This window comes from bacterium (assembly GCA_028820935.1).
Taxonomy (GTDB): Bacteria; Actinomycetota; Acidimicrobiia; order Spongiisociales; family Spongiisociaceae; genus Spongiisocius.
The window spans coordinates 113,399-170,356 of record JAPPHZ010000045.1 but is presented as its reverse complement, the minus strand read 5'-3'; the positions used below and the strand labels follow the sequence as shown (position 1 = coordinate 170,356).

The window sequence follows — 56,958 nt, the reverse complement described above, 5'->3', positions numbered from 1 at the left end:
GCGCGTCGTTCTGCTCGTCCAGCAGTTGCCCGAAAAGGTCGCGGACCCGGCGGTCCTCGATGTTCTCGTACTCGAGGTATTCGCCGAAGAGCGCCTGCGGCGACCGGCTGCGATGATCGAGGCTCCGCCTCCGGGTATCCGAGGCGGGTGACTCGACCCGGACGTCCACCACTCCGGGACCGAGGAGTTCCCGTACCGTCTGGGCCAGCCCGGCCCGGCCCGGGCCCTGGACGACCACCTTCAGCCAGGCGTCATCCTCCACGATCGCCGAGGTCAGCTCCTCGAGCGTGCCCGTCAGCGTCCGCAGCGGGCGGCCGGCCGTAAGGCGCACCGTATTGACATCGGCGGGCGTTCCCGGTTCGAGGGTGACAACGTTCACCTGCTTGACCTGCTCGGCCTCGCCGAAGTCGAGTTGTAGCGGCGAACCGCAGTAGTGGAGCGGGTGCCTGACGCTCTGCGGACGGTGGAGGTGGCCGAGCGCGCCGTACCCGATCGTCACCGGGAAGGACGGTGCCGTGATGGCGTACTCCTCGACCAGATGAGCCGGTCGTTCACCGCCTCCGGCCTGGCCGCCCAGCACGAAGGCGTGGGTCGTGAACAGGTTCACGGTGTCGGCGCCGAACGGCTCGCACAGTCGTTCGATCAGGAGCCGCAGGCGTTCGCTGTAGTGCTGGGCGTTCTCGAAGGCCTGGCTTGTCATTAGGTGCTTGGCCCGCACGATGCCGCGCTTGGACACGAACGGAAGCATCGCCAACCGCACGTCCGATCCGTCACCGGCGCGCAATTCGATGACGCCGCCGTCTTCGGGCCGAGTCGGCTCGGCAACCACGTGCACCTGCCCGAGCCGCAGCAGGGGAGCGACCGCCCGGAGCCGGCGGGGGTTGTCGTGATTGCCGGCGATCACGGCCACGTCGGCCCCGGTGTCGGCCAACTCGAGGAGGGCTCGGTAGACGATGCTCTCCGCCTCGGCGGACGGAGCAGCCGAGTCGAACAGGTCGCCGGCCACGATGACCAGATCGACCTCCTCACGCGCCGCTATGTGCGCGATCTCGGCCAGGACGGCGGTGTGTTCATCCGCCCGCGATGCTCCCCGGATCGTCTTCCCTACGTGCCAGTCCGAAGTGTGGAGGAGTTTCAAGGCCCGGGCTCAGGTCAGCCCGTCGAAGGGGTCGGCAGGTTGATCGCTCCGCCCTCCGCCCAGGTCTGCCTCCGCCACCCGCGTGGCCCATGCCGGGAACGGGAACTCGAGCAGGACGGGCACGGGGAGGCGGGGTTGGGAGACGAACATCGAACCGGGTTTGAGGATGGTGGCCCGCTGCCGCTGCACCGCCGGCAGGAACCCGTACTGCTCGCGCCCGGCCTCGGCGGCGTCGAGCCGGCCGACCACCCGGACCGCGGAGTTCGAGACGACCCGCCTCTCCACCTCGCTGGCCGTCTGCTGGGCGCCGATCAGGATCATCCCGAGGCTGCGGCCCCGCTCCGCCACGTCGAGCAGGATCTCCTTGATCGGGCTCGACGAGTCGCGGGGCGCGTACTTGTTCAACTCGTCGAGGACCACGAACTGCAGGGGCTCGGCGGTGCCGGCGGCCTCCTTCGCCTCGAACGCCTGCCGCAGCACGACGCCCACCACGAAACGCTTCGCCCGGTCATGGAGCATATGCAGGTCGACGACGGTCACCTGCTGGGAGTCGAGGTCGATAGCGTGTGTCTTGGCGTCGTCGATGTCGGCTCGGATGAGATGCGCGACATGCCGCTCCGAGGATGAGAGGCGGCGCACGAAGGCGTTGATCGTGCCGGTGTAGATCGACCGCCCGGTCCACTGCGGATCGGCGTCCTCGTCCGGGTCCTCCGGAAGCAGCTTGTCGCAGATGATCGTGACCAGTTGGGGGAAGGTGCGCGCCGTCCTCCCGTCGATCCGCACGCCGCCGTCGGACGTGTCGGACTGCCTGGCGCAACGCTGCAGCTGGGCCGTGACCGACTGCACCACGATGGTGTACTGCTGGCGCTCGTCTTCGGCATCGGCGAACAGGAACGGCAGGAGTCCCTGCTCGCAGAACTGGGCGACCGTCCAGTACAGCGGCCGGACGCCTGTGGTACGGGCCCCGGTGGCCGGCGTACCGTTGGGATCGCCCTTGCGCGGTGGAGCGAGCACCCTCATGGACCGGAACGGTCCGGCTTCGAGCCCGAGCAAGGCGTAGCGGGCCCGCTCCGCCTCGTCGAGACGGGTGTTCCTGTGGTCGAGGAAGAGCAGGTCCTCGCCCTTGACGTTGAAGATGAGCCCCTTGGTGTTCGTGGCGGCCGCACCCAGTACACCCGAGTTGAACAGCGAGTAGAGCAGGAACGTCGCGTAGCTGGTCTTGGTGGCGACTCCGGAGATCCCCGAGATGTTGACGTGGGCGCCCTTGGTGCCGTCGATGAACTCGAGGTCGAGTACCACCGGCTGGCCGTCGCGCGTGAGGCCGGCCGGCAACCGATGCTCGACATCGACCATGTCGAGCGCCTCGTCGCGCTCCTCGTCGACTGCCTTCCGTACCTCGGCGCCCGGCAGCGGTGGTACGAACGTTTCCGGTACGACCCGGGTGACCTGGATCTGGGCTGCCTCCGACACATCTGCCGGCAGGACACCATCGGCGATCAGGAAGACGTCCGAGTCGAACCGAGCTCCTTCATGACGCGCCCGTACCTGCCCGACGATCCCGTAGATCGAGATGACCTCGCCGGTCGGCAGGATCCGGTCGAGCGCCACGATGTCGTCAAGCTGTAGATGCTCACCGTTCGCGACCGCTACCCAGAACTCGAGCGGAGTCGAATCATCGGTGCCGAGCACCCTTCCCACTGTCTGATTCGTCACCAGCCGATTATGACATGCGGTTGTGACGGCCATGAGGTGGTCAATGGTCGGGGATTGTCCCGCCCGCTGCCGCCAACCCATGAACGCGGTTTGCTTGAATACCGGACATCACATGAGGAGGATGCCCTGACCATAAATTCGCCGCGACGACCACTAGGCGGCTCCGAGCTGGAGGTATACCCGCTGGCCCTGGGAACGAACACCTTCGGCTGGACGGCTGACGAGGCCACCTCGTGCGCGGTCCTCGACGCCTACCACGCAGCCGGCGGCAACTTCATCGACACCGCGGACTCGTACTCGGCCTGGGTGCCGGGAAACGAGGGAGGGGAGTCCGAGACCATCATCGGCCGGTGGATGAAGAAACGAGGCAACCGCGACGACATGGTGATCGCCACCAAGGTCAGCCACCATCCCGACTACAAGGGTCTGGCCCCCGCCACCATCAGGGCCGCCATCGAAGCCTCCTTCAGGCGTCTGGGCACGGACGTCATCGACCTCTACTACACCCACTACGACGACCCCGACACACCCCTCGAGGAGAGCATCGGAACCCTGTCGGAACTGGTGGATGAGGGCAAGGTGCGCTACTTAGGCCTCTCCAACTACTCGGCGGAACGCCTGGAGGAATGGGCGCGGGTCACGGAGGCCGGCGGCTTCCACCGCCCCGTCGCTCTGCAGCAGATGTACAGCCTGGTGGAGAGGGGTGTCGAGGAGACCACCCTCCCCATCGCTCGGCGAGAGGGATGGGCCTTCCTGCCCTACTACGCACTGGCCGTCGGCTTCCTGACCGGTAAGTACTCGTCGGGACAGCAAGTCGACAGCCCTCGGGCCGGCACCGCCTCCGCATACTTGAACGACCAGGGAAGACGCATCCTCGCCGTGATGGAGGAAGTATCCGGGTCCCACGGGGTCGGGCTTGCTTCCGTCGCGCTGGCATGGGTGGCTGCCCAGCCGGGTGTCGGGGCCGCGCTGGCGGGTGTTCGCAACACCGAGCAGCTGGAACCGCTGATCGAGTTCACGACAATGACGCTCACCGAGGACGAGTTGGCCGCGCTGGACGAGGTCTCCCGATAGCTGCAAACCAGACGGCCATCTGAGGTTTGTCCGAGTTGCCGACCACCCACGTAGGCAGGCGGTCCGGGGGTGACAGCGGCGTGACGGTGCGCGTCCAGGTGACATCCTCTGACGACCCGAGAGCGGGCCGGATCGTGGAGGGTGCTCGCCTCCTGGGAGTGACCGGCTTGGTGGCCTGTCGGGTCAGCAGGGTCCACTACCTGCAGGGAGACCTGTCCGCGACCGACATCGACCGGCTGTGCCGCGAGGTCCTGGTGGACCCGGTGGTGGACGAGCTGGTGGTGGGCTCCCCGGCGCCCACGCCCCACCCGGCGGTGGAGGTGGCGCCGCGGCCGGGCGTCACGGATACCGAGGCGCGGGAGCTGGAGCGGGCCGCGGCCGCCCTGGGCCTGCCCGCGGTGCGGGCTTCCACCGCCCGCCGGTACGAACTGATCGGCGACCTCGACAGGGCCGCCGTTTCGGCCGTAAGCAGGCGGTTGCTGGCCAACGACACCATCGAGCAGTATTCGCTCGGTTCCATACCGCCCTCCTTCGACACCCCGGCCACGGCGGGCGCCCGCGTCGACTCTGTCGGGCTGTCCGGTCTGGCGGACGCGGATCTCATGAGTCTCAGCCGGGAACGCCTCTTGTCGCTGGATCTGGCCGAGATGCAGGCCATCCAGGAACACTTCGGGAGCGAGGGAAGGGATCCGACCGACGCCGAGTTGGAGACGCTCGCCCAGACCTGGTCGGAGCACTGCATGCACAAGACCTTCCGGGCTCGTGTCCGCCTGGAGCACACCGGAGCGGACGGCTCCGTCAGGGTCGCTCGCTACGACGGAATGCTGGCCGCGCTGCGGACGGTCACGGAAGAGCTCGCTGCTCCCTGGCTCCGGTCGGCATTCGACGACAACGCCGGCATCGTCGCGTTCGACACCGACTTCGACCTCGCCTTCAAGGTTGAGACCCACAACCATCCATCGGCACTTGAACCTTTCGGGGGCGCCAACACGGGCATTGGCGGGGTGGTTCGAGACGTGATGGGGGTGTCGGCGCGGCCCATCGCCTGCACCAACGTCCTCTGCTTCGGTCCGCCCGATCTGGTAGACCGGGACCTGCCGTCCGGCGTCCTCCATCCCCGCAGGGTCCGCGACGGAGTGGTGGCCGGAATCGGCGACTACGGCAACAAGCTGGGCCTTCCCACCGTCAACGGCGCGGTGCTCTACGACGAGGGATACATCGCCAATCCGCTCGTCTACTGCGGGGCGTTGGGCCTGCTGCCGTCCGGATCGCATCCCACCGATCCGGGAGTCGGTGACCGGATCATCGCCATCGGGGGCCGGACCGGCCGGGACGGCATCCACGGCGCCACCTTTTCCTCCGCCGGGATGGACGAGGCGACCGCCGAGCAGGCCGGGACGGTGGTGCAGATCGGCGATCCGATCACCGAGAAGGGCTGCATCGAGGTGGTCGAGGAGGCTCGCGACCTCCGCCTCTACAACGCCATCACCGACTGCGGCGCGGGCGGGTTCTCCTCGGCGGTGGGCGAGATGGGCGAGCACCTCGGCGCCGAGGTGGACATGGCGGGAGCACCGCTGAAGTACGAGGGCCTGGAACCCTGGGAGATCTGGCTGTCCGAGGCCCAGGAGCGCATGGTGCTGGCGGTGCCGGGGGATGAGGTCGAGACCCTTCGCCGCATTTGTGGCCGTCACGACGTGGAGATGACCGATCTCGGGTCGTTCACCGGCACCGGACGCCTGGTGGTGCGTTACGCCGACACCCCGGTGGTCGATCTCCCCATGGATTTCCTTCACGGAGGTGTCCCGAGGCGGGAGATGGTCGGGCGCTGGGCCGACCCGACACCGGAGCCCGTGCGAGTGCCCGATGCCGACCCGGCCAGGCTCGTCCTCGACCTCCTGTCCCATCCGACCGTAGCCTCGAAGGAGGCCATCGTCCGCACCTACGACCACGAGGTCCGGGGAGGAACCGTCGGCCGGCCGTTCGTCGGCGTCCGGGCCGACGGTCCGGGGGACGGTGCGGTCCTCAAACCCCTGGGCACCTGGGGCCATGACATGGCCGTGGCGCTGGCCGTGGGCATCAACCCGCGTATCGGGCGCCTCGACCCCTGGGCGATGGCCATGCACGCCATCGACGAGGCGGTACGCAATCTCGTGGCGGTAGGGGCCGATCCGGGACGGGTCGCCCTGCTCGACAACTTCTGCTGGGGGGATCCCACCAAGCCGGACCGGCTCGGATCGCTGGTGAGGGCGGTGGAGGGATGCCTGGAAGGGGCGCGCCGCTACCGCATGCCCTTCATCTCGGGCAAGGACAGCCTGTTCAACGAGTTCGCCGGGGAGGCGATCCCCGGCACGCTGCTCATCTCGGCCCTGGGGCTGGTTCCCGACCTGCACCGGACGATCGGCAGCGCCCTCACCAGCGCCGGCCACGATCTCTGGCTGGTGGGGGAGCCCTCGGAGCGGCTCGGAGGCTCGCTCGTGGACGAGCTGCTGGGCATCGGCGACCGGCGGGTCCCGCCGGCGGTGGAGGATCCCCTGCAGCGCTACCTGGCGGTGCACCGGCTGATCGCCGAGGGAAGCGTCACCGCCGCCCACGACGTGAGCGACGGCGGCGTCGCGGCGGCTGTCGCCGAGATGGCCGTCGGCGGTCGGCTCGGGGTGGAGGTGACCGTCCCGGCGCCGGGACCGAGCGTCGTGGTCGCGCTCACCAACGAAGCGCCGGGACGGTTGCTACTGGAGTCGCCCCGGTCCCGGCGCGACCACATGGCGGCCAGGCTGGGTTCGCTCGGGCGCCGTATCGGTGCGGTGACCGCCGCGCCTTCCATCCGCATAGGTGTGACCGGGCCGGCGGCCGGCCACAAGCCGGTTACGATCGACCTCGATGCGGCGGTGCGAGCCTTCACCGGACGAGGACCAGCCCCGGACGGACGGTCTCCAAGGGAGGAGATCCTATGAGAACAGCCCGAAGGAGTTTGCCGTAGCCGCGCCGCCGGTCCTCATCCTCCATTCCCCGGGGACTAATCGCGATGCGGAGGCCGCTCTGGCTGTGAAGCTGGCGGGAGGAGACCCGAGCATCGTCTCCATGAACGATCTCCGTGCGGGAGTGGTGTCGATATCCGGCTTCGCCGCCCTGGTGCTTCCCGGCGGGTTCTCCTACGGCGACGCCCTGGGCGCCGGTGCCCGCCTGGCTCTCGAGCTCCGGACGTGGCTGTACGAGGAACTGGCCGGCGCTGTCCGGTCGGGGCGGCCCGTACTGGGAATCTGCAACGGGTTCCAAGCGCTACTCAAGTCCGGCCTCCTGGTGGAACCGGGAACGCCGAGGCAGGTGACGCTCACCGACAACGCCAACGGGCGTTTCGAGTGTCGCTGGGTGAACCTGCGTGTCGAGCCCGGTTGCCGGTCCGGCTGGCTGAGCGCCATCGAGGGCGCCCTGATCCGTTGCCCGGTGGCCCATGGTGAGGGCCGGGTGGCCGTGACCGACCCCGAGGTCGTCAGGATCCTGGAGGATGAGGGGCTGGTCGCCTTCCGCTACCTGTCGGAGGACAGCCACGCGGGAACGGATCAGGTGGCGGGCGGGCGCTACCCGGCCAACCCCAACGGGTCGGTGGGCGACATCGCCGGCCTCTGCGACCCGACCGGGACGGCGGTCGGGCTGATGCCGCATCCGGAGGACCACGTGGTCGATTGGCAGCGACCGGGCGGCCCGCCCGGCGGCCTGGGCCTGGCCATCTTCGAGGCGTTCGTCGATGCGGCGCGGTAAGGTGCCCGGCCCCGACCTCGGCCCGGCGATGGCCCGCCCGTTCACCGGGATCGATCCCGCCTCCGTGGACGACATCGGTCCGGTCGTGCGGGGCAAGGTGCGCGACGTGGTGGATCTGGGTGATCACCTGGCGCTGATCGCCACCGACCGGCTGTCCGCGTTCGACCGGGTGCTGGGGACGGTCCCGTACCGCGGCCAGGTGCTCACCCAGCTGTCGGCCTGGTGGTTCGGCCGCATCGCCGACCTGGTTCCCACCCACATGGTCGCGACGCCGGATCCCAACGTGATGATCGCCCGCAGGTGCCGGACCCTCCCGGTGGAGGTGGTGGTCCGGAGCCGCCTCACCGGCAGCACCGGCACCTCGCTGTGGACCATGTACGCGGCCGGCGCCCGCCACGCCTACGGCATCCGCCTCCCGGACGGGCTGCGGAAGAACGACCCGCTGCCCCGGCCGATCATCACCCCCACCACCAAGGGGGCGGCGGGCGCCCACGACAGGCCGATCACCGAGCGCGACATCGTGGAGGATGGCCTGGTGGAGACGGGGATCTGGGAGGAGGTACGGAGCGTGGCGCTGGCCGTGTTCGAGCGGGGCCGGCAGGCGGCCGAGGCGGCCGGGCTGGCGCTGGTCGACACCAAGTACGAGTTCGGGCTCGACCCGGACGGCGGCGTGGTCATCATCGACGAGGTGCACACGCCCGACTCGTCGCGCTTCTGGCGGAGCGCCACCGTCGAGGAGCGCCGCGCCGCCGGCGCCGAGCCCGAGAACCTGGACAAGGAACTGGTGCGCCTCGACTACGCCGCGCAGGGTTTCACCGGAGACGGCGACCCGCCGCCCCTCGACGGCGATCTCGCCGCCAGAGCCGCCCGGGCGTATCTGGAGGTCTTCGAGGCGCTGACCGGCCGGCCGCTGGCGCCGGCGCCCTACCCGGTAGCACCGCGAGCCGTCGCGGCGCTGCGCGCCTACCATTGTCCATGACCGCACCCCCTGACGGCCGCGCCGCGAGCGAGAGGGGTAGGACAGCAGCGTGACCAATCGACCACTCGTCGGGGTCATCATGGGAAGCGAGTCCGACTGGCCCACCATGCGCCGCGCCGCGGAGGTGCTCGAGAACTTCGGCGTCCCGCACGAGTGCCGGGTCGTCTCGGCGCACCGAACGCCTGACCTGATGGTGAGCTATGCCGAATCGGCCGCCGGGCGGGGGCTCCAGGCCATCATCGCCGGCGCGGGCGGCGCCGCCCACCTCCCGGGAATGGTGGCCGGGCACACCATCGTCCCGGTCATCGGCGTACCGATCATGAGCAGGGCCCTGAAGGGCATGGACTCGCTCCTGTCGATCGTCCAGATGCCCGCCGGGGTGCCCGTGGCCACCATGGCGATCGGGGAGGCGGGGGCCACCAACGCCGGCCTCTACGCGGTGGCCGTCCTGGCCCGCAGCGATCCGCAACTGGCGGAGCGGCTCACCGCCTACCGCGCCGGGCGAGCCGCGGAGGTGGCCGCGAGCGAGCTCGAGCTGTGATGGAGTCCGCATTGGCGCCGGGCGCCACCGTCGGCATCGTGGGGGGCGGGCAGCTCGGGAGGATGCTGTCCTTCGAGGCGCACCGTCTCGGCTACCGCACGGCCGTGCTGACCGGAGGGGCCAAGGACACGCCGGGAGGGCGGGTGGCCGATGTCGAGGTGGCGGCCGGCTATGACGATGACCTGGCCCTGCAGCGCTTCGTCGATCGATGCGATGTCATCACCTGGGAGTTCGAGAACGTGGAGGTGGGTCTGCTGGAGGAGTTGGCCACCCGGTCGGGCGTACCAGTGCGGCCCGCCGGGCGGGTCATCGCGGCCGCCCAGGACCGCGGTCGCGAGCGGCGCGCCCTGATGGCGGCGGGTGCGCCGGTGGCGGGTTTTCGAGAGGTCGCCACGGCGGCCGAGCTGGTCCGGGCCGTGGAGGCGCTCGGTCCGCCGGTGATCGCCAAGCGGGCCCGGTTCGGGTACGACGGCCGCGGCCAGGTGCGGCTCGGCACCGTCGATGAGGACGAGGCGCGCCGGGTGGTCGGAGCGCTCGACGGCGAGCGCCTGGTGGTCGAGGAGGTGGTTCCCTTCGATGCCGAGATCTCGGTCATCGTCGCCCGCGGTCTCGACGGCGAGGTGGCCCATCACGGCGTCATGGAGAACGTCCACGTCAACCGCATCCTCGACACGACCGTCACCCCTCCCTTGTCGGTACCTCCCGCCGTGGCCACCGCGGCGCTGGACCTCGCCATGACGATCGCGCGTCACCTCGATCTGGTCGGAGTACTGTGCGTGGAGATGTTCGTGACGGGTGAGGATCTGGTCGTCAACGAGATCGCGCCCCGGCCCCACAACAGCGGCCACTGCACCATCGAGGCCGCCCCGACCAGCCAGTTCGCCCGCCAGCTGCGGGCCATATGCGGTCTGCCCCTCGGTGACGGGGCCTGCCGTCCGGCGGCCATGGTGCAACTTCTCGGTGACCTGTGGGGCGACGGAGCCACCCCGCCCGACTGGCCTGCTGCGCTGGCCGACCCCGGCGTCCACCTCCACCTCTACGGCAAGGACGAGGTGCGGCCCGGCCGCAAGATGGGCCATATCACGTGTACGGACACCTCGGCCGACCGCGCCCTCGAGCGGGCTCTGGCGGCCCGGCGAAGACTCGGGAGCGGGTCATGACTCCCGCCGCCGACCGGGACAGCCCTCGCGAGCAGTGCGGGGTGATCGGCGTCTACGCGAGGGATCGGGAGGTGGCCAGGATCGCCTTTTTCGGACTCTTCGCCCTCCAACATCGGGGCCAGGAAGCCGCCGGGATCGCCACCTATGACGGCCGTTACGCCCATGTGCACAAGGGCGAGGGACTGGTCGGCTCGGTATTCAACGAAGACGTCCTCTCCGGTCTGAAGGGTGGTGCCGCCATCGGCCACACCCGCTACAGCACCACCGGTGGATCGACCCTGCGCAATGCCCAGCCCCAGGTCATCGAGACCATCGACGGCCCGCTGGCGGTGGCGCACAACGGCAACCTCGTCAACGCGCCCCGGCTGCGCCGGGAGCTGCTGGAAAGCGGCATCGGCCTGCAGACCTCCTCCGACACCGAGTTGATGTTGCACCTCCTCGCGACGTCCCAAGGCAGCCGGCTGGACCGGATCCGCTCGCTCATGCAGAGGGCCGAGGGCGCCTACTCGCTGGCGATCCTCACCCGTGACGCCGTCTACGGAGTGCGGGACCCCTGGGGATTCCGTCCGCTGGTGATCGGGGAGATCGAGGGCGGCTACATCCTGGCTTCGGAGACCTGCGCCTTCTCCACCACGAGGGCCGACTTCGTGGCGGAGCTGCAGCCGGGTGAGATCGCCCGCATCGACGCCCGCGGGCTCCACATCAGCCCGGGCGGGCCGCCGCCACCACCCCGCGCCTTCTGCACCTTCGAGCACATCTACTTCTCCCGGCCCGACACCGTGCACGACGGGAAGCTGGTGCACAGCGTCCGCCAGCGTCTCGGCCGCCAGCTGGCCCGCGAAGCCCCGGTGGACGCCGACCTGGTCCTGTCGGTTCCCGACTCGGGCACGCCCCACGCGGTCGGGTTCGCCCAGGAAGCGAACCTGCCGTACACCGAGGGGCTGATCAAGAACCGTTACGTGGGCAGGACCTTTATCGAGCCGACCCAGGATCTGCGCGACGCCGGGGTCGCCATGAAGTTCAACCCGCTTCGCGACAACCTCGCCGGCCGACGGATCGTGATGGTGGACGACTCGATCGTGCGGGGAACGACCGGCGGGCAGCTGGTTCGCATGCTGCGCGACGCCGGAGCCGCGGAGGTACACGTCCGGGTGGCCTGTCCGCCGATCACCCATCCCTGCTACATGGGGATAGACATGGCCACACCTGAGGAGTTGGTCGCCTCGCGCATGTCGGTGGCCGAGATGCGCGAGGAGATCGGCGCCGACTCGCTCGCCTTCCTGTCGCTCGAAGGCCTCATGCAGGCGTTGGACGCCGAGGACGGCTTCTGCAACGCGTGCTTCACCGGGAAGTACCCCTTCCAGCCGGAGCGCTACGTCCAGCTGCGGTTCGGCGTCAAGGATCGGTTCGCCTCCGTGTGGGGGGAGTGAGCTCGTGACCGCGGTGCTCGTGGTGGGTAGCGGCGGCCGCGAGCACGCCATCTGCCGCTCCCTGGCCCGATCCGCCCGGGTTGATCGGATCCTGGTGGCGCCCGGCAACGCCGGCACCGGCCAGGAGGAGCGTTGCGAGAACGTGGCGGTGGGCGCCGAAGACGTGGCCGCCCTGGTCGCCCTTGCCGAGCGCGAGTCGGTCGATCTGGTGGCGGTCGGCCCCGAGGCGCCGCTGGCCGCAGGCCTGGCCGATGCGCTGGAGGCGGTCGGCATCCCCGCCTTCGGACCCGGCGCGGCCGGCGCCCGGCTCGAGGCCTCCAAGGCCTACTGCAAGACTTTCCTCGACGCGCTGGGGATTCCGACCGGTGCCTCGGCCGCCTTCCGCGAGGCCGCTCCGGCCCTGGCATATCTCGAGCAGCTTCCCTCGGTCCCCGTCATCAAGGCGAGCGGGCTGGCCGTAGGCAAGGGCGTGGTGGTGGCCGAGACCCGTGGCGAGGCGGCAGCGGCCATCCGCGCCATGCTGGTGGACGGGCGGTTCGGGGAAGCAGGCCGTGAGGTGGTGGTCGAGGAACGCCTGCGGGGCGTCGAGGTGTCGGTGCTCGCGTTCTGCGACGGGGCCGACTTCGCCGTGATGCCGGCGGCCCAGGACCACAAGAGGCTGCTCGACGGCGATGCCGGGCCGAACACCGGCGGGATGGGCGCCTTCGTCCCGTCGCCCGTTGCCACCGCCGAACTGCTGGCCGGAGTGGGCGACCGGTTCATCCGCCCCACCCTCGAAGCCCTCGGCGAGGCCGGCACGCCCTACCGGGGCGTCATCTACTTCGGGCTGATGCTCACCGCCGCCGGCCCCAAGGTGCTCGAGATCAACTGCCGCCTGGGCGATCCGGAGACGCAGGCCGTCCTGCCGCTCCTGGAAGGGGACCTCTACGAGATCATGGCGGCCTGCGCCACCGGTTCGCTGGGAGGCCTGTCCGTAGGGTGGTCGCGGTCGGCGTGCACAACCGTGGTGATGGCATCCGCCGGATACCCGACCGCCGCGGCCCGGCCCGCGCCGATCAGCGGCCTCGACCGGGCGGCGGCCGAGGGATGCGTGGTGTTCCACGCCGGGACCGACCGCTCCGGCGGCGTGACCCGCGCCACCGGCGGCCGGGTGCTGGCCGTCACCGCCCTGGGAAGCACCCTGGAGAAGGCGACCGAGCGGGCCTACGCGGGGGTGGAGGCCATCTCCTTCGAGGGCGCCCACTACCGGCGGGACATCGGCCGCAGCTCACCGGCGGCCGCGGCCGGAGCGGCGCCGTCCCGGGCGGCGGCCGGGAGATGATCACCTATCGCGACTCCGGGGTCGACATAGACGCAGGCAACCGGACGGTCGACCTGCTGGCCGCGTCGGTCGCCTCCACCGCCACCGACGAAGTGCTGGCCGGCGGGGGCGGATTCGGCGGTATCTACGCGGCCGACCGGCTCGGACCCGGCAAGGTGCTGGTGGCCTCCACCGACGGGGTCGGGACGAAGGCCGAACTGGCAGGACGTTACGGGCGCTGGCATGACCTGGGGATCGACGTGGTGAACCACTGCGTCAACGACATCCTGGTGGTCGGCGCCGAGCCGTTGTTCTTCCTCGACTACATAGCCACGTCGCGGCTGGTCCCCGAAGTGGCGGCGGACATCGTGGCGGGCATCGCCGAGGCCTGCCGCGAGGCGGGCTGTGCCCTCCTGGGCGGCGAGACCGCGGAGATGCCGGGCGTATACCGGCCGGGCGCGGTGGACATCGCCGGAACGATCGTCGGGATGGCGGACCGCGACAACCTTTGGCCCCGTCTCGACGAGATCGGGGAGGGGGACCTGGTGTTCGGCCTGCCGAGCAGCGGACCCCACACCAACGGTTACTCGCTGGTCCGCCGCCTGCTCGACGGCCGGAAGCCGGCGCCGGACCTGCTCGACAGCCTGCTGGCGCCCCACCGCAGCTACCTACCGATCGTGCGCTCCCTGCAGGCCGGGGGCGTGGTCCCGAAGGCGCTGGCTCACATTACCGGCGGCGGGCTGGTCGACAACCTCCCCCGGGTCCTGCCCGCCGGCCTGGGCGCGGCCGTCGAGCTGGGATCGTGGGAGGTGCGAGAGCCCTTCGCCAGCCTGGTGGCCTGGAGCGGGATCGACGACGGCGAGGCCTTCCGGACCTGGAACATGGGTATCGGCATGGCGGTGGTGATCGACCGCGGTCTGGGCGGGCGCGCGGCCGAGCTGGGCTGCCTCGAGATCGGATCGGTCGTGCCCGCGTCGGATGGGGATGAGCGGGTGGTGTTCACCGGGTCGTGGCGGTGACCGCCCGGCTCGTGGTCCTGGCATCCGGATCGGGCACCAACCTCCAGGCGCTGATCGACGCCGTGGAGGCGGGCCGGCTTCGAGCCGAGCTGGCCAGGGTGATCGTCAACCGCAGTGGAGCGCCCGCCCGCCGGCGGGCCCGCCGGGCCGGTATCCCCGAGGAGTGCCGCCCGCTCGGGCCGTATCTCCGGAACGCCCCCGATCGCGCCGCGGCCCGCCGTCGCTACGACGCCGACCTGGCCGGAGCGGTGGAGGCCGGGCAACCCGACCTGGTCGTGCTGGCCGGATGGATGCACATCCTGTCGACGGCGTTCCTCGACCGGTTCCCGGAGCGGGTAATCAATCTCCATCCGGCGCTACCCGGGGCGTTTCCCGGCGCCAACGCCATCGAGGACACCTGGACGGCATACCGGGCCGGAGAGGTCGCCTCGGCGGGGGTGATGGTCCACTACGTGGTGGACGAGGGGGTGGACGACGGTCCGGTCATCGCCGACGAGGAGGTACCGATCCTTCCCGACGACTCGATCGACACCCTCGAAGAACGGATCCATCGGGTGGAGCACCGGCTGCTGGTCGACACGGTGGCGACCCTGCTGGAAGGGCGCCGGCCGGGCAGCACCCTTCCCTAGATGCGGGTCAGCATCCTGACGTCGACCCTGGTGATGTAGTCCTTGGGGTTGAACGACATCTCGTCGCGACGAGGATCGGCGTAGTAGCGCTTGTCGACTTCCTCGAAGGGTTCCTCGCCGTCGTGATGGACGATCCATACGTACTGGTAGGACTCTTCTACGACCCATGGGCCGCTACGCCGGAAGCCGTGGTCCAGCCGGATGGGTAGGAGCTCTTCGTCGACTTTTGCGGCGAACTCTTCCATCATTCCCGGCTTGATGTCATAGATGCGGAGCTGGGCGTTCATGCTCCCCATCGTACAGCACTGCTTCCGGTCCGTTCCGGGTGGTCGTGGTCGCGCGCCGGCGGAGCAGCCCTCAGGCGAGGATGCCGTAGCCTTCCTGCGTGGGCACCCGGTCCATGAGGCTTCTCATAGCCTCATGGACGGTCTCACCCTGGTAGAGGATCCTCCCCACCGCCTCGGCGATCGGCATTTCCACGCCGTGCCGGGCTGCGAGCTGGAGAACGGCCTCGGTGGTCCGCACCGCCTCGGCGACCGTCTTCATGCCCGTGGTGATCCCGCTGATCTCGCGTCCCTGACCCAACCGGTATCCCACCTGGTGGTTGCGGCTGCTCGGGCTCCCGCAGGTCGCCATGAGATCACCCACGCCGGCGAGACCCCCGAAGGTGAGTGCCTCACCACCGAGAACGACGCCGAGGCGGGTCATCTCCGCCAGGCCCCGCGTCGCCAGGCCGGCCATGGTGTTCATGCCGAATCCCATACCGAGCGACACCCCGGCCGCCAGGGCGATGACGTTCTTGGTAGCGCCGGCCACCTCCACCCCGATCAGGTCCGGGTTGGTGTACACCCGGAACCGGGGCGTGCCCAGGATGGACTGGATCTCTCTGCCAACCCACCGGTCGGGCATGGACAGGACCGTGGCGGCGGGCTGGCCCTGCATGATCTCTTCCGACAGGTTCGGGCCGGACAGGGCGCCCACCCGGCTCGGATCGTGACCGTCGAGCACGTCCAGGGTGACTTCCGACATGCGCAGGCCGGTGGAGACCTCGATGCCCTTGGCGAGGCTGATCACAGGTATGGAGGTCGGGATGATGCCGCTCGCCTTCTTCAGGACGTCCCGGTAGCCGTGGGATGGCACCGCGACCAGCACCGCGGCCGCTCCGTTTACAGCCCGGGTGAAGTCGGTGGTGGCTGTGATCCGGTAGGACAGGCGAACCCCGGGAAGGTATTCGGCGTTCTCCCTATCGGTGTTGATGGCCGTGGCCAGCTCGGTTCGCCTGGTCCACAACCCTACGGAGGCATTGGCGGAGGCGAGCTTCGCTATGGCCGTTCCCCAGGATCCGGCTCCGATCACCGCTAAGCGCATGACCGATAATCGTAGATGGTTCTCCACCCGGTTGACGGCGCCAGCACCTCCGAACTGGGGCATTTTGTGGGTACCCTCAACGGTTCATGACGAGCGCCGGCCTTCTCGGCTTTCCAAACGTCGGCAAGACCACGCTGTTCAACGCGTTGACCGGCCTGGAGGCGTTCACCGCGCCGCACCCCTACACCACCACCCAACCCAGGATCGGCACGGTCAGGATGCCGGACCGAGTCCTCGACCGGCTGGCGGCCTTGGAGGGATCCCGCAAGGTCACCCAGGCCGGTCTGGACCTGGTGGACCTTCCTGCGGTGCGCTCCGGTTCGATCCGGGGGCTCGGCGCCGGGCGGGAGCCGGACCTGCTCCTGGCGGTGCTGCGGGCTCACGACTCCGATGCTGTGCCGACCGACGAGCACGGAACCGATCCGGTCGGCCAGGCCGAAGACCTGCTGTTGGAAGTGGCCCTGTCGGACTTCGAGATGTTCGAACGCCGCAACGAGCGCCTCACGAAGGAGGCCGCCGCCGACCCGCGCCTGCGCCCGGTGGCCGAGGCGGTTACCCGGGCGGCCGAGCGGTTGGGGGAGGGGGTGCCGCTCCGGCGGGCGGACTGGTCGGATACCGAGGTCCGGGCGTTCCGCGACATGGCCCCGCTCAGCCTGCTGCCGTGCGTGTGGGTGGTCAATGTCGCCGAGGACGATGTCGGGAACGACAGGCTCGTCGAACAGGTTCGAGCGGTCGTGCCCTCCACCGATCAGGTGCTGGCGGTCTCGGCCCTCATCGAGGAGGAGGTGGCCGGCCTGGAGGCATCGCAGCGAGCCGAGGTCTACGAGGGTCTCGGCTTGGGGGAGGGCGCGCCGGCCAGGGTCGTGCGGGCTGTCCACGACGCTCTCCGGTTGGTCACCTTCTACACGGTCAACCGTCGAGAGTCCCGGGCGTGGACCGTTCCGGAGGGGACCCCGGCGCGGGAGGCGGCCGGCAAGATCCATTCCGACATGGAGAGAGGCTTCATCCGGGCCGAGATGGCCACCATCACGGACGTGATCGGATGCGGCGGATGGGCGAAGGCCAGGGCCGGCAGCGCGGTGCGGGTCGAGGGCAGGGACTACGAGGTCCGGGACGGGGACGTGATGATGGTGCGGTTCTCCGTATGAGGCGGGTCCCGTGGCTTCCGATCATGCTGGGACGGGCGCCGTTGAACCGTCCGATCCGTCCGTCCGTCACCAGCTTGTTGCTGCTGGCTCTCAGGGGCTACGCGATCGGGTCGGCCGATCTCGTCCCGGGAGTGTCGGGGGGGACGGTGGCCCTGGTCTCCGGCATCTACCCGCGCCTGGTGTCCGCCGTCTACGCCGGCGCCAGCTCGGCCGGGAGAGCTCTCAAGGGCGACTTGCGCGGCGCCCGCCGGGCGGCCGGAGGGGTCGACTGGTGGTTCCTCGCTCCGGTCGTGCTGGGCGCGGGTCTGGCGGTGGTCTCGCTGGCCCGGGTGGTGGAGGGCTTGCTACGGGACCATCCCGTCCGGACGGCCGCCGTCTTCTTCGGTCTCATCGCCGGTTCCGTCTGGGTGGCGTGGCGGATCATCCGCGAGCCCGGTGTCCGTCACGGCGTGGTGGCGGGGCTGGTCGGCATCGTATCGTTCATCCTGTTCGGGTTGCGGTCGTCGGTGATCACCGATCCGGGCTGGTATGTGTTCGTGGGCGCCGGCGCCCTCGCCATCTGCGCGTTCATCCTGCCCGGGGTGAGCGGATCGTTCATGTTGCTGGCGATAGGCATGTACCAGCACGTGCTGGCGATTGTCAACGACGCCCGCCTCGGTCATCTGGCGGCCTTCGCCATCGGAGCGGCCGTCGGCCTGGGCATCTTCTCCCGGTTCCTTCACCGGTTGCTGGACCGTCACCACGATCTGGTGGTGGCCGCCATGATCGGCCTGATGCTCGGCTCGTTCCGCATCCTCTGGCCGTGGCCCGTCGGGCTGGGCGACGAGACCGGCGCCGGCGCCACCACCCTGGGACCGCCCGGCCCGGACCTGGCCGTGCCGGTGGGATTGGCCGCCGCCGCTGCCCTCGTGGTGGTGGGTTTCAGCGCCTGGGTCCACCGGCGAGCCGGCTGACCCCAACGGCCGTCGAAGGACCGGATGCCGATCGGGACCTGAAACATTGCAAGTCGGTCGTCCTCACGGCCGCGGAGATCGAGGCCGGGGCTTTTCCATGTCATGGCGTTACGGGGTGACGCCCCACATCCCCGGCCCTGCCAGGCCACACACCCGAGGCCCGCCGGGTTAGAGTCGGGGCAGGAGATACCAAGGGAGGACCATGCGACGCTTCGTCATCGAACGGGACATTCCTGACATCGGTTCGGCCGAGCGCGAGCAGTTGCGCGCCGCAGCCGAGCAGTCCAACTCGGTTCTACGAGCGATGCAGTCCGAGGGCAAGCCCATCCAGTGGGAGCACAGCTACGTAGCCGGCGAGAAGACCTTCTGCATCTACGTCTGCGATAGCCCGGAGTTGATCGACGAGCACGCCGAACGCAGCGGGTTTCCAGCCACGGTCGTCACCGAGGTCGGCAAGATCATCGACCCGACGACAGAGAAGAGTTAGTCGTACCACCGACTAGGGCGCGACGCGGATCGCCCGGCTCAGGGAGACGAGATCCGGTCGTATGTCTCCGGGCGGCGGTCCCGGTAGAAGGCCCAGTGATGGCGCACCTCCTCGATCAGGTCGAGGTCTAGGTCGCGGACGACCACGTCATCGGCGGTGTCGGAGCCGGTGCCGCCGATGATCTCGCCACGAGGCGATGCGAAGTAGGAGCTTCCGTAGTAGTCGGTGTCCTCCAAGTCCTCGCTCCCGACCCGGTTGATGGCGCCGACGAAGTACTCGTTGGCCACGGCTGCCGCCGGCTGTTCCAGTTCCCACAGGTACTTGGAGTGCCCTCGGGTGGTGGCGGAGGGGTTGAAGACGATCTTGGCGCCGGCCAGCCCCAGTTCTCGCCATCCCTCCGGGAAGTGGCGGTCGTAGCAGATGTACACCCCGACCCTGCCCACTGCGGTGTCGAACACCGGGAAGCCGAGGTTGCCGGGACGGAAGTAGAACTTCTCCCAGAACCCCGCCACCTGCGGGATGTGGGTCTTGCGGTACTTGCCCAGGAAGGTGCCGTCGGAGTCGATGACGGCGGCGGTGTTGTAGTAGTGGCCGGTGTCCTCCACCTCGAATATGGGTACGACCAGCACCATCCCGGTCTCCCTGGCGAGATCGATCATCTTGGTCAGGGTGGGTCCGTCCGGGATCGGTTCCGCGGTGTCGAAGTGCTCGTTGCGCTGCTCGGTGCAGAAGTAGGGACCGCTGAAGATCTCCTGGAAGCAGAGGATCCGGGCGCCCTGGGCGGCGGCCTGGCGGGCGTACTCGATGTTCTTGGCGACCATCGACTCCTTGTCGCCGGTCCACTCGCTCTGAACGAGAGCAGCCCTCACTACGTTCGGCATTGCTTGGCCTCCCTTGCCACCCCGGGCACCCCCCGAAGGGGGAGTCTCACCCATTTTACAAACTGTAAAGTAGGACGGCCAAAACAGAGGAGCACGGATGCCAAGACGGATCACGGTCGGAGCAGGCCAGATGGGCGCGATAGCCCGCGACGAGTCGAAGGACGAGGTTGTCGATCGCCTGATGGCGCTCCTCCATGAAGCCGGTGAACAGGGGGTGGACCTGCTGGTCTATCCGGAGCTGGCCATGACCACCTTCTTCCCCAGGTGGTTCGTGGAGGATCCCGCCGAGTTCGACCACTACTACCACCGCGAGATGCCCGACCGGCACACCAAGCCGCTGTTCGACGAGGCCCGGCGCCTCGGCATCGGCTTCGCCCTCGGCTACGCCGAACTCCATACCGACGAGGATGGCGTCGAGCATCGTTACAACACCTACATCCTGGTGGAGCGGGACGGCTCGGTGGTGTCCAAGTTCCGCAAGATCCACATTCCGGGCCATGCCGACTACGAGCCTTCGCGCCCGTTCCAGCACGCCGAGCGCCACTACTTCGAGCCCGGCCCGCACGGTTTCGGCGCGTGGCAGGCCTTCGAAGGCGTGGTGGGGATGGCCATCTGCAACGATCGCCGCTGGCCGGAGACCTACCGCGTGCTGGGTTTGCAGGGGGCGGAGCTGATCCTCATCGGGTACAACACGCCCCTGTACTACTCGCCCGACCCCACCCAGAACGCCCTGTCGGGGTTCCACAACCACCTGGTCATGCAGGCCGGCGCCTACCAGAACGGAGCGTACGTGGTCGGCGTGGCCAAGGGGGGCTTCGAGGAGGGCGTGGAGAGCCTGTCCCAGAGCGTGATCATCGCCCCGTCGGGCCAGATCATCGCCCAGGCCATCACCCTGGAGGACGAGTTGATCACGGCCACCATCGATCTCGACTTCTGCGAGACCTACAAGGGCACCCTGTTCAACTTCGACTACTACCGGATGCCGGAGCACTACGGCCTGGTGACCGAGCGGCGAGGCGCGGTGGCGCCCCCCGCCAGCGACTGATGGAGCACCTCCGCGGGGGCTCGATCGACCAAGCCCGCGCACCCCGGATTGCACAACTGCCGAGCGGCTCGCCTCATCCAACCCGTCGCCCGAGAACGCGAAAACCGCTCCGGCCGCGCCGCCAGCCCTACCGGGCTGCCCACCCCCGCCACCACCGATCCAGGCCCGGGCGCGCCGACGGGTGTGCTGAATGGAACCCTTTTCGAGAGTCGGAGAGAGTCCGCTGCCCCCACGGAGACCCGTTCTTGCTAATCCGCATGGAGCGTTCACCCGTCCGGCGCGATCCGGATGATCACCAGGTCCGGACCCGGTGATGTTTGTTGATGGGTGTTGCAATATGCCGATAACCGGCAGCGGAGTCAACCCCTTTTTTTTCGCGTTTTCCACCCGGCAGTCTCCGTACGCCCCCACCGGCACAGGAGCCGTGTGAAGTGTTCCTGACCGGTCTGCGATGCACCGTCTGCTCCGAGGCGTACCGGCCGGCGCCGGGTAGGTACGTATGCGACCGTTGCGGGGAGGTGGGCACGCTCGACGCCCGGTACGACTATGCAGCCATCGGCAAGGTGCTCAGTCCCGACAGCCTGGCCGCCGACCCGGAGCGATCCATGTGGCGTTACCGTCCGCTGCTTCCGGTCGGGTCCGGCGTGGCCGTCTCGGCCCTGGGAGTGGGGGGGACGCCCCTCATCGAGGTGGAGCGTCTGGCCGGGCGCTGGGGGGTGGAGCGGCTGTGGGTCAAGGACGAGGGCCGCCAACCCACCGGCTCCCTCAAGGACCGGGCCTCGGCGGTGGCGCTGGCGAGGGCGGCCGAGGAGGGCGCCGAGACGGTCACCACCGCCTCGACCGGGAACGCGGCAGCCGCCCTGGCGGGCCTGGCGGCCGGGACCGGCCAGACCGCGGTCATCTTCGTCCCGGAGACGGCGCCCGAGGCCAAGGTCGCCCAACTGCTGGCCTACGGGGCCTTCGTGATGCTGGTGGAAGGCACCTACGACGACGCCGTCCGGCTGTGCCAGGAGGCGGTCGACCGCTTCGGCTGGTACAACCGCAACACCGGGATCAATCCCTACGTGGGGGAGGGCAAGAAGACGGTGGTCCTCGAGATCGTCGAGCAGCTGGGCTGGGAGGCGCCCGATGCGATCTTCGTGAGCGTTGGGGACGGGTCGATCATCGGAGGGGTGCACAAGGGCCTCCGGGATGCGCTGGAGTTGGGGTGGATCGACCGCATGCCCCGCATCTACGGGGTCCAGGCAGCCGGCAGTTCCTACATGGTCGACGCATGGCTGAACGGAGACGACCTGACCACGAAGCCGCCGGTGGGCGCCAGCACCGCCGCCGATTCGATCAGCGCCGACCTGCCCCGCGATCGGGTCAAGGCGATGGCTGCTGTGGTCGACACGGGCGGCGGCTGGGTGGCGGTCGATGACGATGCCATCCTGGAGATGATCCCGACGGTGTCGGCCGATTCGGGCATCTTCCCGGAGCCGGCCGCCGCCGCCGCCTTCGCCGGGCTTGCCGAAATGGTGGCGGGACGGCAGGAAAGCGTCCCGCCGGTGGGAATCTCCGACCGCGTGGTGGTCATCTCGACCGGGTCGGGGTTGAAGGACATCCGGGGAGTCATGCGCGGGATCGACCGCACCGGCGCCGTCCCGCTACCGGTACGGCCGGGACCGGACGGGCTCGACCCCGACGAGATAGCCGTCAGAATGGAACAGTGGTTGGAAAGGCTCAAGGGGGTGACGGGGGACCCACTCCACGCGTAGGGCGTCCGGTGATCCAACAATCAACTGTCGAACGTTGGGCGAGCGCCCGGCATGAACTAGGTAGTCCTCTTACTCTGCCTGCTCCGCATGGGTCTGGGCACGTGAGGGTTGATTTCGGCCGGTGTCATTGTTACAACGGCCTCATGATCCACAGCTGCCGCGCCGGTAGGTCGCACGCGAGAACCAAGGGGCGAGCTTCCGAGCGGCACGCGATGACTGTTACCCTCCGGTGAAGAGGCATAACTTGGTGCGACGCCTCCGGATCATCGCCAAGTCGGCCGACCTGGAGTTCGAATTCGTCCGGGAGGGTCGTAGCCACCAGATATGGGCGATCGGGAGCGAACGTGTGCAAATCCCCCGCCACCGGGAGATAAACGAACATACAGCAGGGCAATCCTCAAAGAAGCCAGGGAGGCCGTCCGATGACATCCCTCAGTGCCACCGATACTTACCAGGCTGAAGCCTTCCATACCGCCGATGGTTGGTGGGCGATTCGGGTGGTGGGCCTGAAGTTCGGGTATACGCAGGCCGCGCATCGCGATGAAGTAGAGGAAATGGCCCGCGATCTGATCGCCTGCTCACTGGACGTCGATGAGGCCGAGGTGGGAAAGGTTGCGGTCAGCGAGAGGGTATGGTCATAATCCGTTCCGCTTCCTAGGTCCTGTGATGATTGGAGGATCGAGCGCGATCCGACTCGGACCAGGGATAGAGGACCGTCCGTTTGGGAGCAGGCTGGTTCCATCCGACCATCGCTGCCTGGCATACAGGGATATCGCGCCATGATCGATCTGACAGTTGACGAGGCCACCCTCGAGGCGGTGGCCGTCCACACCCGGGACCGCGGCGTGCGCGTTCCCACCCTCGCGCAGATGCGGGATCCGGGTCTGATCCCCTCCGACGTCCGTGAGGGGCTCGAGGACATCGGGCTGTGGGACCTCCACCCGCTCAACCTGTACCGGATCACCTGGCACAACCAACCCGTCTCCCGAGGGGGAGGCTTCGGCGGCGTGAACTACGTGGAGTGGCCCTCCGAGCTGACCGGAGTGGACGCCCGGATCATCTCCCTGATCGGTAAGTGGTTCCCCACGGGTGCGCACAAGGTGGGAGCGGCCTTCGGCTGCCTGGTTCCCCGCCTGGTCACCGGACAGTTCGATCCCGGGTCCCAGAAGGCGGTCTGGCCCTCCACCGGGAACTACTGCCGGGGAGGCGCCTACGACTCCAACCTCCTGGGATGCGAGTCGATCGCCATCCTCCCGGAGGGCATGAGCCGCGAGCGCTTCGAGTGGCTCCAGACGGTGGCGGGGGAGATCATCAAGACCCCCGGTTCCGAGTCGAACGTCAAGGAGATCTTCGACAAGTGCAACGAGTTGGCCGCCTCCGGCGAGGACCTGGTGATCTTCAACCAGTTCGACGAGTTCGGCAACTACCTGTGGCACGTATCGGTGACCGGTCCCGCCGTGGAGGAGGTGCTGGCCGAGGTGATGGGGGAGGGGGACCGGTACAGGGGCTTCGCGGTGACCACCGGATCGGCGGGGACCATCGCCGCCGGCGACTACCTCAAGCAACGCTTCCCCGGCTCGGTGATCGCCGGCGGGGAGGCCATCCAGTGCCCGACCATGCTGCTCAACGGCTTCGGGGAGCACCGGATCGAGGGCATCGGTGACAAGCACATCCCCTGGGTCCACAACGTCAAGAACACCGACCTCGCCATCGGGCTGGATGACGAGGCGGCCGTTTCGCTGACCCGCCTGTTCAACGAGGCGGCCGGACAGGAGTACCTGGTTTCCCGGGGTGTCGATCCCGACGTCATCGAAGGCCTCCCGCTGCTCGGCATCTCCGGCGCCGCCAACCTGCTGTCCGCCATCAAGCTCGCCAAGTACTACGAGATGACCGGCCGGGACATAGTGGTGACCATCGCCACCGACTCGATGGACATGTACCGGAGCCGGCTCCACGAGTTGAGCGAGGACCGGGGCACCTTCACCACCCACGATGCCGTGGCCGCGTACCACCGCCACATCTTGGGGACGTCCACCGAGCACGTCCACGAGCTCGGCTACTACGACCGCAAGCGCATCCACAACCTCAAGTACTACACGTGGGTGGAGCAGCAGGGAAAGACCTACGAGGAGATCCAGGCCCAGTGGTACGACGACGACTACTGGACCGGCATCCAGGCCCTCGCCGACCCGATCGATCGGCTCATCGCGGAGTTCAACTCGCTCACCGGCCTGGGCTGATGACGGGCGGCAGGTTCGAGCTGATCGGTTGGTGCCTGTTCACCGTATCCGGTGTGATGTTCCTCATCGCCGCTCTCCGGGCTGGCGACGCGCTCCTGCTGTGGGGCTCGATCACCTGGCTGGCCGGGGTGGGATTCTTCCTCGCCGGCATTACGGGCCGCAAATGACCGAGCGGTGTCGGCGAGGCTAAGAGCCGACATGGTTGACTCATCCAATACACACCACTAGCTTACCGACATCAGGATCTGTACAATGAGACAGCGGCATCTCATTGTTTGTATCAGAGACCATTGGAGGACAGGATGCGGAGTTTCACCATGTCCACCACACAACGCAATCAGGTGACGATACCCGGCGAGGTACGCCATCATCTCGGCATCGAGCCGAGGGACAAGGTCTCGTTCACCATTGAGGACAACGGTGCCGTCCGGCTGCGCAAGGCGCCGTTCACGCTGGAGACGGCATACGGATCGGTCAAGGCCCTGGATGACCATGGGGATCTCGAGGACATCATCCGGATGGCCAAGGAGGAGAAGGCAGCCGACCTGGTCGACGAGATGAACGAGTTGTGAGGTACCTGGACACCAACGTCATCATCCGGTATCTGACCAGGGACGACGAGAAGAAGGCGGCCGCCTGCTACCGGCTGTTCGAACGGGTGAGCAAGGGACGCGAGGAACTGACTACCTCTGCGGCCACCATTGCCGAGGCCACCTACGTGCTGTCCTCCCAGCGTGGCCCGTACCGGCTGCCGCCGGACGAGATCGCGGCGAGGCTCCATCCCATCGTGTCCCTACGAGGCCTGGTGATGCCTGACAAGCGGGTTTGTATCCGAGCTCTGGACCTGTACGCCCAGTACCCGTTCCTCGACTTCGCAGATGCTCTGGGGGTGGCCCAAACGGAGGCCAGGGGGATCACCGAGATTCTCAGCTACGACAGGGACTTCGACCGGCTCCCCGAAGTAGCGAGAGTCGAGCCTTAGGGGAAGTGAGATCGGTACGCAAGCCGGCGGAGCTCTCGTGCGTTCTTGTGGGGGTGGGAAGCCGCGTAGCCGGTCAACCCGTGCCGGTGCCGGCGTCGGATCGTGCCGGCGACGGGTGGTAGAGGCGGATCAGACCGAGAACGTCCTTGTGGCGTTCCTCCGCTCTTCGGTCGATGCGGGTGAGCCTCGCATCAAGCACCCGGAAGACACCGGCCACCAGCCCGGTTACGGGGACCAGGATTGCCAGCACGGTTCCCCACTCAACCACCACCGGCTCTCCTTCCCTTAACTGCTTAGCCAGAATAGCTGCATCTGTTGGTAAAGCTATTGAGTATATTATAGCGTTTGAGAGAATATAGTATAGTCCAATGACTGGTTGGGCTTGAGATCGGCTTCGTGTCCTAGCGGCCCGGTACGCCTCTACCTATGCGGGTGAGCCCTGCCCAATCTTGGCCCTCAGGCGCCGAGGGCCTTGATGCACCGTACCCATCCGGTGATCAAGACCCCCTACGAGGAGCCAGGAAGCGCCGGGGCCGGCTCCTCACCCGGAAGGGTCACCTGCGAGGAACTCCCGGGACTGCACTGAGGTACTTTACGCTCTGTGGGGCGCGACCACCGGGATCCAACACCTCGAGAGGTACCGGCTCCGTGTAACACGTGACGGCTCCAACCCCGATTCCCACACCTCGGGTTGTGGTGCTGAAGTAGTCGAAGAAGTCCTGTCGGTCTATTCCAGCTACGCCGGCGAACCGGGCCCACAGCTCCTCCGGAGTCCCGACAACCTGATTCTCAACATCGAACTCACCCTGAACAGCCTTGACAGGGGCTGTCACATACACGTACGCCTTCTGTATGTCGTTCGCAAGACGACGCTTACGGAATTCCACCTTCTTGGAACCATCCAGGATCGCATGCGCGAAACGTGGTTTGATCGACATCAGTACACAGCGCCCAGCTTGTTCCTTATCCACGCTAGAGCTCCTTGGTCGATGACCTTTGGACTGTCTGTGGTGGACCCTTCAATACGTTGTTGTCGATCAAGGTAGGAAACGACCATGGCTCGGATAACCGTATCTGTGGGTTAACGCATCGGACAGGCGGTCCGCGAGGTCGTGCTTGTCGATGCCGCGTAGTTGGTCGGCGAGTTCCGGTCGTGAGTTCGGGAAGACTCCTGCGCTGCTGAGCGCCGCCCGGGCGAGGCAGGTGAGCATCGAGACACGAACCTCCGCGGCCGCATCGTGGTCGCCGATCTCCAGCAGGTCGTCATAGATGCGGCGGGCCTTGTCGGCACGTTCCCGCGCCTCCTCAGCGGGCGGCAACGGTAGGCGGTGTAGCCAATCCGCCGTCAGCCGTGTCCACCATCCGTCGCGTTCGAAGAGGACACGGCCGCATCGAACTGTCCACAACAGGTAGTCGTGGCCCCTCTCCAGCCCTCGTAGGAGTTGCGCCTCTTCGTAGAACCGCACGTCAACATCTATCGAGGGATCCGGCAGCTCGGGGCGCCCGGTCCGGTGGACAATCAGCAAATCGAGATCGTCGCTCTGCTCCACCTCACGTACCGCCGAGCCGGAGGCCACGACCGCCTGAATGCGGGCATCTCGCGTCGAGTGCCGGATCGCGTGGAGCGTCCAGGACTTGGCGGCTTCGCTCGGCCATGATCGAACAGAAGCGAGTAAGGCCTCGGGCAGGTGCCTCGGACGTGACAACGGCTCGGAAGTAAGTCGGTGTGTCGTCATCCGATAAGCCTACTTACGGACTCGACGTAGTCTTCGATCTGCCGAGCCGCGTTCTCCGGATCCAGTTCGTCGGGTCGGACTACGTCTCCGTATGCCTCGTGCTTCCGCACATCGTTGAGCAGGACGAGCAACCCCGCAACGTCGGGAAGGCCGTGTTCCGTGCTCAGACGAATGGCTGCCTTCTCCTTGCTCCGGTGTGTCTTGGGTCGCGGCCAACCGACATGTAGGACTGCCGCGACGATGCAGGCCTCCAGGCAATACAAGCCGTAGCACGTATGTGCTACGATCTCATGCATGAGCACTACGACGGTTCGGCTCAATGCCGACGACAGGGAGATCCTCGACGGTTTGGCGCCGCTGTTCGGTGGCAGATCCAACGCCATCCGCCAAGCGCTCCGGTCGCTGGCGGCCGACCGGAAGCGACACCTCGCCCTCGAGTCCTTCCTCGACGCCTGGAACGCCGAAGCCGGTCCGGTGGACGAGGAAGCGGTAGCAGCAATGGCGCGGCGCTACGGGCTGTGATCCTCGACGCCGGGGTGTTGATCTCGGTCGACCGCGGCGATGAATCCGCCCGTGCCTTTCTCACCGCTGCCGCTCGCTCGGGTACTCGGCTGCATACGAGCCATCCGGTAGTAGCCCAGGTGTGGCGGGACGGCTCCCGGCAGGCCCGCCTGGCCGCGTTTGTCAAGACGGTCACGGTGCATTCGCTCGATGACGGTCCGTCGGTCGGTCGGCTTCTGGCCGTCTCCCGCTCCGCGGATGTCGTCGACGGCCATCTCGTCCTCCTCGCCCTCCGGCTCGGTGATGACATCATGACCGGCGATCCGGACGATCTCACCGAACTGGCCGCCGCGCTCGGTCCCGCCGGCCCGAGGGTCCACCGCTGGCCGTAGAGGTGGGTAGCAGCGCGACGTGGGCGTTGCTGCCCCTGGTTCTTCGTCCCGGCGTGGAATCGTGGAGCGGAGGGGGCCAAGGCGCAGGGTGGAGCCGCCATCTGCCCTACGGAGCGGACGGGCGTCTCGGTTCACTTAATAGTCAGAAAAATATGACTATAATGACCTTATGGCCGATCCGCGACCTCTCTCATCGGAACGCTCGGTGCCCGCAGGGGAATTCAAGGCGCATTGTCTGCGTCTCATGGATGACGTGCAGGAGACGGGAACAGCGATCGTCGTGACAAAGCACCGGCGGCCTGTCGTGAGGGTCAGTCCGTTCCGCGAGGATCGTCCCCGGTTGGTCGGATCATGCCTGGGTCAACTGCGGATCATCGCCGACATCGACGACTACCCGGCGATTCCCCCCGACGATTGGGACATGATCCACGATCTGGACGGATCCGGGACCGGCGATCCGGTCTGACAGCGGGACATCCCGGTGAACCTGCTGCTGGACACCAATGTCCTGCTCCGGCTCGCGATTGCCAGTGACGAGATCAGCGAGTCGTTTATGCAGGTGGTCGAGTCCGGTCTCGAGAGCGGCGGCACTGCGGTCTCTGCGATCACGTTCGTGGAGACCACGCGACTGCACCATCATGGGCGGATCGATCTCGGGTGCCATCCCGGCGTCTGGCGTCGCGAGAGGCTTCGGTCAGGACTGCGCGAGATCCCGATCGGCGGCGAGATAGCAGTCGAGTCGGTGTTGCTGATGAACACCGGATTCCACAACGACCCTGCAGATCAGCTGATCGTGGCCACGGCCATGCTCACAGGGTTGCGTCTCGCCACGACGGACCGGAAGATCATCGACTGGGCCCACCAGACCCGGCTCGTTCCGCTGCTCGACCCGAGAGTCGTTGCCGACGTGTGATGCGACGCGGCCTTACCTGGACTCGGCCCCGGCGGTGTGGCGGCGGTGGCTTCCGCGGTGTCCTGCCTTGAGGACGCATTGGGCCTTGGCGCGGGGCATCCACTCGGAGCAGGCCGGTGTGACTGCCAACTGTGACAGGGGGATGGTGAGGGCGGGGTTGTAGCCGGTGACGGCGAACGCCTGCGCTCGCTCCAGGGCCTCGCGGTCTCGGATCATGACCTCCAGGTCGCGCTCTTCGATGGCGCGGTATCTGATGGCGGCGTCCGCAAACGAGACGCGTCCTCGTCCGGTCTCGAGGATCGCTCCCTGGTCGAGCAGGCGCTTCTTGTAAGTAGATGTGTTGGGCGCCGCCGTTCCGAGGCGGAGTCCGATATCTCTGAGTCGCGACGGACCGTCGTCTTCGAGCATCGCGAACAGGAAGAGCTTGTCGGTGGGGGACAGGCGGCTCCAGATCGGCCCGGTCACATGGTGCGCTACGTCTTCGTCCATCAGCGTGACGGCCCGGGCCACGTGGTCATCGGTTATCTCGGCGGGCGGGGGGCCGGCGAGCTCCCAGATGTGGTAGCCGATCGACTGGATGGCGTAACCCGTACCGCGGGTAGCGGCGCCTGCCCTGCGGAGCAGTTGGAGGTCGATGGCGCCGCCGTGGGCCGCAATCGGCCCTTCGATCGCCCCCATGGCGTCGTGGATGGTGATGTTGCCGACGCGTTCCCGGTTGCACCGGTGGAAGAACGTGAATCCCTCGTTCGCCAGGAGTGTGTAGTCGATATGGGGCAGGCCGATGCCGATGAAGGCGAGTGGCTTGCGATCGATCTTGGTGATCTGCTGGAGCGCACCGGCGATCCGGCTGGCCTCCGGTGCGGTCAGGTTGTGGAATTCGTCTATGACGAGCAGGACGCCGACGCCTCCGCTCTCGACGGTGGCGGTGACGAGCGTGTCGAGTTGTTTCCGGTAGGTGGGCCGGCGGGAGTGCGTGTTTTCCCAGGTGGCTCCGCCACCGACCATCGGTAACGACGCTCCGGTCAGCCTCCGTCTCCGCGGAGGGTCGATGTCGTCAAGGTGCTCGTATACCTGCTCCGTTATGGCGGCGACGGCGCCCTCCTCGGGCTGTGGCGCAAGGGGCGCGTCAATCCTGATTACTCGCCAGCCCGCGGCGGAGGCTTCGTGGGCGATCGCCGAGGCCATGGTGGTCTTTCCGACCCCGCGCAGTCCGAGCATCAGCGTGGTGAACTCCTTCCGGGCGGGTCCGGCGGCGAGCACTCGGGCCATCCGCCCGATGGCCTCGTCGCGTCCCGCCAGCACGGGTGGCATCCGGCCGAAGTCGGGGGTGAACGGATTCTGCGGATCTATCTCGGGTGCCATTCGCTAGCTATCCTATTGCTATGGTACCGCAGTGAGTTATATGATTATAACTTCTCGCGTTCTAGGCGCTCTCGGCGCGTTGTCCGGCTGCCGGAACTACCACGGCAGCCATCCGCGGTCCGCAGAGTGCTGAGGAGTAGTCCATGGTGACGGTAGATGTTCACGAAGCGGAGACCCATCTTCCCCGTCTGCTGGAGCGGGTCGAGGCAGGCGAGGAGGTCATCATCGCCCGCGACGGAAGGCCGGTTGCTCGCCTCATCCCCTACGCCCTGTCGGGCAGACAGCAATTCGGGTCGTGGAAGGACCGGATCGCGGTGGACGACAGTTTCTTCGACCCGCTCCCGGACGAGGAGTTGGCCGCCTGGGAGGCGTAGCGCGTGCGGGTGCCGCTGGATCCGCACCCGCTTACCCGGTGGATCACAGGAGACATCCGATCACCAGTGGCTGTTTGGCGCTCGTGTCGATCGAGTCGATCTTCGACGGATACGGGGTCCGGCGGCTCTGCTAGTCCCGGGTCTGTGTTGCCGACCGTCGGAACCTGACCGATCAGCAGGTCATGGTCAGGCGGCCGTCAGGGTTGCCGGATGGACTCCAGGTAGGCGAAGAAAGATCTGCTACCAGCGTCCGGCGGCGCCCGGCTTGCAGCGTGGCCTGGTGCACTACCTGTCGTGTGGAGCTGGCCGTAACGCAGGAGCCGTTCATGGATAGTCCTTCACTCTCCGGTGGTTCACGGGAGACTTGGACGGCTTGATTATGTAGTTTCAATCATTCTGTGACGTAAGTCGTGCTGATGTCTTCACTCATGATCCACACGTTGAGCTACGGGTCGAGAGGCCACGATCACATAGCGCCCGAACTCTCTCTCTCTCTCTCTCTCTCCCCCGCCCTGTAGGAGCCGGCCAAGCAAATCCGGGCTCCGACACGTCTGGCCGGCCTACCGGCAACCCTTCCTCACGCAAAACACCGTCGACGCTCTGTAGTCGTGGGCATCACCGCAGTCTGTTCGACACGTCGGCTGCGCTACCGGCCTGACCGACCGGTCACCCCGGTTCGGACGGCCGGCTCCCGGCTTGCCCCCACCGACACCTCCGATGCCCCGAATAAAGGGTCAGGGGGTTTCGGAAGGAGCACGAGATGTCCTACGTGAATCCCCTCTCGGAGGTATGCGATGTTCCCCATGCTGCACCCTGAACTGAGAAGGAAAGGCCTGGCCCTGGTCCTCACCCTTGTGCTGGCCCTGACCGGATCAGGCATGGCGGGAGCCCAGCACGACGGCGAGGCGAATCCTCCGGCCAAGCCGGCCGGGTTGGAGGTCTCCACCGAGGCGGGATCGCTGGACGCGTCGGTGCTGTGGAAGCAGGTCGACGGAGCTGACTCCTACTGGATCCGCTGGCGGGCGCACAGCCCCGGAAACAAGCTGAACGAGGGGGTGCGCGTCGAGGCTTCCGAGGCGGAGGTCACCGTGGACGGCGACGGCGGCGAGTGGATGGTGCAGGTCGTCACAGTGGACGCCGTCGGCGAGTGGGTGATGCGGGTGCAGGCCTGCGTCGGCGACGTGTGCGGGCCGCCCCTGGCCCAGGCCTTCACAGTCGAACCGGCCCCCGAGCCCGAGCCGGTGTCGGAGCCGGTGTTTGAGCCCGCGTCGCTGCAGAAGGATGTCCAGGAGCCTGTGCAGGATCCCGAGCCGACGCCGGAGCCGGCCAATCGGGCGCCCGGGATCGATGAGAAGGCGGCGCGTTACGGCTCGTTCACCGAGACGGGCAACGCGCCGCGGGGCACGCTGGTGCACCGGTTCTTCGACGGGATCTTCTCCGATCCCGACGGCGATGCTCTCACCTTTACCGCGGAGGTCACCGCCGGCCGCGCCGAGTTGGTGGACGCGGTACACGTCGCAGCGGACCGGTCGCTGCTGTTCGTGCGTGTCGACGGCGACGACGACTGGGCGGCGCTGTCGCCGGTGCCGGCCAACCCGCTGGCCACCACCGTCACCCTCACCGCCACCGACCCCGGCGGGCTGAGCGCCTCGCTCACCACCACCTGGCACACCGCCTGGGACGCCCCCGACCCCGAGCCGGTGTCCGACCCGGAGTCTGAGCCGGCCAAGGCGTTGGGGGAAGACTCGGGGCCGGTGGGCGCGCAGCTGGGCGTGTCGGTGACGGCCAGCGCCGTTGAGCTTGCGGTGGGCGAGCCGGTGAACTTGAGCGCGGTCATCGCCAACGCTCCCGATGAGGGCAGCCCCTCCTACAGCTGGGAGATGAACTTCGGCGGCTCCTGGTCGGCTTGGGGCACCAATGCCACCTTCTCCTACATCGGATGGGGCGCGGAGTCCCAGTCGTTCCGGGTCACCGTGTCCTACGGCTCCGGGGAGACGGCCACCTCGGACCCCCTGGCGGTGACCTGGGTGGAAGAGCTGCCCAACCGGGCGCCGGCGGTCAACGAGAACGCCGCCGCCTATGACGCCTTCGTCAAGGCCGGCAGCGCCCCCCGGGGCACCCTGGTCACCAAGTCCTTCGCGGGCATCTTCACCGACCCCGACGGGGACGCTCTGAACTACGCCACCGCCCTCTCCGGCGACGGCAGCCAACTGGCGCAGGCCGTCCAGACCAGCGCCGAGCGCGAGCTGGTGGGTCTGCGCATGGAGTCCGTCAGCGACTGGGGGGCCGTCACTCCGGCGTTGCCCGACCCGCTGGTCACCACGGTCACGCTGCTGGCCTCCGACCCCGACGGCCTGTCGTCGGCGTCGGTGACCGGCTCGTGGCAGACCGACTGGGACAGCCATCCCAAGATCGTGACGGCGGAGGCGCATATCAGCGACGGGTCGCTGCTGCTGGTCTTCAACCAGGACGTGCAGGCGTCGCCCGCGCCAACCGCCGGCCAGTTCACGGTCAACGTGGTCAACGCCGACGGGACCACCGGCACCAACGCCGTGGAGGGCGTGTCGGTCCTCGGCAACCTGGTCTTCCTGGACCTGGCCGAGAAGCCCATCGAGGGCCAGACCATCACCGTGGACTACGCCCACGCCGACGCCACCCCGCTGAAACGCGCCGCCGGCGGCGGCGACAACGCCCCCGGCTTCACCGGCCAGGCTGTCGAGGTGGTGGAGGGCCTGGTGACCGCGGCGCAGCAGCAGGAGGCGACCACGCTGGTCTCCAACACCGGGCAGTCTGGCCCGGTATCGCATCCAGTCGTGGGAGTGTTGTCCAGCACCAACTGGCGGGCAGCCGGAAGCTTCACCACCGGCGACCACGCTATGGGATACACGCTCTCAGCTGTCGATGCAAGGATTGGCGCCGTTGGTTCGAGCATAAGAACGACGGGCAGCGAGAACGTTCTTCGGGCGACCGTCCGCGAGATCTTCTCCGCCGTACCCAGCCCCACCGTCCTGTATACGCTGACCAACCCGGCGAGTCTCACTGCCAACGCTATGAACACGTTCACCGCGCCCGCCGCGGCGACGCTGGATGCGAACACGACCTACGCCCTTGTTTTTGAGATCGCCGGGCCGACAGGCAACGACCAGCGTTTCAGGACGAGTCTCTCGCTCACAGGTAGTCACGCCGAGGATGCCGGAGCTGCGAGCGGATGGAGCATCGGCGACCTGACATACGAGGGCCGAGCGCATCAGAATACATGGGCTAATTCCAACCGAAATTCGCCGATAATCGCCATCAAGGGCGAACTCGTAGGCGCCGGCCCGCTGCCGGTGCGGGCGGTCACGTCGGTGGACCGGGCCGAGGTGGTCATCACTTTCAACGAGTCCCTGAACACCGGCTCGACGCCCGCGCCCGGCGATTTCACGGTCACGGTGAACGGCGCCCGCCGCAACGTCAATACCGGCGGCGTGGTCGTCAGCGGCAGCACGGTCACCCTCACCCTGGCATCGGCGGTGGCCAGCACCGATGTGGTGATGGTGAGCTACGCCAAGCCAACCGCCAACCCGCTCCAGGGGTCCGACAACGACGACGCCGACTCCTTCGAGGCCCGGGCGGTGGACATCACCCTGGTCAGCAACCTGGGCCAGGCCGACGGGTCCACCGGCGACACCAACGCCGACCGCGCCCAGGGATTCACCACCGGCGCCAACCCCGGCGGCTACAAGCTGACCGCCGTGGACATCCAGTTCAATACCCTGGCGGCGGACCAGGTCCTCACCGTCAGCATCCGCAGCGGCGCGAGCCTCAACAGTGACGGCACCCTGGTCGGCACCCTCACCAATCCGGGCACGCTGGCCGCCGGCGTCAACACCTTCACCGCCCCCGGCGACGGCATCGCCCTGGAGCCCTCCACCGGCTACGTCGTGGTCGTGGACTTCCCCGGCACCGGCGCCTCCACTGTCCAGTTCACGGCATCCGACGCGGAGGACACCGGCGCGGAGTCGGGCTGGGACATAAACGATAGGAGCTTCTTCAGGAACCATGACGCCACTTCTCCCGGGTTCCCCAGCACGTCCCAACTATCGAGGAAGATGGCCATCGTCGGCTACGGAGTAGTCGACTACGACTCCGACGACGACGGCCTCATCGAGGTCCGCACCGCCGCCCAGCTCAACGCCCTGCGCTGGGACACCGACGGCGACGGGACCCCGGCGGCCGCCAACCAGACCGACTACGCCGCCGCCTTCTCGCGGGCGGTGGCGGGCATGGGCTGCCCCGACACCGGCTGTGCGGGCTATGAGATAGGCACGGGCGCCGACATGGAGGCGGCGGTCACCATCAACCTGGGCGCAGCCCCCTACAACACCGGCGAGGGCTGGGTCCCCATCCCGTCCTTCGCCACCGTGCTGGAGGGCAACGGCCACACCATCGACGGGCTGTTCATCAACCGCGACGAAGGCAACAACGGTTTGTTCGCGTCCATCTCCTCCGGCGGGCGGGTGCAGAACCTGAGCCTCACCGGAGTCAGCGTCACTTCGAACGGTGGTGGACGCACCGGCTCGTTGGCCGGCGATAACAGCGGCCACGTCGCCGCCGTGTCAGCCGCCGGCGCGGGGATCATGGCTACGGGTTCTAACAGTGGTGGTCTGGTCGGCTTTAACAACGGCACCGGAACGCTGGTCGCCAGCCACTCTCACGCATCGGTCACCGGCGAGGGCCGCTTCTTCCTGGGCGGCTTGGTGGGGCAGAACGAGGGACGGATCGTGGCCAGCTACGCCACCGGGACCGTAACGGGCGGTGCCAGCGGCGGCTTTGTCGGCGGCCTGGTGGGCGGCAACACAGGCTCGATCGTGGCCAGCTATTCCACGGGCCAGGCGACGGGCGGCTTTCAAGTCGGAGGCCTTGTCGGTCACGATCGCATTAACGCCGTCTCTGGCACGGCCACCGACAGCTACTGGGACACGGCCACCAGCGGCCTGACCACCAGCGCCGGCGGCACGGGCAAGACCACCAGCGAGCTGCAAACGCCCACGGACTACACCGGCATCTACGCCAACTGGAACCTGGACCTCGACGGGAGGCTGGGCGCCGACGACCCCTGGAGCTTCGGCACGGCCACCGACTACCCCACGCTGGACTTCGTGGCCACGCTGCCGGCGAGCGGCCTGGCCGACTACGACACCGACGACGACGGCCTGATCGAGGTCACCAGCGCGGCGCAGCTCAACGCCCTGCGCTGGGACGCCGACGGCAACGGCGCGCCGGACCAGGCCAGCCTGACCGACTACCTGGCCGCCTACCCCAACGCGCCCACCGGCATGGGCTGCCCCGCCGCCGGCTGCACCGGCTACGAGATCGGCACCGGCGCCGCCGGCGAGGCCGCGGTCACCATCGACCTGGATGTGGCCCCCTACAACGCGGGCGCGGGCTGGGTGCCGCTGCCGGCCTACTCGGCCACCCTCGAGGGCAACGGCAACACCATCGACGGCCTGACCATCGTCCGCTCCGGTGCTGGCAACGGTCTGTTCGCGTCCATCAGCGCCGGCGGCCGGGTGCAGAACCTGCTCCTCACCGGCGTCAGCGTCACTTCGAACGGTGGTGGACGCACCGGCTCGTTGGCCGGCAATAACAGCGGCTGGATCGCCGCCGTTTCCGCGGCGGGCGCCGTCCGGGGAAACTTGACGGGGTCCACCGACTTCTTTGGTGGTCTGGTCGGCCGCAACGATACCTCCGGCACCATCGTCGCCTCTCGCTCAGCCGTGTCGGTCACCATCACAGGCACAGGCACAGGCAACGGCCGGGGCGGCCTGGCCGGGTCCAATAATGGCCGGATCGCGGCCAGCTACGCCACCGGCAGCGTATCTGGCGGCGCCGCCAGTATCACTACCGGCGGCCTCGTCGGCACCAACGGCTCCAGCGGCACGATCGTCGCCAGCTATTCCACGGGCGCGGTATCCAGCAACAGTAACCTCGGAGGGCTGGTCGCGTTCAACTTCGGCACCGTCACCGACAGCTACTGGGACACGCTCACCAGCGGCCTGACCACCGGCGGCGCCGGCGCGGGCAAGACACCCGCCGAGCTGATCGCCCCCACCGGCTATACCGATATCTACGCCAACTGGAACGCGGACCTGAACGGCGACTCGGTGGGCGACGACCCGTGGGACTTCGGCGCCGACGACGACTACCCGGTCATCGATTATGGCGGCCTCAGCGCCGCCGACCAGCCCCAGCCGCCGGTGCGGGTCATCGCTGTGGCGGTGTCCTCCACCGTCGGCGGCCACGACTACTACACCGAGGGCGAGGTCATCCGCATCCGGGTCAGCTTCCGCAAGGCGGTGAACGTGGACACCACGGTCGGCCGGCCCAGGCTGAAGCTCAAGTTCAAGCCCGCCGACACCACCGACCACTGGGCCGTCTACGAGAGCGGCAGCGGCACCAGGACGCTGATCTTCGCCTACACCGTGCTGGCCGCGGACAGCTCCGGGGCCGACTCGGGCGTGGCCGTGATCGCCGACTCCCTGGAAAACGACGGCGGCAGCAGCATCGACGAAGCGGTCGGCGGCTCGCCCATCCTCGACCTGTCCCATCCGGGGCTGGCCCACGACACCAGCCACAAGGTGGACGGCAGCCGCGACATCACCCCGCCCACCGTCTCCAGAGCCGAGACCAAAGCCGACGGGTCCGAGATCATCGTCACCTTCAACGAGGCGCTGAAGGGGCACGCCAACACCCTCGACTTCCGCTACTCCGTCGACGGGGGGGCGCAGCGGGTGCCGGGCGGCCTGACAACGGTCCTGGCCACCGGCACGGTCACCCTGCTGGGCGTGATTCCGGCCATCGAGCACGGCCAGACGGTCCAGGTGAAATACATCCGGCCGACGGGCGCCAACGTGCTGCGCGACACCAGCGACAACGCCATCGAGAGCTTCGACTTCCAGGCCGTGGAGAACAAGGTGCCCTACACCACCCCGCCCGCCTTCGTGGGGGCGGCGTTGAACCAGGCGGGCGACAAGATCACCATCACCTTCAACGAGGCCCTCGACGACACCTCGACACCGGCCCCCGGCGACTTCACGGTCACGGTGAACGGCGTCGTGCGCACCGGCGCCGTCTCCGGCGTCGCGATCGACGGCCCCACGGTGGTCCTCACCCTGACCCCCGCGCTGGCGGCCACCGACGACGTGCAGGTGCGTTACGCCAAGCCCGGAGCCAACCAGCTGCAGGACCGTGCCGTCACCGGAAAGAATGCGGTGGAGACTTTCGGGAACCAGCCGGTGGCCAAGGCCCAGCCCGTGGTCACCGCCATCGAGCTGATCAACACCCCCGCCGACGGCCAGACCTTCCGCCTCGGCGAGGTCATCAAGGTGCGGGTCACCTTCAGCGAGCCGGTGACCGCCACCGGTCAGCCCCAGCTCACGCTGTTCTCCGACGATGGCTGGATGCGCGTGCAGGCGCGGGGCGTGGTGCGGGGCCCCGGCCCCTACACAGCGATGGAATTCCGGCGCGGCGTGCAGGCCGGCGACCAGGCCGTCGACAAGCTGGTCTTCGGCACCCACGCCAAACACGGCGGCGGGATCAGCATGGTGGGCGGCGGCGCCCTCACCAGCACCTCCTCGGGCCTGGCCGTCAGCCCGTCGGTGGACCCGGTGTCGTTCAACTACAAGGCCGACGGCGGCCCGGCGCCCCGCGACGCCTACGAGGGCTACGAGTCCTACGGACCGTGCCGCCGCGACATCGCCCTTGGGCCCTGGCAGTACAACTACCACGGCTCTTTGGGCACCAAGTGGGGCGTGGGCTGCGAAGCCCGCTACGAGGGCGGCCGCTACTCCAAGTACTTCACCTTCACCATCGACGCCGAGACCCAGGTGCGGCTCCACGCCGAGAGCAGCACGGCCTTCCCCAAGCTGATCCTGCGCGTGGGCCGCAGCTACGGCGGAGAAGCCATCGTCACCGACGAGGGCTTCGGGTCGTTGCACTGGGCCCGCATCGACCAGAAGCTGCCGGCGGGCACCTACACCCTGGAGGCCACCACCCCCTCGGGCCGGTCGGTGTCCTACTTCCACCTCTGGGCCGGCATCCCCCGGGACCTGCCGGGCCCTGATGACCCCTGTGTCATGGAGATCGACCGGGGCGACACCGAGCCCGGCATGTGGAAGGGCATCTGCCACTCCACCGAGACCCTCGGTGCCTACGCCCGCTACTACCGCTACACCCCCTCCGCGCCCGGTCTCATCGAGCTGTTCCTGACCTCCAGGGGGGCCGCCGAGGAGCTGTACCTCTACGAGGGCGACACCCTGATCAAGCAGAACTCCTCGCTGAACTGGAAACGCAACGGCGTCTACGCCTGGATCCACTACAGCGGGGCCAAAGCCGGGGTGACCTACACCATCGAGGTCACCACCAACTCACCCGGCGAGACCGGCAACTACCTGCTGGCGTTGCGGGGCAAGAACTACTGGCTGTGGAACGACAGCGACTTCAAGCCCGAGGGCGCCGAGGTGACGCCCGCCGACTGCCGGGAGTACAACGGCACCCCGGGCATCCGAAGCCTCTACGTCGGCGGGACCTGGGGGTGGCCCTGCCACTCGGTGGAGGAGGCGGGGGGCTACGCCCGCTACCACACCTTCACCATCACCGGAGACAGGAGTAGGAGGGTGGTCATCGAGATGGGGTCACCCCACACCTGGGACGCCGTGCTGTACCTGCGCGAGGGCACCAAGGGATCGGGGAACCACATAGCCTTCTCCGACGATGATCGCGGCGTGAGGGGGATGGACGCCGTGCTGGATCTGGAGCTGGAGCCGGGGACCTACACCATCGAGGCGGCCATCAGAGTGCCCGGCAACGGCGACGGGGGACGGTACGGCATGAACATCCACTCCTACCCAATACGCGACTGACCCGTCCCTGCGTGACCGAGGTCGCCTGGGGCTGGAACAGCATCGACGGCGAGCTGACCTCCGGCGACGGCTGCCAGTCCTACTCGCACGGGGGCAAGAACGCCCACTACTACGTCTTCACCCTGGACCGGCAGGCGCTGGTGGGCCTCACCATGAAATCCAATGCGGTCAACTCCTTCCTGCTGCTGCACGAGGGGCGGGGCATCTCCGGTCCCCCCATCGGCCAGAACGACAACTACCGGAACGAGGACGCCGGGCTCAGCGCCACGCTGGGTCCGGGGACCTACACCGTGGAGGCCACCACCAACAACCACGACAGCCACCGGAAGACGGGCGCCTACGAGTTCACCTCCTGGATACACGACTGAGCCCGCCACGGCCGAAACGCGAAAGGGGGCGCATACACGGACAGCACAGGGGCTCCGCTCCGATTCGCCCACCGGGGTCGCGCCGCCCGTATCCCCTTCCCTGGTGGTATGTTTTTGTCACTACCCCTATCGCTTCGCCGGTAGGGTCGAGACCGTCCATCCGGGCGGTCTCTGTCTTTGTATGGGAGTAGAGATTGATTACCAACGTTTACATAGACGGCTTCAATATCTACAACCGCGCCCTGAAGGACACGCCCTTCCGCTGGCTCGACCTGCGAAAGCTGGCCGAGACCCTCTTCCCCAGGGACTCGATCAACCGGGTCTGCTACTTCACGGCCCGTCTTGATGTCCGCCCCGGCAATCCCATTCAGCCTCGTCGCCAACTCATCTACCTGAGAGCCCTGGCGACGCTGCCGGGCTTCGACTGCGGGAAGGGACCAAGGGGTCCGGGACCCACATAGCCTTCTCCGACGCCGATCCATGACCAGGCCGGCTTCAGGCCGATGCCCGCTCGTGGGGGTGGTTAGACGGACTCCAGGAAGCCGAAGAAGATCTGCGACCAGCGGTCGGCGGCGTCGATGTGGGGGCCGTGGCCGGAGCCTTCCAGCATCTCCGTGTCGACCCGTCCTCCGTTGGCGGCGTAGCGTTCCAGCACGTCCCTGATCTGGGAGACCATGGGCTGGGGCGGGAAGACGTCTAGGCCGGGCCAACCGGGGATGAACTCCATCTGGCCGAGGGTGCCCATCTCCCACATGGAACCGTCCGCCACCACCAGGTCGTTGGAACCGTGGGTCCAGAGCACCGGTGGCTTGGGCTCCAGGTCGGGCAGGTCCGCCCAGTTGCAATATTTGCCGGACAGCGCGTTGAGTATTCCCCGGGTGCCGGGGGCGATCATCGGCCAGTTGTCGGAGGGCGTCAGGTCTCCGGGATAACCGTCGTCTCCGGAGACGGTCAGGAGCACCTCGTCCAGCAGGATCTCCTCCCGTTCCTCCGGAAGCCGGAACTCTGGTGACCAGTAGGCGGAGTTCATGACGTTGCGGGGCGAGACCGGCGCCTCGGAGGAACGATCTCCGGAAGCCAGCCGCTGGGAATAGTCGGGGTTGGCGGTCCCGCCGCCCGTGCCGGCCCAGTCCGGTTGGCAGGGCGTGCCGTCCCGCTGGGTGCCTCCGAACCCGAAGGGGGACACCGGGTCGATGAAGGTCAGTGAAGCGGCCGGGTAGCGCATCGCGTAGGAGGCGATGGCAGCTCCGCCGGTCGACCATCCCACCAGGTGGGGAGGGGTGTCGATCCCCAGGGCCTCGACCAGCGCCCGGGTGTCGTCGGCCCAGTCGGCAAGCCCGCGGGTGGCGTCGATGGGGGCCGGGTCTGACCGTCCGAAGGAGCGCATGTCGGGGGCGATGAAAAGATACCGGTCGGGTGCGTCGCCCCACAGGTGCTCGTAGAAGCGCCCGGTCGACAGGTTCCCGTGGATCATGACCACCGGGGTGCCGTCGGATGGTCCGGATCGGTAGTAGTGCGTCCGGAGCCGGCTGGTGATGATCGAATGTGCTTCCACGCCTGGCAGCAGGTTCATCGTTCGAGCTCCTTGGTATGGCTTCGATGTGCTCAGCCGGACCCGGTGATCCGCTTGGGTCCGATGAAGACGGCGGTCCGGCGTTCGGCAGCCATCACCCGGTCGTACTCGTCCCAGTCCTCGTGGGTGCCGCCGGCAGCCGTGAACACGTCCCTCAGCAACCGGGGAACCCGTGACGGGTCGAAGCCGCCGAGATCATCGTCCGGGCCGATGATGCTGGTGGTGCCCTCCACGCCGATCCATGACCAACCCGATTTGAACAGGATCGTGGCCCTCGGGGTGTGGCGCCAGTGGCGGAGCTTGACCGTGTTGCCCCGCACCACCAGGGCCACCGATTCCACTCCGGTGACCGGATGATCCATCACTCCTGCATTCACCAGGGACGAGTGCACCGAGCCGTCCGGTCGGGCGAAGGAGACCACGGCCAGGCCCTGGTCAGCCCTGACGAAGTGCCGGACGTCGTCCATGGAGAGGGTCATGCCGGCTGCTCGGTCTGGTAGAGGTCGGTCCGATCCGGGTCCTCCGTCCACGGCTTGGATGAGGGTGGGAGCACGAACCCCTCCTCGCCGTTGAGCAGGAGGAGCAGATCCCCGGTGTGGTCGGCGGCCGCCGCGTTGGGCTGAACCCAGTACCCGTCCGGGTCCTGGTGGATGAGGAACGCCTGGTCCGTCTCGGCCTCGAAGCGGTCCGGATCGATGAACAGCCGCGGCTTGATCACCGCCGGGTCGCCTATTTCGGGGCAGAACACCATGCAGTTGCCGCACTCGTTGCAGAGCTCGGTGAGCACGAGGTACTGCTGGAGGCCGGTGGCGTCCAGCTCATCCGGGGTGGGAATCCGGAAGAAGGCGTCGTTGGGACACACGGTGACGCAGAAGTTGCAGGCCACGCATCCCCACATCTGGAGCTCGTGGTCCACGGAGCGGGGCAGCTTGGAGTTGCCGGCCAGGGTGTACTTACGGTTGGTGGCGGGGTTGTGAAGGGTGGAGATGTAGGTGAAGACCGCGCCCGCACCATCGGCGAGTTCGGCCTGGTGTGCCTGCCATTCCCGCAACGACCCTGCGCCGACCCGGTCCATGGCCTTCCAGAGGCCCTTCAGCATCGGGGCGAGGCGCCCGTACCCGCCCGGCTTGAGCAGATCCGAACAGACCGTCAGGGGCGCCAGCCCGAGTCCGGCCGCCGCGGGCAGATTGTCCTTGGTGATCCCGGCCGAGAACGACACCTGCACCGGGCCATCCTGCCCGTCCACACGCAGCATCCCGGGCAACGCCCTGTGGAGCTCGCCCAGGAGGGTGGTGGATACCACGTGGAGAGGCGGTCCCGACAGGTACATGGTGTTGTCCGGCATGAAACCCTTGGTGTTCTCGACCACCAGCGTGTTGGTGAGCTTGATCCCGAAGCGGCGCCCGTGATCGGCGGCGAAGGTGTTGAGCTCGTCGATCAGTTCCAACGCCCTGGGGAATTGCAGATCGTTGTCGAAATCCTCCTTGCGGAGCACGGTCGTGTCGTATCCGAGGGTCCCGATGACGATCTCCTTGACCCGTTCGAAGCCCAGGAGGGTGGGGTTGAGCTTGACGATGACGTCCAGCCCGTGGCGGGTGATCAGGTGCTTGGTGATCGACTCGATCTCGTCGGGCGGGCAGCCGTGGAAGGTGGAGAGGGTGACGGTGTCGGCGATCCGGGCGGGGAAGTCCATGTCACGGAACCGGGCGAACTCCCCTCCGATCTGGGGCCGGAGCCGTTCGATCTCCTCGCGGGCGTCCATCATCGAGTCGATGAACCAGGCCACCCGGTCGGTGGAGATGCCGGCCAGGTCGTAACCCACCGACAGGTCGAAGATGAGCGGTCCGGTGTCCGTGCCGAGGAGGGGGGTGACCTCGTCCCAGCGGCGCAGCATCTCGATGATCATCCAGGCCTTGACGTACTCCTCGAGCGACTGGGGGATCTTGAGTTCCTGGCTCCATTCGATGTTGTAACCGATGGTCTCCATGTCGATGCATGGCCGCCCGATCTCGAGTTCGTCCATGATCTGGACGGTCTTGAGTTCCATCAGCCGGGAGCCTCCCAGCCAGGACAGCACGATGTTCTGGGCCATCTGGCTGTGCGGCCCGGCGGCCGGGCCGACCGGGGTCGCTGCGGGCCGTCCCAGGAAGTCGATCGAGATGTCGGGCCCTTTCGACACGTTGAAGAAGCGCGCCGTCGGCAGGTCGTAGATGCGGTGCCGGCTCTCCCATTCGTGGCTTATCCGGGCCAGCAGGTCGGCCATGCTGAACGGCGTGAGGGGCTCGTGTGCTTCGGTCATCCGGCGCCTCCCGATCCTGCCCGACCGAACCGTCGTTTCGTGTCACACCCGTTGTTTATGTTGGCGGAGGCCAAGGCACCGGCGGTCGGATCAGGACGTCCCTCCGGCCGGACCGGGTTCATCAGACCGGAAGGCCACCCCGCCAGGGGATTAGCGGGCCGCGTCCGGTCACTCGGAAAGGTGGTGGTGGGGGAGGGCCCGGCGCGGAGCGCCGATTCGGGCGATTTTCGCGTTCTCGGTGGGGTGGGCCGGCCGGCCCCGTAGGGAGGGTTGGGCCGGCCGGCCTTGTAGGGAGATCCCGGCTCGATGAGGACTCTCGTGGCGGTTCTCGACCGCATGGCGTGCCTCATCTTGGTCATAGGCGGGCGTGCAATCGGGCTGCCTGCTCCCGCGCCTTGGCGCGGATCTCGGCGGCGTCCACTCGGGTAGGAGTGCCGTCCTTGAAGATGATTTCACCTTCTACTTCAACTTCAATTGGTCGGATACTCGGGGTGAAGGCGATGTGCCACGGGTCCATAGGGTCGTAGCTCCAGGTGACCCGGTCGTTCCTGGCCTCGGGGATCAGGTCCCATCCGTTCTCCAGCCAGCCCCACGCCGTGTCCGGGGTGGCGGTCACATCCACCGAGCGGTGCATCACGTAGGCCAGGCGGAAGGTGTCGATCATGTTGGCGCCGATCCCGTCAGTGCCCAGCGCCACCGGGTTGTCGAACCGGGCCGGGTTGGCGTAGCCCACCGAGTTGTTCAGGTTGGAGCGCGGCTGATGGAGGATCGTGCCCCGCAGCCCGTGGTCGTCCGGCAGGTAGACGCAATGGGCCAGCAACCAGCTGTCTTCGGCCAGCCCCGACAGGTGCCGCACGCAATCCTCGTCCTCCGGACCCTCCGCAACATGGACGTGAACGCCCACGCCTAACTCCCGAGCCAGCGCCGCCGCCGCCTCCAGCGTCTCCGGCTCGCAGGTGAACGCGGCGTGGATACCCACCATCCCGCTACCGCCCTCGTTCAGGTAGCGGCGGTTCTCCTCGAGGCCGCGCCGGGCGCCATCCGGGCCGTGCCGGTCGGTCACTCCGTAGCAGGGCCGCACCCGGACCCCCACCTCCCGGCAGGCCTCCTCGATCACGGAGAGGCTCCCCTCGATGGCGTTGGGAGACTCGTGATGGTCCACGATCCCGGTGGTGCCCGACTCGAGCGCCTCGAGAGCCCCCAGCATGGCCGACCACCGGATCATCTCCAGATCCAGAGCCGTGTCGAGCCTCCACCAGATCTGTTCGAGGATCCCCAGGAAGCTCGTGGGCGTCTCCGGGGGGGCAGGCATTCCCCTCGCCAGGGTGGAGTACAGATGGTGATGGGCGCACACCATCCCGGGCGTGGTGGTCACGTCTTCGCGGCCCGGTGGTGGATGTTCATGGGCAGGTGGTTCCGCCACTCCCCGTCGATGTCGTGGAAGGCGGCGGCCACCGCCCCGGCGGTCGGCACCAGGCCGATCTCGCCGACACCCTTGATCCCGTACGGCGCCCTCGGCTGCGGGACCTCTACCAGGATCACGTCTACATCCGGCATGTCCTTGGGCCTGATGATGCCCAGGCTCCGCAGCGTCATGTTGGTGGGGCGGGCCTCCTCGTCGGCGGGGAAATCCTCGCTGAGCGCGTAGCCGAGGCCCATGTGGACCGAGCCTTCTATCTGGCCCTCGCACAGGATCGGGTTGATGGCCCGACCGACGTCGTGGGCCGCCACCACCCGCTCGATCTTGCCGGTGCGGCGGTCGGCGATCACCAGCTGAGCCGCATAACCGAATGCGGAGTGGATGATCGGGTTCTCCACCTTCTCCTTGAGGGAGTTGGTCCAGTCCACCCGGTACTCCCCGTGGTAGTCGACATCCGGGAGCCGTCCGCCGGCGTCCGCGGCCCGGCAGGCGGACCTGACCGCTCCGGCGCCCATGAGGGTGCCACGGGATCCGGTGGTCTGGCCGGCGCCGAGTTCCCGGCTGGTGTCCACTATCACCCGGATCCGCTTCGGATCGATCCCCAGTTCCTCCGCCGCAACCTGCTGGGCCACCGTATGGATCCCCTGGCCCATCTCGGTCCAGCAGTGGCGAACCTCGACGGCGCCGTTCCTGGTGAACCGCACCACCGCTCCGGCGATCTCCTTGAAGCCGTTGCCCAGGCCGCTGTTCTTGAGCCCGAGGCCCACTCCCACGGCCTTACCCGCGGCGCGAGCGGCGTCGTAATGGGGCTTGACCGCGTCCAGTGACTGGCGAGCGCCCCGGCAGCCGTCGTCCATGATCTGGCCGGGACCCCAGAGCGCGCCGGGTTCCACGACGTTGCGGCTCCGCATCTCCCAACCGGAGATCCCCACCGAATGCGCCAGACGATCCATCACGCCCTCCATGGCGAACTGGGCCTGGTTGGCTCCGAAGCCCCGGAAGGCGCCGCAGATGGGGTTGTTGGTGCGGGCGGCCACTGCCTTTACGTCGATGTTGGGCACGATGTAGGGGCCGCTGGCGTGCCCGGCGGCCCGCTCGAGCACCTTCATGCCCACCGAGGCGTAGGCGCCCGAATCGCCCAGCATCCGGGCCTTGAGGGCGGTCAGCCTGCCGTTCTCGTCACATCCGGCCCACAGCTCGATCCGGATCGGATGCCGCTTGGCGTGGATCCGGAGCGACTCCTCCCTCGACAGGGTGCACTTGACCGGGCGGCCCAGCAGGTGGGCGGCCAGAGCCGTCTGCGCCTGGTTGGCCATGTCCTCCTTGCCGCCGAACGCACCGCCGTTCGACACCAACTCGGCCGTTACCAGGGATGGATCGATGCCGAGCACCGAGGCCACCTGGTCCCGGTCGTCCCAGACACCCTGGCCACCGGAATAGAGCATGAGCCGGCCGTTGCCGGCCGGTACCACGAGCGTCGACTCGGGTTCCAGGAAGGCGTGCTCGACCCGCTGGGTGATGAAGGTCTCGTGTACCCGGTGGGCGGAGCCCTGGTAGGCGGACTCGAAGTCGCCCCGGGCGTACTTGGATATGGACAGGACGTTGCCCTCCAGGCCCCAGACCGCGTCCTCCGAGGAGGCCACCGCCTCGGCTGGGTCGGTGAAGGGCTTGAGCGTCCGGTACTCCACGTCAACCGCCTCGGCGGCCTCACGGGCTGTCATCCGGTCCACCGCCACCACCACGGCCAGGACGTCGCCGTAGTAGGAGGTGCGACCGCCCTCGGGGATCAGGACCGGCCAGTCCTTGTGGATCAGGCCCACCTTCAGCTCGCCCGGAACGTCGGCCGCGGTGAAGACGGCTTCCACGCCGGGTATGGCCAGCGCCCGGCTCGTGTCGATCCGCACCACGTCGGCCCGGGCGTGGTCGGTCAACCGGAGCGCGGCGTGGAGCATCCCGTCCAGGCGCATGTCGTCGATGTAGTCGCGGTCGCCGAGGGCCAGCTCGTAGCCCTCGTACTTGATGCCGGCCTTTCCGATTCCGGAGGGAGTCTCGAGCGGGGGGATGTCGCCCCGGGCCAGCATGTCGATGGCGTCGAAGATCTTGGTGTAGCCGGTGCACCGGCACAGGTGGGCGCCGAGCCGTCCGGCCGCCACCTTCCTGGTCAGACCCGCACCCTTCTGATCGATCAACGCCTTGGCCCGCACCACGATCCCGGGGGTGCAGAACCCGCACTGGAGGGCGCCGGTGGCGGCGAATGCCGACGCCAGGCGGTCCCGTTCCGCCGGGTCGAACCCTTCCAGGGTGACCACTTCCTTGCCCTCGATCTTCTCCAGCGCCAGGACGCAGGCTACGAAGGCGCGTCCGTTGACCAGGACGGTGCAGCACCCGCACTGGCCCGACGGCGCGCAGCCGTCCTTGACCGATGTGATGTCGAGTTCCTCGCGGAGGGCTGACAGCAGGTGGGGATGGTCGGCGCGGACGGAGACGGCCCGGCCGTTGAGAGTGAAGTCGATAGTCCTCTCTGCGATCAGGGTCATGGTCGCCTCCTCCAACCAAAGGGCCTGCTTGCCGGTCGTGGCAGTCGGCTCTGCGGATTACTTTTACATTTTGTCAAAATCCTAGCAATCTCGGAAGCAACTTCGGCAACCATGTTTAACCTCGTGGCGCCCGGATCAAGGAGTGTGGAAAGTGCTGGCCCGCGCCGAGTTCACAGTGGAGCCTTTTACCGAAGGCAGGCAGGGGCCCCACGTCCAGGCGGCCATAGAGGCGCTCGCTCCGCTGTCGCCTGACATAGGCCCGTTCGGGACCTCTGTCGAGGGCGACCTTGACGTGGTGCTCGACAGGGCGGCCGCGGGCATCAGGGCGGCGATGGAGGCCGGCGCCACCCGGGTGGCGGTGACCATGACGGTCACTCCATGAGGGAGGAGCATCCCCTGCTGGAGGCGGTGCGGCCCCTGGTCGAGGCGATGGGGGCCGAGATCATCGACCCGAACAGGACCGACGGCGACTGCATACTCCTCGAATGGGAGGGGGAGTTGGTGGCGGCGGTACGCGTCCTGACCCTCCATGACGCCCTGGACCACCTGGTCACCCAGGTGGAAGGGGAGTTGGGCGGCAGGCTGGCCGAGCTGGGCCGGGTCCAGAAGCAGGTGGCGGTCCGGCTGCTGGATGAGCGCGGGGCCTTCCGGCTCCGCAAGTCCATCAACGAGGTAGCCGACCTGATGGGGGTGAGCCGCATCACCATCTACAACTACCTCAACTCGATCCGAGGCGAGTAGGCGCGGTGGGAAAGCGCATCCTCACGGCGGGTGCCTCCGTCGTCCTGGCTCTGGTGATGGTGGCATGCGGAGGTCCTGACCTGCCCGAGGACGCTACGGGCGAGGAGATATACGTCCAGATGTGCGCCCGCTGCCACGGTTCGGACCTGCGGGGCGGTACCGGTGTGGCTCTGGTGGGCGAGGCCGCGAGATCGACCGACAAGCCCGAGTCCTACCTGGTCCAGTCGATCTACGCCGGGATCGGGAGGATGCCCGCCTTCCGGCGCACCCTCTCCGAGGACCAGATCGTCCGGGTAGCCCAGTACATCATGCGACAGCAGGGCAGATAGCCGTCAGTGGTCAGTATAAGTTACCAACAACTAGCAACTAGCAACTAGAAACTAGACTTCGAGCCGGTTGATGGCATCCACGGCGGCGGGGTTCTCGAGGCTGGTCAGGTCGCCGGGTTCCTGACCCAGGGCGCGGGCCCGCACCACCCGGCGCATGATCTTGGCGGACCGGGTTCGTGGCAGGTCCTCAACCAGTTCGATCGCCACCGGCCGGAAGGCCTTGCCCAGATGGTCCACCACCCTTCCCGAGATGGCTTCTGCCAGTTCCGGGCTGTGCTCCGTCCCCGCCGTAGGCACGGCGTACACCGCGATGGCCTCGCCCTTGACAGGATGCGGCACCCCGATGGCCGCCGCCATCAACACGCCGGGATGGGCAACCGCGGCCGATTCGATCTCGGCCGGACCGATCCGCTTGCCGGCGATGCTGAGCGTGTCGTCCGAACGTCCGTGCAGGTACCAGAAGCCGTCCTCGTCCACCGATGCCCAGTCGCCGTGCACCCAGATGTCCGGCCAGCGGTTCCAGTAGGTGTCGAGGTACCGGTCGTCCTTGCCCCAGAAACCCCGGGTCATGCCGGGCCACGCCTTGGAACACACCAACTCGCCGACGTCGCCTCTCAGGGGGTGTCCCTCCTGGTCGTACACGTCGACAGCCATGCCGAGAGCCGGACCGCCCAGAGAGGTGGGCTTGATGCCTTGGAGCATGTTTACCGAAAGCAGGCAGGCCCCGATCTCGGTCCCGCCCGAGATGTTGATGATGGGCACTCGCTCGCCCCCGACCTCCCGGAACAGCCACCACCACGGGTCCGGATTCCACGGTTCGCCGGTCGAACCGATGGCCCGGAGAGCGGACAGGTTGCACGCGGCGGCATGGTGGGCGCCGTGGGGCTGGAGGGCACGGATCAGGGTGGGGGAAATGCCTAGGACCGTGATACCGAGCGACTCGACCAGCTGCCAGGTGCGCCCGGGCGTCGGGTAGTCGGGGGCGCCGTCGTAGCAGCCGAGGGAGGCACCGTTGCTCAGGCCGGCCACCACCATCCAAGGCCCCATGATCCAGCCCAGGTCGGTCATCCACATCACCCGGTCTCCGGGCGCTATTTCGAACTGGAAGGCACCCTCGACCGCCAGCTTTACGGCCAGACCGCCGTGAACGTGGACCACTCCCTTGGGCTTTCCCGTGGTGCCGGAGGTGTAGGCCAGCAGTACCGGATCCTCGCTGCCCGTGGCAACCGCGCCCATACGCGGGGCGGTCTCGAGCGACTCCTCCCACCACCGGTCTCGTCCGGCCGTCCAGGGAGTGTCGGGTTGTCCCAGGTTCGGGACCACGATCACGTTGGGGGTTACGCCCGCCGCCTCGATGGCCCGGTCGGCCGTCTCCTTCATACCGATGGGATTGCCCCGGCGGGTGTATCCGTCGGCGGTCACCATCACCGCGGGTTGCGAGGCTTCGAGCCGGGAGGCGACCGCCTCGGTGCCGAATCCTGAGAAGATCGGCACGTAGATGGCGCCGATCCGGGCGGCTGCCAGCATCGATACCACGGCCTCGGGGGTCATGGGAAGGTAGCCGACCACCGTTTCGCCCTTGGCGGCGCCGGCCTCCGCCAGGGCGCCGGCCGCCCGCTCCACCATCTCCAGCAACTCGCCGAAGCTGTAGCTCCGCTGGGTTCCGTCCTCCCGCTCCGCCACCAGCGCGGTCCGCTCGGGATCCTGCGCCACCCAGCGATCGACGCACACCTCCGAGAGGTTGATCTCCCCGCCTGAAAACCACCGGGGAAACTGGATCCCGTCGCTGGTATCGACCAGGGTGTGATAGGGCTCCGAGAAGGGGACGCCCAGATAGGCGATGGCGGCCTCCCAGAACCACTCCAGGTCGGTAATGGACCGCTCGACCAGATCTTGGTAGGTGTCGATCCCGTGGCGGGCCATGAAGTCGGCGGTGCGTGAGCGGGCCACCTCCGCATCGGAGGCCTTCCAGACGATCGGTTGCCTGTCCATCTCCGGGCGTTCCTGTTCTCGTGCGGCGGTCTACTTTATCGGCACAGTGCGGCACGGGCCGGTTCGGTGTCTAAACCGGATACTCCCTCCCCGTTAGGCTTTCCGGCATGCAACACCACGCCGGGAGCCGGAAGCACGACGGCATGCCGCCGTGGATACCTCGTGTCATCGTGCTCGTGGTGCTGGCTTTCCTAGGCACCTACCTCCTGGTGTGGGGGGTCATCCGGCTGAAGGGTTTCCTTCTGGCCTTGTTGCTCTCGCTCTTCGCCTCCTTCGCGCTGGAGCCTGGCGTCGACTTCCTGGCCAAGAGGGGATTGCGCCGGGGGTTGGCCACCAGCGTGGTGTTCGCGGCAGCCGTCGTCTTCGGTCTGGTGTTCGTCGCGGTCACCTTCCCGCCCATGGTGGTGCAGGTCGCCTCCCTGATATCCAACGTCCCCGGCTGGTTGACCGACCTGAGCGCCTTCCTGAACGACCGGTTCGGTCTGGACCTGAACCTCTCCGACGTGTCGGCCGGGATGCTCGATCTCCAGGGCTCCTTCCAGACCTACGCCGCGTCCGTGGCGACCGGCGTGCTGGGCCTGGGCGCCCAGGCCGTCAACCTGTTGCTGCAGCTCTTCACCATGGCGCTGTTCACCTTCTACCTGCTGGCGGACGGTCCTCGCTTCCGCAGGCGGGTGCTGTCCCTGGTGCGTCCCGAGCGCCAGGCCGAGGTGAGCCGCATCTGGGAGATCGCTATCCGCAAGACCGGGGGCTACGTCTACTCCCGGGCCCTTCTGGCCCTGGTCTCGGCCATATTCACCTACGTCTTCCTGCTGATAGTGGGAGTTCCATACGCCCTGGCGCTGGCGGTGTGGGTAGGGGTGGTCAGCCAGTTCATCCCGGCTGTCGGCACCTACCTGGCGGCGCTGGTTCCGGTGCTGGTGGCCCTGACCGTGCGCCCGATCACCGCGGTCGTGGTGATCGTCGGGTTGGTGGTCTACCAGCAGATCGAGAACATTGTCCTCTCTCCCCGGATCACCGCCCGCACGATGTCGCTCCATCCCGCGGTGGCGTTCGGATCGGTGCTGGTCGGAACGTCACTCCTCGGCGTGGTCGGCGCGCTCGTGGCCCTTCCCGCAACCGCGATCATCCAGGCGTTCATCTCCACGTACGTCGAGCAGCATCACGTGGACGAGGCCCACCTCGGCGCGGCGCCTGAGCAGCCCGCGGGTGGAGCCGAGCCGCCCGCCGGAGACACGGCGGGCAGTTGACGCCCGCGGTCAGGACGGACTTTCCAATTCCGCCACCCGGGGTCTAATCGCTTGCGCCGTGACGATCGGAACCGGGAACTCGGGGGCAAGGGTGAGCAGATCCCGGTCGCCCGTTACCAGTGCGTCGGCTTCGCCGCAAAGGGCCAGTTCCAGGAAGGGCTGATCGAAGGGGTCGCGGCATTCCGGCACGCGAGGTGGTTCCGACACGGTGACCGGCTCGCACCATGGCAGATAGTCAGCCAGTAGATGTTCGATGTCGTCGGCGCCCAATTCGAACTTCGGGTAGGAGAGCACTCGGAGTAGCTCGTTGGTGGTGTCTCGGCTTGCCAGGGGAATCATCGTCTTGGACTGCCATGATGCGCGCAACCATGACAGCGACCCTTCTGTGAAGAGCAGGGCCGACACCAGAACATTGGTATCGAGAACCAGCCGGCGTGGCTTCATTCAGTCCGGCGCGCCCATGCCACTGCGTCGGCTACGTCGGCCTCGGAAAGGCCCAGTTCGGCGAGACGGTCCCGCACCGCGCCTGCTCGCGTGAGGCGCACGGGGGTAAGCACGATACGGCCACGTTCTCTGTTGACATCGAAGTAGTCCACGTCCGGGAAGGCCGAAATGACGGCCTTGGGTAGCGTCAACTGGTTCTTGGAAGTCAGTTTGGCGAGCATGTCGGAACTCCGATAGTAAGGATACAAGGATAACCGGAGTCATTCTAGCAAGTATTTGACCCTTTCGGCTCGGTCGGATGGCCCAGGCGTTGTGATCGCCCGGCCGCTTGCCTGCAGCCTGGCTGTGGCCGGCTCCGAGCCCCGATTATTCATGGTGGGGGTCTGTCCGGGTGACGAGAATGGATGCTTCGTACTCCTGACCTGGGGTTACAACCATCTAACAGTCCCGTCTTCCAGTCGGTGCGGAATCAACCGCAGGGTGAAGTGTGGCCGCTTGCGAATTTGTGTGGTTGAAGTGGCCCGATCCGCGTTGGTGTGCTGGGAACAGGAATAATCAGGGCTAGCACGCGGTACTCGTCTACCGTTCCTGGTAGCCGGAGAGGAGGGGCAGTGGCACAGTTCGATATCGATGCGATGCTGGAACGCTTCCGAAACCGCGCCGAAGCCGTGCGCCGGCGTCCCCTGCCCCCGGTGGCGGGCGAGGGCCGGAGGGCGTTCATAGAGCAGGCCGAGACGGACTACACCGATTTCGCCCTGGTCGGCGGGGCGGTCTGGTCGGTGGAGGAGGATCACCTGGTCCTGAGGATCCCGCTCGCGGGCGGCTAGCCGATGGACGTGAGCGCCTGGATCGGATCGCTCCGCGCCGAGGGCCGGCGCATGGCCGCTGTTGCAGCCGGCCTGTCCTTGGACGATCCGGTGCCAACCTGTCCCGAGTGGAACGTGCGGCAGCTGTTGCGCCACACCGGATGGGTGCACCGATGGGCGGGCGCATTGGTCCGGGATGCCAGGCCGGAGCCTCCGGACCGCGAGGACGTGCTCCCCGGCGGCTGGCCCCCCGACGAAGGGCTGGTGGACTGGTTCCGGCAGGGCCACGCGCGGCTGGTATCGGCCCTGGAGTCCGCCCCCGACGATCTCGACTGCTGGACCTTCATGCAGATGCCCGACTCCCGGGCGTTCTGGGCGCGGCGCCAGGCGCACGAGACCGCCATCCATCGAGTTGACTCCGAACTGGTAGCCGGCGCAGTTACCGGCTTCGATACGGAACACGCCGCGGACGGGATCGACGAGTTGGTCGTGTTCTTCATCTCGCGGCCAGACCGTGGTCCGAGGGCTCCCGAGGTCCGAACCCTCCGGGTGGTCGCCACCGATGCGGGCCGTCACTGGACGGCCTCCTTCGGCCCGGACGACTCGGCCGGCTGCGCCGGGGGAGAGGGGCCGGTGGATTGCACTGTGACGGGTCGGGCCTCCGACCTGTACCTGTACCTCTGGAACCGGATCCCGCCCGATGACGTCCGGGTGGAAGGCCGGGGCGACGTGCTGGACTACTGGAGCCAGGCCTCGTTCTGATGGGTCGGCGCGACCGGATCAGGCCGCGAAATCACTTGGTGGGTAATACCGCGGTTGCCGCCGCGCGCCTGATTAACTTTGGCCCGTGTTTCTGACTTACAGCGCCGGCCCGCGATGCAGCAATATCTGAGCCTGCTGGAAGAGGTCAGGTACGAGGGGATCCTGAAGGAGGACCGGACCGGCGTCGGCACCTACAGCCTCTTCGGGCGCCAGCTCCGATTCGACCTCGACAGGGGTTTTCCCCTTCTCACCACCAAGAAGGTACACCTGCGTTCGGTGATCCACGAGCTCCTGTGGTTCCTGGCCGGCGACTCCAATGTCCGGTACCTGCAGGAGAACGGGGTGTCGATCTGGGACGCCTGGGCCGACCCGGGCACCGGCGACCTGGGTCCTATCTACGGCGTGCAATGGCGTAGCTGGACGGGTGCCGACGGCCGGACCATCGATCAGCTGTCCGACGTGGTGGAACGGATACGGACCGACCCCGACTGCCGCCGGTTGGTCGTATCGGCATGGAACGTGTCCGACCTGCCGGAGATGGCGCTCCCGCCCTGCCATGTGCTGTTCCAGTTCTACGTGAGCCAGGGCCGCCTGAGCCTCCAGCTCTACCAGCGCAGCGCCGACATCTTCCTGGGAGTGCCCTTCAACATCGCCTCGTACGCGCTGCTCCTGATGATGGTGGCCAGGGTCACGGGCCTCCGTCCGGGAGAGTTCGTCCACACTTTCGGTGATGTTCACCTGTACAGGAACCATGTAGAGCAGGCCGACGCGCAGCTGCGGCGGCGGCCCAGGCCTCTCCCGTCGGTGGTCATTCCCGACCGGGCGGACCTGTTCTCGTTCAGATATGAGGACATCCGGGTGATCGGCTACGACCCCCATCCGGCCATCCCGGCCCCGGTAGCCGTCTGAGCGTCTACCCAGTCGCGCCGCCCGGTGCGGGCAAGGCGGGCAGCCACGGCGGAGGTTGTAATCTGGGCCACGGATCGGTACCGGACCATCCGGACCGCAACCAGGAGCGTGAATGAGGATCGTCGTCGTGGGTCCGGGACGGGCCGGTGGATCGCTGGCGGTGGCCGCTCGGACCGCGGGTCACGAGTTGGTGGGCCTGTTCGGTCGCCGGACCAGTAACCAGGCGCTGGCCGAACACCTCGGGGTCCGGATCCGGCTCATGGGAGAGCCGTTGCCCGAGGCCGATCTGCTGGTGGTGGCGGTCCGGGACGACGCCCTGCCCGAGGTCGCCGCGAGCTTGTGTCCCACAGCGGATCGGGTACGCGGCGCCATCCATCTCTCGGGCCTCACATCGGTCCGGGTGCTGGACCCGCTCCGCGAGGCCGGCCTCGTAACCGGCAGCTTCCACCCGCTGCAGACCTTGCCCGGCTGGGAGGCCGGATCCCGTGCCCTACCGGGCGCGTTCGTCGGGATAACCGCCCCCTCCGATTGGGCTGCGGAGCTGGAATCCTTCGCCCGGTCGCTGGGATGCCGACCGTTCCGGGTGGCGGATGACCGCAAGGCCCTCTACCACGCAGCGGGCGGCGTGGCCGCCAACTACGTCTCGGCGGCGCTCTGCGTGGCGGAGTACATGTTCACGGAGGCCGGCGTGGATCCGGCGGCGGCCCGCCCCATGGTGGAGCAGGCGGTCGCCAACGCCTTCGACCTGGGATTCCGGGAGTCGTTGACCGGGCCTATCTCGCGGGGCGATCTCGGGACCGTCCGGCGCCAGATCGAGGCGGTCGACCGCCACGCGCCGGACGCATCGGAAGCCTTCCGGGTCTTGACCGGGCTGACCGCCCAGCTGGCCGGGAGGGTCGAGGTGGAGGAGATACTCCGGCTGGCGGCCCGCCCGCCTGGAGGATCTTGTTCGCCGGGTCCGGCCACCGAGGAAGGGGGGCCGTCGTGAGGGTGGTGACCACGATGGCGGAGGCCAGGGGGCAGGCCGCCGGCGTGGTAGGTCTCGTGCCGACCATGGGCTTTCTCCACGAGGGCCACCTCTCGCTGATGGAGCGTTCCGTGGCCGAGTGCGATCAGACCGTGGCCACGCTCTACGTGAACCCGCTGCAGTTCGAGGACCCGGCCGACCTGGCCCGCTACCCGGCCGATCTGGACCGTGACCTGGCGCTTGCCGAGGCATGCGGCACAGACCTGATGGTCGTGCCCGGCCCGGAGGAGATGTTTCCGAGCCGACCCCTGACCGGAGTGACGGTGGCCGGTATCGGGGAGCGGCTGGAGGGGGAGTTCCGTCCCGGTCACATGGCCGGGGTGGCCACGGTGGTGACCAGGCTGCTGGCCGGCCTGCAGCCCGATCGCGCCTACTTCGGGCGCAAGGACGCCCAGCAACTGGCGTTGATCACCCGCCTCGTCCGGGACCTGGGCTTCCCGGTCGAGGTGGTGGGCTGCCCCCTGGTGCGGGAGGTCGACGGCCTGGCCCTGTCGTCGCGCAACGTGCTGTTAGGAGGGCGCCGAGCCGAGGCTCTGGCCCTGTCGAGCGGTCTGATGCGGGCGGCCGACCGGTTCGACCGGGGTGAGCGGACAGCTACCGTGCTGGAGGCGGCCGTTCGGGGTGCGGTTCCCGAGGATGCATTGGAGTACGTCCGGCTGTGCGAGGCGGCGACGATGACCCCGGCGACCATCGCCGAGGGCGAGACGGTTCTGGTGGCGG

54 protein-coding genes (2 of these 54 only partly in view) are annotated in these 56,958 nt (G+C 67.8%); 37 read left to right on the top strand and 17 right to left on the bottom strand.

Annotated elements, in window-relative coordinates; translation table 11 throughout:
- Together OXM57_13835 and OXM57_13830 are read right to left on the bottom strand one after the other, a co-directional pair.
- Nucleotides 1–1,138, bottom strand: the 5' portion of a protein-coding gene (locus tag OXM57_13835; protein MDE0353759.1) for an exonuclease SbcCD subunit D. The gene continues 20 nt to the left of window position 1, outside the view; the window shows 1,138 of its 1,158 coding nt (coding positions 1–1,138); its start codon is at nucleotides 1,136–1,138; the stop codon falls past the left edge of the window.
- A 9-nt stretch (nucleotides 1,139–1,147) separates the two neighbouring features.
- Complete coding sequence (locus tag OXM57_13830) at nucleotides 1,148–2,884, bottom strand: ATP-binding protein (GenBank protein ID MDE0353758.1); 1,737 nt, start codon at nucleotides 2,882–2,884, stop codon at nucleotides 1,148–1,150.
- A 57-nt stretch (nucleotides 2,885–2,941) separates the two neighbouring features.
- On the opposite strand from OXM57_13830, the gene OXM57_13825 reads away from it, so the two are divergent.
- The 10 genes from OXM57_13825 to purN all read left to right on the top strand — a co-directional run bounded on the left by OXM57_13825 (nucleotide 2,942) and on the right by purN (nucleotide 14,739).
- Complete coding sequence (locus OXM57_13825; protein ID MDE0353757.1) at nucleotides 2,942–3,925, top strand: aldo/keto reductase; 984 nt, start codon at nucleotides 2,942–2,944, stop codon at nucleotides 3,923–3,925.
- Between the two features lie 35 nt (nucleotides 3,926–3,960).
- Nucleotides 3,961–6,876 carry a phosphoribosylformylglycinamidine synthase subunit PurL gene (gene purL / locus OXM57_13820; GenBank protein MDE0353756.1) on the top strand — a complete coding sequence of 972 codons (2,916 nt, stop codon included), beginning with the start codon at nucleotides 3,961–3,963 and terminating at the stop codon, nucleotides 6,874–6,876.
- Between the two features lie 43 nt (nucleotides 6,877–6,919).
- Nucleotides 6,920–7,681: a phosphoribosylformylglycinamidine synthase subunit PurQ gene (locus OXM57_13815; protein ID MDE0353755.1), complete on the top strand. Its 762-nt coding sequence runs from the start codon at nucleotides 6,920–6,922 to the stop codon at nucleotides 7,679–7,681.
- On the top strand, nucleotides 7,668–8,660 hold the full coding sequence (locus OXM57_13810) for a phosphoribosylaminoimidazolesuccinocarboxamide synthase (protein MDE0353754.1): 993 nt from the start codon (nucleotides 7,668–7,670) through the stop codon (nucleotides 8,658–8,660). Before OXM57_13815 ends, OXM57_13810 begins: the two co-directional genes overlap by 14 nt.
- A 79-nt stretch (nucleotides 8,661–8,739) precedes the next feature.
- A complete protein-coding gene (purE, locus tag OXM57_13805; GenBank protein ID MDE0353753.1) occupies nucleotides 8,740–9,201 on the top strand; it encodes a 5-(carboxyamino)imidazole ribonucleotide mutase in 462 nt (153 codons plus the stop codon).
- The gene (locus tag OXM57_13800) at nucleotides 9,201–10,361 is read left to right on the top strand and encodes a 5-(carboxyamino)imidazole ribonucleotide synthase (GenBank protein ID MDE0353752.1); all 1,161 of its coding nucleotides are present in this window, start codon (nucleotides 9,201–9,203) and stop codon (nucleotides 10,359–10,361) included. Before purE ends, OXM57_13800 begins: the two co-directional genes overlap by 1 nt.
- Nucleotides 10,358–11,791 (top strand): amidophosphoribosyltransferase, encoded by a 1,434-nt coding sequence (gene purF, locus OXM57_13795; GenBank protein MDE0353751.1) that lies wholly within the window; start codon nucleotides 10,358–10,360, stop codon nucleotides 11,789–11,791. Before OXM57_13800 ends, purF begins: the two co-directional genes overlap by 4 nt.
- Before the next feature lie 4 nt (nucleotides 11,792–11,795).
- Entirely contained in the window at nucleotides 11,796–13,112 is a 1,317-nt protein-coding gene (purD, locus tag OXM57_13790; GenBank protein ID MDE0353750.1) for a phosphoribosylamine--glycine ligase, read from the top strand.
- On the top strand, nucleotides 13,109–14,110 hold the full coding sequence (purM, locus tag OXM57_13785) for a phosphoribosylformylglycinamidine cyclo-ligase (protein MDE0353749.1): 1,002 nt from the start codon (nucleotides 13,109–13,111) through the stop codon (nucleotides 14,108–14,110). The genes purD and purM overlap by 4 nt, the downstream gene beginning before the upstream one ends.
- Nucleotides 14,107–14,739, top strand: coding sequence for a phosphoribosylglycinamide formyltransferase (gene purN, locus OXM57_13780; protein ID MDE0353748.1), 633 nt, complete (start codon nucleotides 14,107–14,109; stop codon nucleotides 14,737–14,739). Before purM ends, purN begins: the two co-directional genes overlap by 4 nt.
- Here the strand turns inward: purN and OXM57_13775 are convergent.
- Together OXM57_13775 and OXM57_13770 are read right to left on the bottom strand one after the other, a co-directional pair.
- Nucleotides 14,736–15,026, bottom strand: coding sequence for an NIPSNAP family protein (locus OXM57_13775; GenBank protein ID MDE0353747.1), 291 nt, complete (start codon nucleotides 15,024–15,026; stop codon nucleotides 14,736–14,738). The two genes, purN and OXM57_13775, sit on opposite strands and share 4 nt — an antisense overlap.
- Nucleotides 15,027–15,096: 70 nt before the next feature.
- Complete coding sequence (locus OXM57_13770; protein ID MDE0353746.1) at nucleotides 15,097–16,107, bottom strand: NAD(P)-dependent glycerol-3-phosphate dehydrogenase; 1,011 nt, start codon at nucleotides 16,105–16,107, stop codon at nucleotides 15,097–15,099.
- A gap of 86 nt (nucleotides 16,108–16,193) precedes the next feature.
- On the opposite strand from OXM57_13770, the gene OXM57_13765 reads away from it, so the two are divergent.
- The 3 genes from OXM57_13765 (at nucleotide 16,194) to OXM57_13755 (ending at nucleotide 18,695) form a co-directional block, all read left to right on the top strand.
- Nucleotides 16,194–17,255, top strand: a complete 1,062-nt coding sequence (locus OXM57_13765) for a DUF933 domain-containing protein (GenBank protein MDE0353745.1) — start codon at nucleotides 16,194–16,196, stop codon at nucleotides 17,253–17,255.
- Entirely contained in the window at nucleotides 17,252–18,208 is a 957-nt protein-coding gene (locus OXM57_13760) for a DUF368 domain-containing protein (protein MDE0353744.1), read from the top strand. The genes OXM57_13765 and OXM57_13760 overlap by 4 nt, the downstream gene beginning before the upstream one ends.
- 202 nt (nucleotides 18,209–18,410) lie before the next feature.
- Nucleotides 18,411–18,695 (top strand): DUF4242 domain-containing protein, encoded by a 285-nt coding sequence (locus OXM57_13755; protein ID MDE0353743.1) that lies wholly within the window; start codon nucleotides 18,411–18,413, stop codon nucleotides 18,693–18,695.
- A 38-nt stretch (nucleotides 18,696–18,733) separates the two neighbouring features.
- Here OXM57_13755 and OXM57_13750 read toward each other — a convergent pair whose 3' ends face one another.
- Complete coding sequence (locus OXM57_13750) at nucleotides 18,734–19,576, bottom strand: acyltransferase (protein MDE0353742.1); 843 nt, start codon at nucleotides 19,574–19,576, stop codon at nucleotides 18,734–18,736.
- 97 nt (nucleotides 19,577–19,673) lie between these two features.
- Between OXM57_13750 and OXM57_13745 the strand changes: the two genes are divergently transcribed.
- The 7 genes from OXM57_13745 (at nucleotide 19,674) to OXM57_13715 (ending at nucleotide 25,600) form a co-directional block, all read left to right on the top strand.
- Nucleotides 19,674–20,621 carry an N-carbamoyl-D-amino-acid hydrolase gene (locus OXM57_13745; protein ID MDE0353741.1) on the top strand — a complete coding sequence of 316 codons (948 nt, stop codon included), beginning with the start codon at nucleotides 19,674–19,676 and terminating at the stop codon, nucleotides 20,619–20,621.
- 431 nt (nucleotides 20,622–21,052) lie between these two features.
- Nucleotides 21,053–22,378, top strand: coding sequence for a threonine synthase (gene thrC / locus OXM57_13740; protein ID MDE0353740.1), 1,326 nt, complete (start codon nucleotides 21,053–21,055; stop codon nucleotides 22,376–22,378).
- A 422-nt stretch (nucleotides 22,379–22,800) separates the two neighbouring features.
- Nucleotides 22,801–23,019, top strand: coding sequence for a hypothetical protein (locus tag OXM57_13735; GenBank protein ID MDE0353739.1), 219 nt, complete (start codon nucleotides 22,801–22,803; stop codon nucleotides 23,017–23,019).
- Between the two features lie 138 nt (nucleotides 23,020–23,157).
- On the top strand, nucleotides 23,158–24,618 hold the full coding sequence (locus OXM57_13730) for a pyridoxal-phosphate dependent enzyme (protein ID MDE0353738.1): 1,461 nt from the start codon (nucleotides 23,158–23,160) through the stop codon (nucleotides 24,616–24,618).
- Nucleotides 24,618–24,785, top strand: a complete 168-nt coding sequence (locus OXM57_13725) for a hypothetical protein (protein ID MDE0353737.1) — start codon at nucleotides 24,618–24,620, stop codon at nucleotides 24,783–24,785. Before OXM57_13730 ends, OXM57_13725 begins: the two co-directional genes overlap by 1 nt.
- 150 nt (nucleotides 24,786–24,935) lie before the next feature.
- Nucleotides 24,936–25,190 (top strand): type II toxin-antitoxin system PrlF family antitoxin, encoded by a 255-nt coding sequence (locus tag OXM57_13720; GenBank protein MDE0353736.1) that lies wholly within the window; start codon nucleotides 24,936–24,938, stop codon nucleotides 25,188–25,190.
- Entirely contained in the window at nucleotides 25,187–25,600 is a 414-nt protein-coding gene (locus OXM57_13715) for a PIN domain-containing protein (protein ID MDE0353735.1), read from the top strand. Before OXM57_13720 ends, OXM57_13715 begins: the two co-directional genes overlap by 4 nt.
- 73 nt (nucleotides 25,601–25,673) lie before the next feature.
- On the opposite strand, the gene OXM57_13710 is transcribed toward OXM57_13715, so the two are convergent.
- From OXM57_13710 to OXM57_13700, 3 genes are all read right to left on the bottom strand, one after another.
- Nucleotides 25,674–25,868, bottom strand: coding sequence for a hypothetical protein (locus tag OXM57_13710; GenBank protein ID MDE0353734.1), 195 nt, complete (start codon nucleotides 25,866–25,868; stop codon nucleotides 25,674–25,676).
- A gap of 286 nt (nucleotides 25,869–26,154) precedes the next feature.
- Nucleotides 26,155–26,571, bottom strand: a complete 417-nt coding sequence (locus OXM57_13705; GenBank protein ID MDE0353733.1) for an ASCH domain protein — start codon at nucleotides 26,569–26,571, stop codon at nucleotides 26,155–26,157.
- Nucleotides 26,572–26,637: 66 nt separating this feature from the next.
- A complete protein-coding gene (locus tag OXM57_13700; GenBank protein ID MDE0353732.1) occupies nucleotides 26,638–27,336 on the bottom strand; it encodes a hypothetical protein in 699 nt (232 codons plus the stop codon).
- Nucleotides 27,337–27,630: 294 nt separating this feature from the next.
- On the opposite strand from OXM57_13700, the gene OXM57_13695 reads away from it, so the two are divergent.
- The 4 genes from OXM57_13695 (at nucleotide 27,631) to OXM57_13680 (ending at nucleotide 29,142) form a co-directional block, all read left to right on the top strand.
- Nucleotides 27,631–27,858, top strand: a complete 228-nt coding sequence (locus OXM57_13695) for a hypothetical protein (GenBank protein ID MDE0353731.1) — start codon at nucleotides 27,631–27,633, stop codon at nucleotides 27,856–27,858.
- Nucleotides 27,855–28,229, top strand: a complete 375-nt coding sequence (locus OXM57_13690) for a PIN domain nuclease (GenBank protein MDE0353730.1) — start codon at nucleotides 27,855–27,857, stop codon at nucleotides 28,227–28,229. Before OXM57_13695 ends, OXM57_13690 begins: the two co-directional genes overlap by 4 nt.
- A gap of 169 nt (nucleotides 28,230–28,398) precedes the next feature.
- Nucleotides 28,399–28,695 carry a type II toxin-antitoxin system Phd/YefM family antitoxin gene (locus tag OXM57_13685; protein ID MDE0353729.1) on the top strand — a complete coding sequence of 99 codons (297 nt, stop codon included), beginning with the start codon at nucleotides 28,399–28,401 and terminating at the stop codon, nucleotides 28,693–28,695.
- Between the two features lie 15 nt (nucleotides 28,696–28,710).
- The gene (locus tag OXM57_13680) at nucleotides 28,711–29,142 is read left to right on the top strand and encodes a type II toxin-antitoxin system VapC family toxin (GenBank protein ID MDE0353728.1); all 432 of its coding nucleotides are present in this window, start codon (nucleotides 28,711–28,713) and stop codon (nucleotides 29,140–29,142) included.
- A 12-nt stretch (nucleotides 29,143–29,154) separates the two neighbouring features.
- Here OXM57_13680 and OXM57_13675 read toward each other — a convergent pair whose 3' ends face one another.
- Nucleotides 29,155–30,504, bottom strand: a complete 1,350-nt coding sequence (locus OXM57_13675; GenBank protein MDE0353727.1) for an AAA family ATPase — start codon at nucleotides 30,502–30,504, stop codon at nucleotides 29,155–29,157.
- A gap of 143 nt (nucleotides 30,505–30,647) precedes the next feature.
- Here OXM57_13675 and OXM57_13670 point away from each other — a divergent pair, with 143 nt between their 5' ends.
- The 4 genes from OXM57_13670 (at nucleotide 30,648) to OXM57_13655 (ending at nucleotide 40,610) form a co-directional block, all read left to right on the top strand.
- Complete coding sequence (locus OXM57_13670) at nucleotides 30,648–30,878, top strand: type II toxin-antitoxin system prevent-host-death family antitoxin (GenBank protein ID MDE0353726.1); 231 nt, start codon at nucleotides 30,648–30,650, stop codon at nucleotides 30,876–30,878.
- A gap of 794 nt (nucleotides 30,879–31,672) precedes the next feature.
- The gene (locus OXM57_13665) at nucleotides 31,673–39,781 is read left to right on the top strand and encodes a SwmB domain-containing protein (protein ID MDE0353725.1); all 8,109 of its coding nucleotides are present in this window, start codon (nucleotides 31,673–31,675) and stop codon (nucleotides 39,779–39,781) included.
- An 11-nt stretch (nucleotides 39,782–39,792) separates the two neighbouring features.
- Nucleotides 39,793–40,149, top strand: coding sequence for a hypothetical protein (locus OXM57_13660; protein ID MDE0353724.1), 357 nt, complete (start codon nucleotides 39,793–39,795; stop codon nucleotides 40,147–40,149).
- 194 nt (nucleotides 40,150–40,343) lie between these two features.
- Entirely contained in the window at nucleotides 40,344–40,610 is a 267-nt protein-coding gene (locus tag OXM57_13655) for a hypothetical protein (protein MDE0353723.1), read from the top strand.
- A 62-nt stretch (nucleotides 40,611–40,672) separates the two neighbouring features.
- Here OXM57_13655 and OXM57_13650 read toward each other — a convergent pair whose 3' ends face one another.
- The 5 genes from OXM57_13650 to OXM57_13630 form a co-directional block, all read right to left on the bottom strand.
- Nucleotides 40,673–41,722, bottom strand: coding sequence for an alpha/beta hydrolase (locus tag OXM57_13650; protein ID MDE0353722.1), 1,050 nt, complete (start codon nucleotides 41,720–41,722; stop codon nucleotides 40,673–40,675).
- Between the two features lie 32 nt (nucleotides 41,723–41,754).
- The gene (locus tag OXM57_13645; GenBank protein ID MDE0353721.1) at nucleotides 41,755–42,201 is read right to left on the bottom strand and encodes a pyridoxamine 5'-phosphate oxidase; all 447 of its coding nucleotides are present in this window, start codon (nucleotides 42,199–42,201) and stop codon (nucleotides 41,755–41,757) included.
- Nucleotides 42,198–44,021 carry a 4Fe-4S dicluster domain-containing protein gene (locus tag OXM57_13640; GenBank protein MDE0353720.1) on the bottom strand — a complete coding sequence of 608 codons (1,824 nt, stop codon included), beginning with the start codon at nucleotides 44,019–44,021 and terminating at the stop codon, nucleotides 42,198–42,200. Before OXM57_13640 ends, OXM57_13645 begins: the two co-directional genes overlap by 4 nt.
- 355 nt (nucleotides 44,022–44,376) lie before the next feature.
- Nucleotides 44,377–45,396 (bottom strand): amidohydrolase family protein, encoded by a 1,020-nt coding sequence (locus tag OXM57_13635; protein MDE0353719.1) that lies wholly within the window; start codon nucleotides 45,394–45,396, stop codon nucleotides 44,377–44,379.
- Nucleotides 45,393–47,978 carry a molybdopterin-dependent oxidoreductase gene (locus OXM57_13630; protein MDE0353718.1) on the bottom strand — a complete coding sequence of 862 codons (2,586 nt, stop codon included), beginning with the start codon at nucleotides 47,976–47,978 and terminating at the stop codon, nucleotides 45,393–45,395. Before OXM57_13630 ends, OXM57_13635 begins: the two co-directional genes overlap by 4 nt.
- A 151-nt stretch (nucleotides 47,979–48,129) precedes the next feature.
- On the opposite strand from OXM57_13630, the gene OXM57_13625 reads away from it, so the two are divergent.
- The 3 genes from OXM57_13625 to OXM57_13615 are packed head-to-tail and all read left to right on the top strand — an operon-like array spanning nucleotide 48,130 to nucleotide 49,048.
- Nucleotides 48,130–48,360 (top strand): thiamine-binding protein, encoded by a 231-nt coding sequence (locus OXM57_13625; GenBank protein MDE0353717.1) that lies wholly within the window; start codon nucleotides 48,130–48,132, stop codon nucleotides 48,358–48,360.
- Nucleotides 48,357–48,719: a helix-turn-helix domain-containing protein gene (locus OXM57_13620; protein ID MDE0353716.1), complete on the top strand. Its 363-nt coding sequence runs from the start codon at nucleotides 48,357–48,359 to the stop codon at nucleotides 48,717–48,719. Before OXM57_13625 ends, OXM57_13620 begins: the two co-directional genes overlap by 4 nt.
- Nucleotides 48,720–48,724: 5 nt before the next feature.
- Entirely contained in the window at nucleotides 48,725–49,048 is a 324-nt protein-coding gene (locus OXM57_13615) for a cytochrome c (GenBank protein MDE0353715.1), read from the top strand.
- Between the two features lie 51 nt (nucleotides 49,049–49,099).
- Here the strand turns inward: OXM57_13615 and OXM57_13610 are convergent, their stop codons facing one another.
- A complete protein-coding gene (locus OXM57_13610) occupies nucleotides 49,100–51,040 on the bottom strand; it encodes an AMP-binding protein (protein ID MDE0353714.1) in 1,941 nt (646 codons plus the stop codon).
- A gap of 107 nt (nucleotides 51,041–51,147) precedes the next feature.
- Here OXM57_13610 and OXM57_13605 point away from each other — a divergent pair, with 107 nt between their 5' ends.
- Nucleotides 51,148–52,290: an AI-2E family transporter gene (locus tag OXM57_13605; GenBank protein ID MDE0353713.1), complete on the top strand. Its 1,143-nt coding sequence runs from the start codon at nucleotides 51,148–51,150 to the stop codon at nucleotides 52,288–52,290.
- Between the two features lie 9 nt (nucleotides 52,291–52,299).
- Here OXM57_13605 and OXM57_13600 read toward each other — a convergent pair whose 3' ends face one another.
- Both OXM57_13600 and OXM57_13595 read right to left on the bottom strand, forming a co-directional pair.
- Nucleotides 52,300–52,734, bottom strand: a complete 435-nt coding sequence (locus OXM57_13600) for a putative toxin-antitoxin system toxin component, PIN family (GenBank protein MDE0353712.1) — start codon at nucleotides 52,732–52,734, stop codon at nucleotides 52,300–52,302.
- Nucleotides 52,731–52,955 (bottom strand): AbrB/MazE/SpoVT family DNA-binding domain-containing protein, encoded by a 225-nt coding sequence (locus OXM57_13595; protein MDE0353711.1) that lies wholly within the window; start codon nucleotides 52,953–52,955, stop codon nucleotides 52,731–52,733. Before OXM57_13595 ends, OXM57_13600 begins: the two co-directional genes overlap by 4 nt.
- Nucleotides 52,956–53,345: 390 nt before the next feature.
- On the opposite strand from OXM57_13595, the gene OXM57_13590 reads away from it, so the two are divergent.
- The 5 genes from OXM57_13590 to panC all read left to right on the top strand — a co-directional run.
- Nucleotides 53,346–53,561 (top strand): hypothetical protein, encoded by a 216-nt coding sequence (locus tag OXM57_13590; GenBank protein ID MDE0353710.1) that lies wholly within the window; start codon nucleotides 53,346–53,348, stop codon nucleotides 53,559–53,561.
- Nucleotides 53,562–53,570: 9 nt separating this feature from the next.
- Complete coding sequence (locus OXM57_13585; protein MDE0353709.1) at nucleotides 53,571–54,302, top strand: maleylpyruvate isomerase family mycothiol-dependent enzyme; 732 nt, start codon at nucleotides 53,571–53,573, stop codon at nucleotides 54,300–54,302.
- A gap of 114 nt (nucleotides 54,303–54,416) precedes the next feature.
- Complete coding sequence (locus tag OXM57_13580) at nucleotides 54,417–55,211, top strand: thymidylate synthase (protein ID MDE0353708.1); 795 nt, start codon at nucleotides 54,417–54,419, stop codon at nucleotides 55,209–55,211.
- A 112-nt stretch (nucleotides 55,212–55,323) separates the two neighbouring features.
- Complete coding sequence (locus OXM57_13575) at nucleotides 55,324–56,199, top strand: DUF2520 domain-containing protein (protein MDE0353707.1); 876 nt, start codon at nucleotides 55,324–55,326, stop codon at nucleotides 56,197–56,199.
- Nucleotides 56,196–56,958 carry the 5' portion of a pantoate--beta-alanine ligase gene (gene panC / locus OXM57_13570; GenBank protein ID MDE0353706.1) on the top strand. Its footprint extends 173 nt past the window's final position, so only the first 763 of its 936 coding nucleotides appear in the window; it begins with the start codon at nucleotides 56,196–56,198; the stop codon falls past the right edge of the window. Before OXM57_13575 ends, panC begins: the two co-directional genes overlap by 4 nt.

Excerpts from the sequence above, each read along its gene's own strand:
- OXM57_13830 (MDE0353758.1), bottom strand. The coding sequence starts at position 2,884 with ATGGCCGTCACAACCGCATGTCATAATCGGCTGGTGACGAATCAGACA.
- OXM57_13810 (MDE0353754.1), top strand. The coding sequence starts at position 7,668 with ATGCGGCGCGGTAAGGTGCCCGGCCCCGACCTCGGCCCGGCGATGGCC.
- purE (MDE0353753.1), top strand. The coding sequence starts at position 8,740 with ATGGGAAGCGAGTCCGACTGGCCCACCATGCGCCGCGCCGCGGAGGTG.
- OXM57_13800 (MDE0353752.1), top strand. The coding sequence starts at position 9,201 with ATGGAGTCCGCATTGGCGCCGGGCGCCACCGTCGGCATCGTGGGGGGC.
- purF (MDE0353751.1), top strand. The coding sequence starts at position 10,358 with ATGACTCCCGCCGCCGACCGGGACAGCCCTCGCGAGCAGTGCGGGGTG.
- purM (MDE0353749.1), top strand. The coding sequence starts at position 13,109 with ATGATCACCTATCGCGACTCCGGGGTCGACATAGACGCAGGCAACCGG.
- OXM57_13775 (MDE0353747.1), bottom strand. The coding sequence starts at position 15,026 with ATGAACGCCCAGCTCCGCATCTATGACATCAAGCCGGGAATGATGGAA.
- OXM57_13770 (MDE0353746.1), bottom strand. The coding sequence starts at position 16,107 with ATGCGCTTAGCGGTGATCGGAGCCGGATCCTGGGGAACGGCCATAGCG.
- OXM57_13765 (MDE0353745.1), top strand. The coding sequence starts at position 16,194 with ATGACGAGCGCCGGCCTTCTCGGCTTTCCAAACGTCGGCAAGACCACG.
- OXM57_13760 (MDE0353744.1), top strand. The coding sequence starts at position 17,252 with ATGAGGCGGGTCCCGTGGCTTCCGATCATGCTGGGACGGGCGCCGTTG.
- OXM57_13755 (MDE0353743.1), top strand. The coding sequence starts at position 18,411 with ATGCGACGCTTCGTCATCGAACGGGACATTCCTGACATCGGTTCGGCC.
- OXM57_13750 (MDE0353742.1), bottom strand. The coding sequence starts at position 19,576 with ATGCCGAACGTAGTGAGGGCTGCTCTCGTTCAGAGCGAGTGGACCGGC.
- OXM57_13745 (MDE0353741.1), top strand. The coding sequence starts at position 19,674 with ATGCCAAGACGGATCACGGTCGGAGCAGGCCAGATGGGCGCGATAGCC.
- OXM57_13735 (MDE0353739.1), top strand. The coding sequence starts at position 22,801 with ATGACATCCCTCAGTGCCACCGATACTTACCAGGCTGAAGCCTTCCAT.
- OXM57_13730 (MDE0353738.1), top strand. The coding sequence starts at position 23,158 with ATGATCGATCTGACAGTTGACGAGGCCACCCTCGAGGCGGTGGCCGTC.
- OXM57_13725 (MDE0353737.1), top strand. The coding sequence starts at position 24,618 with ATGACGGGCGGCAGGTTCGAGCTGATCGGTTGGTGCCTGTTCACCGTA.
- OXM57_13720 (MDE0353736.1), top strand. The coding sequence starts at position 24,936 with ATGTCCACCACACAACGCAATCAGGTGACGATACCCGGCGAGGTACGC.
- OXM57_13700 (MDE0353732.1), bottom strand. The coding sequence starts at position 27,336 with ATGACGACACACCGACTTACTTCCGAGCCGTTGTCACGTCCGAGGCAC.
- OXM57_13695 (MDE0353731.1), top strand. The coding sequence starts at position 27,631 with ATGAGCACTACGACGGTTCGGCTCAATGCCGACGACAGGGAGATCCTC.
- OXM57_13685 (MDE0353729.1), top strand. The coding sequence starts at position 28,399 with ATGGCCGATCCGCGACCTCTCTCATCGGAACGCTCGGTGCCCGCAGGG.
- OXM57_13675 (MDE0353727.1), bottom strand. The coding sequence starts at position 30,504 with ATGGCACCCGAGATAGATCCGCAGAATCCGTTCACCCCCGACTTCGGC.
- OXM57_13670 (MDE0353726.1), top strand. The coding sequence starts at position 30,648 with ATGGTGACGGTAGATGTTCACGAAGCGGAGACCCATCTTCCCCGTCTG.
- OXM57_13665 (MDE0353725.1), top strand. The coding sequence starts at position 31,673 with ATGTTCCCCATGCTGCACCCTGAACTGAGAAGGAAAGGCCTGGCCCTG.
- OXM57_13650 (MDE0353722.1), bottom strand. The coding sequence starts at position 41,722 with ATGAACCTGCTGCCAGGCGTGGAAGCACATTCGATCATCACCAGCCGG.
- OXM57_13645 (MDE0353721.1), bottom strand. The coding sequence starts at position 42,201 with ATGACCCTCTCCATGGACGACGTCCGGCACTTCGTCAGGGCTGACCAG.
- OXM57_13640 (MDE0353720.1), bottom strand. The coding sequence starts at position 44,021 with ATGACCGAAGCACACGAGCCCCTCACGCCGTTCAGCATGGCCGACCTG.
- OXM57_13630 (MDE0353718.1), bottom strand. The coding sequence starts at position 47,978 with ATGACCCTGATCGCAGAGAGGACTATCGACTTCACTCTCAACGGCCGG.
- OXM57_13620 (MDE0353716.1), top strand. The coding sequence starts at position 48,357 with ATGAGGGAGGAGCATCCCCTGCTGGAGGCGGTGCGGCCCCTGGTCGAG.
- OXM57_13610 (MDE0353714.1), bottom strand. The coding sequence starts at position 51,040 with ATGGACAGGCAACCGATCGTCTGGAAGGCCTCCGATGCGGAGGTGGCC.
- OXM57_13605 (MDE0353713.1), top strand. The coding sequence starts at position 51,148 with ATGCAACACCACGCCGGGAGCCGGAAGCACGACGGCATGCCGCCGTGG.
- OXM57_13600 (MDE0353712.1), bottom strand. The coding sequence starts at position 52,734 with ATGAAGCCACGCCGGCTGGTTCTCGATACCAATGTTCTGGTGTCGGCC.
- OXM57_13595 (MDE0353711.1), bottom strand. The coding sequence starts at position 52,955 with ATGCTCGCCAAACTGACTTCCAAGAACCAGTTGACGCTACCCAAGGCC.
- OXM57_13580 (MDE0353708.1), top strand. The coding sequence starts at position 54,417 with ATGCAGCAATATCTGAGCCTGCTGGAAGAGGTCAGGTACGAGGGGATC.
- OXM57_13575 (MDE0353707.1), top strand. The coding sequence starts at position 55,324 with ATGAGGATCGTCGTCGTGGGTCCGGGACGGGCCGGTGGATCGCTGGCG.